Annotated in this window: 52 protein-coding genes and 2 tRNA genes (2 of these 54 running past the window's edge); 19 read left to right on the top strand and 35 right to left on the bottom strand. The window is 60.6% G+C overall.

Annotation, left to right across the window (positions count from 1 at the left end; translation table 11 throughout):
- From fabG to ACESMZ_RS10975, 5 genes are all read right to left on the bottom strand, one after another.
- Positions 1–313 carry the beginning of a 3-oxoacyl-ACP reductase FabG gene (gene fabG / locus ACESMZ_RS10995; RefSeq protein ID WP_372956365.1) on the bottom strand. It extends 431 nt beyond the left edge of the window, so 313 of the gene's 744 nt are visible here — the first part of the coding sequence; the start codon lies at positions 311–313; its stop codon lies off the left edge, out of view.
- Between the two features lie 62 nt (positions 314–375).
- Positions 376–1314: an ACP S-malonyltransferase gene (gene fabD / locus ACESMZ_RS10990; RefSeq protein ID WP_372956364.1), complete on the bottom strand. Its 939-nt coding sequence runs from the start codon at positions 1312–1314 to the stop codon at positions 376–378.
- A 122-nt stretch (positions 1315–1436) separates the two neighbouring features.
- The gene (gene plsX, locus ACESMZ_RS10985; RefSeq protein WP_372956363.1) at positions 1437–2438 is read right to left on the bottom strand and encodes a phosphate acyltransferase PlsX; all 1002 of its coding nucleotides are present in this window, start codon (positions 2436–2438) and stop codon (positions 1437–1439) included.
- A gap of 58 nt (positions 2439–2496) precedes the next feature.
- A complete protein-coding gene (gene rpmF, locus ACESMZ_RS10980) occupies positions 2497–2676 on the bottom strand; it encodes a 50S ribosomal protein L32 (RefSeq protein WP_372956362.1) in 180 nt (59 codons plus the stop codon).
- Between the two features lie 55 nt (positions 2677–2731).
- The gene (locus ACESMZ_RS10975) at positions 2732–3298 is read right to left on the bottom strand and encodes a YceD family protein (RefSeq protein ID WP_372956361.1); all 567 of its coding nucleotides are present in this window, start codon (positions 3296–3298) and stop codon (positions 2732–2734) included.
- Positions 3299–3537: 239 nt separating this feature from the next.
- On the opposite strand from ACESMZ_RS10975, the gene ACESMZ_RS10970 reads away from it, so the two are divergent.
- On the top strand, positions 3538–4092 hold the full coding sequence (locus tag ACESMZ_RS10970) for a Maf family protein (protein WP_372972601.1): 555 nt from the start codon (positions 3538–3540) through the stop codon (positions 4090–4092).
- Here ACESMZ_RS10970 and ACESMZ_RS10965 read toward each other — a convergent pair.
- The 3 genes from ACESMZ_RS10965 to rluC are packed head-to-tail and all read right to left on the bottom strand — an operon-like array spanning position 4077 to position 6810.
- Positions 4077–5105 carry a S49 family peptidase gene (locus ACESMZ_RS10965; protein WP_372956359.1) on the bottom strand — a complete coding sequence of 343 codons (1029 nt, stop codon included), beginning with the start codon at positions 5103–5105 and terminating at the stop codon, positions 4077–4079. The two genes, ACESMZ_RS10970 and ACESMZ_RS10965, sit on opposite strands and share 16 nt — an antisense overlap.
- A 39-nt stretch (positions 5106–5144) precedes the next feature.
- Positions 5145–5792 carry an HAD family hydrolase gene (locus ACESMZ_RS10960; RefSeq protein WP_372956358.1) on the bottom strand — a complete coding sequence of 216 codons (648 nt, stop codon included), beginning with the start codon at positions 5790–5792 and terminating at the stop codon, positions 5145–5147.
- Between the two features lie 22 nt (positions 5793–5814).
- On the bottom strand, positions 5815–6810 hold the full coding sequence (gene rluC / locus ACESMZ_RS10955; RefSeq protein ID WP_372956357.1) for a 23S rRNA pseudouridine(955/2504/2580) synthase RluC: 996 nt from the start codon (positions 6808–6810) through the stop codon (positions 5815–5817).
- Between the two features lie 728 nt (positions 6811–7538).
- Between rluC and rne the strand changes: the two genes are divergently transcribed.
- On the top strand, positions 7539–10916 hold the full coding sequence (rne, locus tag ACESMZ_RS10950; protein WP_372972600.1) for a ribonuclease E: 3378 nt from the start codon (positions 7539–7541) through the stop codon (positions 10914–10916).
- Between the two features lie 74 nt (positions 10917–10990).
- Positions 10991–11530 carry a YecA family protein gene (locus tag ACESMZ_RS10945; RefSeq protein ID WP_372956355.1) on the top strand — a complete coding sequence of 180 codons (540 nt, stop codon included), beginning with the start codon at positions 10991–10993 and terminating at the stop codon, positions 11528–11530.
- A gap of 24 nt (positions 11531–11554) precedes the next feature.
- Here the strand turns inward: ACESMZ_RS10945 and ACESMZ_RS10940 are convergent, their stop codons facing one another.
- Complete coding sequence (locus ACESMZ_RS10940) at positions 11555–12424, bottom strand: PHP domain-containing protein (protein ID WP_372956354.1); 870 nt, start codon at positions 12422–12424, stop codon at positions 11555–11557.
- Between the two features lie 83 nt (positions 12425–12507).
- Here ACESMZ_RS10940 and ACESMZ_RS10935 point away from each other — a divergent pair, with 83 nt between their 5' ends.
- The 3 genes from ACESMZ_RS10935 (at position 12508) to ACESMZ_RS10925 (ending at position 14225) form a co-directional block, all read left to right on the top strand.
- Positions 12508–12807 carry a YciI family protein gene (locus tag ACESMZ_RS10935; protein WP_372956353.1) on the top strand — a complete coding sequence of 100 codons (300 nt, stop codon included), beginning with the start codon at positions 12508–12510 and terminating at the stop codon, positions 12805–12807.
- Positions 12808–12990: 183 nt separating this feature from the next.
- On the top strand, positions 12991–13698 hold the full coding sequence (locus ACESMZ_RS10930) for a TIGR04211 family SH3 domain-containing protein (protein ID WP_372956352.1): 708 nt from the start codon (positions 12991–12993) through the stop codon (positions 13696–13698).
- Positions 13699–13922: 224 nt separating this feature from the next.
- On the top strand, positions 13923–14225 hold the full coding sequence (locus ACESMZ_RS10925; protein ID WP_372956351.1) for a PilZ domain-containing protein: 303 nt from the start codon (positions 13923–13925) through the stop codon (positions 14223–14225).
- A gap of 59 nt (positions 14226–14284) precedes the next feature.
- Here ACESMZ_RS10925 and rraA read toward each other — a convergent pair whose 3' ends face one another.
- Both rraA and ppsA read right to left on the bottom strand, forming a co-directional pair.
- A complete protein-coding gene (gene rraA / locus ACESMZ_RS10920; protein ID WP_372956350.1) occupies positions 14285–14761 on the bottom strand; it encodes a ribonuclease E activity regulator RraA in 477 nt (158 codons plus the stop codon).
- A gap of 38 nt (positions 14762–14799) precedes the next feature.
- Positions 14800–17172, bottom strand: a complete 2373-nt coding sequence (gene ppsA / locus ACESMZ_RS10915) for a phosphoenolpyruvate synthase (RefSeq protein WP_372956349.1) — start codon at positions 17170–17172, stop codon at positions 14800–14802.
- A gap of 191 nt (positions 17173–17363) precedes the next feature.
- Here ppsA and ACESMZ_RS10910 point away from each other — a divergent pair, with 191 nt between their 5' ends.
- Positions 17364–18179: a pyruvate, water dikinase regulatory protein gene (locus ACESMZ_RS10910; protein WP_372956348.1), complete on the top strand. Its 816-nt coding sequence runs from the start codon at positions 17364–17366 to the stop codon at positions 18177–18179.
- 125 nt (positions 18180–18304) lie between these two features.
- Here the strand turns inward: ACESMZ_RS10910 and ACESMZ_RS10905 are convergent, their stop codons facing one another.
- Positions 18305–21229, bottom strand: coding sequence for an insulinase family protein (locus tag ACESMZ_RS10905; RefSeq protein ID WP_372956347.1), 2925 nt, complete (start codon positions 21227–21229; stop codon positions 18305–18307).
- A gap of 260 nt (positions 21230–21489) precedes the next feature.
- Between ACESMZ_RS10905 and ACESMZ_RS10900 the strand changes: the two genes are divergently transcribed.
- The 3 genes from ACESMZ_RS10900 (at position 21490) to ACESMZ_RS10890 (ending at position 24065) form a co-directional block, all read left to right on the top strand.
- Positions 21490–21963 (top strand): hypothetical protein, encoded by a 474-nt coding sequence (locus tag ACESMZ_RS10900; protein WP_372956346.1) that lies wholly within the window; start codon positions 21490–21492, stop codon positions 21961–21963.
- 104 nt (positions 21964–22067) lie between these two features.
- Positions 22068–23081 carry a response regulator gene (locus ACESMZ_RS10895; RefSeq protein WP_372956345.1) on the top strand — a complete coding sequence of 338 codons (1014 nt, stop codon included), beginning with the start codon at positions 22068–22070 and terminating at the stop codon, positions 23079–23081.
- A gap of 135 nt (positions 23082–23216) precedes the next feature.
- Positions 23217–24065 carry a 6-pyruvoyl trahydropterin synthase family protein gene (locus ACESMZ_RS10890; RefSeq protein ID WP_372956344.1) on the top strand — a complete coding sequence of 283 codons (849 nt, stop codon included), beginning with the start codon at positions 23217–23219 and terminating at the stop codon, positions 24063–24065.
- Between the two features lie 600 nt (positions 24066–24665).
- Here ACESMZ_RS10890 and ACESMZ_RS10885 read toward each other — a convergent pair.
- The 3 genes from ACESMZ_RS10885 to gltX all read right to left on the bottom strand — a co-directional run bounded on the left by ACESMZ_RS10885 (position 24666) and on the right by gltX (position 26421).
- Positions 24666–24741, bottom strand: a tRNA-Glu gene (locus ACESMZ_RS10885).
- Positions 24742–24748: 7 nt separating this feature from the next.
- Positions 24749–24824, bottom strand: a tRNA-Ala gene (locus ACESMZ_RS10880).
- A gap of 112 nt (positions 24825–24936) precedes the next feature.
- Complete coding sequence (gene gltX / locus ACESMZ_RS10875) at positions 24937–26421, bottom strand: glutamate--tRNA ligase (protein ID WP_372972599.1); 1485 nt, start codon at positions 26419–26421, stop codon at positions 24937–24939.
- 178 nt (positions 26422–26599) lie between these two features.
- Here gltX and ACESMZ_RS10870 point away from each other — a divergent pair, with 178 nt between their 5' ends.
- On the top strand, positions 26600–27601 hold the full coding sequence (locus ACESMZ_RS10870) for a zinc ABC transporter substrate-binding protein (protein WP_372956342.1): 1002 nt from the start codon (positions 26600–26602) through the stop codon (positions 27599–27601).
- Here ACESMZ_RS10870 and ACESMZ_RS10865 read toward each other — a convergent pair.
- From ACESMZ_RS10865 to potA, 5 genes are all read right to left on the bottom strand, one after another.
- Positions 27572–28495, bottom strand: coding sequence for an AEC family transporter (locus tag ACESMZ_RS10865; RefSeq protein ID WP_372956341.1), 924 nt, complete (start codon positions 28493–28495; stop codon positions 27572–27574). The two genes, ACESMZ_RS10870 and ACESMZ_RS10865, sit on opposite strands and share 30 nt — an antisense overlap.
- Before the next feature lie 114 nt (positions 28496–28609).
- Complete coding sequence (locus ACESMZ_RS10860; RefSeq protein WP_372956340.1) at positions 28610–29656, bottom strand: extracellular solute-binding protein; 1047 nt, start codon at positions 29654–29656, stop codon at positions 28610–28612.
- Complete coding sequence (gene potC / locus ACESMZ_RS10855) at positions 29653–30423, bottom strand: spermidine/putrescine ABC transporter permease PotC (protein ID WP_372956339.1); 771 nt, start codon at positions 30421–30423, stop codon at positions 29653–29655. The genes ACESMZ_RS10860 and potC overlap by 4 nt, the downstream gene beginning before the upstream one ends.
- A complete protein-coding gene (potB, locus tag ACESMZ_RS10850) occupies positions 30420–31280 on the bottom strand; it encodes a spermidine/putrescine ABC transporter permease PotB (RefSeq protein WP_372956338.1) in 861 nt (286 codons plus the stop codon). The genes potC and potB overlap by 4 nt, the downstream gene beginning before the upstream one ends.
- Positions 31273–32394: a spermidine/putrescine ABC transporter ATP-binding protein PotA gene (gene potA / locus ACESMZ_RS10845; RefSeq protein WP_372956337.1), complete on the bottom strand. Its 1122-nt coding sequence runs from the start codon at positions 32392–32394 to the stop codon at positions 31273–31275. Before potA ends, potB begins: the two co-directional genes overlap by 8 nt.
- 160 nt (positions 32395–32554) lie before the next feature.
- Here potA and dusA point away from each other — a divergent pair, with 160 nt between their 5' ends.
- The 5 genes from dusA to ACESMZ_RS10820 all read left to right on the top strand — a co-directional run bounded on the left by dusA (position 32555) and on the right by ACESMZ_RS10820 (position 37185).
- The gene (gene dusA, locus ACESMZ_RS10840) at positions 32555–33574 is read left to right on the top strand and encodes a tRNA dihydrouridine(20/20a) synthase DusA (protein ID WP_372956336.1); all 1020 of its coding nucleotides are present in this window, start codon (positions 32555–32557) and stop codon (positions 33572–33574) included.
- A gap of 175 nt (positions 33575–33749) precedes the next feature.
- Entirely contained in the window at positions 33750–34715 is a 966-nt protein-coding gene (gene tal / locus ACESMZ_RS10835; protein WP_372956335.1) for a transaldolase, read from the top strand.
- Between the two features lie 20 nt (positions 34716–34735).
- Complete coding sequence (locus ACESMZ_RS10830; protein WP_372956334.1) at positions 34736–35194, top strand: TerB family tellurite resistance protein; 459 nt, start codon at positions 34736–34738, stop codon at positions 35192–35194.
- A 75-nt stretch (positions 35195–35269) separates the two neighbouring features.
- On the top strand, positions 35270–36397 hold the full coding sequence (locus ACESMZ_RS10825) for a 3-deoxy-7-phosphoheptulonate synthase (RefSeq protein WP_372956333.1): 1128 nt from the start codon (positions 35270–35272) through the stop codon (positions 36395–36397).
- The gene (locus ACESMZ_RS10820; RefSeq protein WP_372956332.1) at positions 36394–37185 is read left to right on the top strand and encodes a glycerophosphodiester phosphodiesterase; all 792 of its coding nucleotides are present in this window, start codon (positions 36394–36396) and stop codon (positions 37183–37185) included. Before ACESMZ_RS10825 ends, ACESMZ_RS10820 begins: the two co-directional genes overlap by 4 nt.
- A 46-nt stretch (positions 37186–37231) precedes the next feature.
- Here the strand turns inward: ACESMZ_RS10820 and sthA are convergent, their stop codons facing one another.
- The 10 genes from sthA to ACESMZ_RS10770 form a co-directional block, all read right to left on the bottom strand.
- Positions 37232–38626 (bottom strand): Si-specific NAD(P)(+) transhydrogenase, encoded by a 1395-nt coding sequence (gene sthA / locus ACESMZ_RS10815; protein ID WP_372956331.1) that lies wholly within the window; start codon positions 38624–38626, stop codon positions 37232–37234.
- Between the two features lie 99 nt (positions 38627–38725).
- Entirely contained in the window at positions 38726–38971 is a 246-nt protein-coding gene (gene nqrM, locus ACESMZ_RS10810; protein WP_372956330.1) for a (Na+)-NQR maturation NqrM, read from the bottom strand.
- A 12-nt stretch (positions 38972–38983) separates the two neighbouring features.
- Positions 38984–40021, bottom strand: a complete 1038-nt coding sequence (locus ACESMZ_RS10805) for an FAD:protein FMN transferase (protein ID WP_372956329.1) — start codon at positions 40019–40021, stop codon at positions 38984–38986.
- A 21-nt stretch (positions 40022–40042) separates the two neighbouring features.
- Complete coding sequence (nqrF, locus tag ACESMZ_RS10800; RefSeq protein ID WP_372956328.1) at positions 40043–41269, bottom strand: NADH:ubiquinone reductase (Na(+)-transporting) subunit F; 1227 nt, start codon at positions 41267–41269, stop codon at positions 40043–40045.
- Between the two features lie 37 nt (positions 41270–41306).
- Positions 41307–41915 carry an NADH:ubiquinone reductase (Na(+)-transporting) subunit E gene (gene nqrE, locus ACESMZ_RS10795; protein ID WP_372956327.1) on the bottom strand — a complete coding sequence of 203 codons (609 nt, stop codon included), beginning with the start codon at positions 41913–41915 and terminating at the stop codon, positions 41307–41309.
- Positions 41915–42580, bottom strand: coding sequence for an NADH:ubiquinone reductase (Na(+)-transporting) subunit D (locus tag ACESMZ_RS10790; protein ID WP_372956326.1), 666 nt, complete (start codon positions 42578–42580; stop codon positions 41915–41917). Before ACESMZ_RS10790 ends, nqrE begins: the two co-directional genes overlap by 1 nt.
- A 2-nt stretch (positions 42581–42582) precedes the next feature.
- Positions 42583–43386, bottom strand: a complete 804-nt coding sequence (locus tag ACESMZ_RS10785; protein WP_372956325.1) for a Na(+)-translocating NADH-quinone reductase subunit C — start codon at positions 43384–43386, stop codon at positions 42583–42585.
- The gene (locus ACESMZ_RS10780; protein WP_372956324.1) at positions 43379–44587 is read right to left on the bottom strand and encodes an NADH:ubiquinone reductase (Na(+)-transporting) subunit B; all 1209 of its coding nucleotides are present in this window, start codon (positions 44585–44587) and stop codon (positions 43379–43381) included. The genes ACESMZ_RS10785 and ACESMZ_RS10780 overlap by 8 nt, the downstream gene beginning before the upstream one ends.
- 3 nt (positions 44588–44590) lie before the next feature.
- Entirely contained in the window at positions 44591–45937 is a 1347-nt protein-coding gene (locus ACESMZ_RS10775) for a Na(+)-translocating NADH-quinone reductase subunit A (RefSeq protein ID WP_372956323.1), read from the bottom strand.
- Between the two features lie 367 nt (positions 45938–46304).
- Positions 46305–47801: a glyceraldehyde-3-phosphate dehydrogenase gene (locus ACESMZ_RS10770; RefSeq protein ID WP_372956322.1), complete on the bottom strand. Its 1497-nt coding sequence runs from the start codon at positions 47799–47801 to the stop codon at positions 46305–46307.
- Positions 47802–48095: 294 nt separating this feature from the next.
- Here ACESMZ_RS10770 and mfd point away from each other — a divergent pair, with 294 nt between their 5' ends.
- Together mfd and ACESMZ_RS10760 are read left to right on the top strand one after the other, a co-directional pair.
- A complete protein-coding gene (gene mfd, locus ACESMZ_RS10765; RefSeq protein WP_372956321.1) occupies positions 48096–51599 on the top strand; it encodes a transcription-repair coupling factor in 3504 nt (1167 codons plus the stop codon).
- Positions 51600–51682: 83 nt separating this feature from the next.
- Complete coding sequence (locus tag ACESMZ_RS10760) at positions 51683–52423, top strand: CsiV family protein (protein ID WP_372956320.1); 741 nt, start codon at positions 51683–51685, stop codon at positions 52421–52423.
- Between the two features lie 85 nt (positions 52424–52508).
- Here the strand turns inward: ACESMZ_RS10760 and ACESMZ_RS10755 are convergent, their stop codons facing one another.
- The 5 genes from ACESMZ_RS10755 to ACESMZ_RS10735 form a co-directional block, all read right to left on the bottom strand.
- Positions 52509–53300 carry an S-methyl-5'-thioinosine phosphorylase gene (locus tag ACESMZ_RS10755; RefSeq protein ID WP_372956319.1) on the bottom strand — a complete coding sequence of 264 codons (792 nt, stop codon included), beginning with the start codon at positions 53298–53300 and terminating at the stop codon, positions 52509–52511.
- Positions 53297–54547: a mechanosensitive ion channel family protein gene (locus ACESMZ_RS10750; protein WP_372956474.1), complete on the bottom strand. Its 1251-nt coding sequence runs from the start codon at positions 54545–54547 to the stop codon at positions 53297–53299. The genes ACESMZ_RS10755 and ACESMZ_RS10750 overlap by 4 nt, the downstream gene beginning before the upstream one ends.
- Positions 54548–54601: 54 nt before the next feature.
- Positions 54602–55129, bottom strand: coding sequence for a L,D-transpeptidase family protein (locus ACESMZ_RS10745; RefSeq protein WP_372956318.1), 528 nt, complete (start codon positions 55127–55129; stop codon positions 54602–54604).
- A 97-nt stretch (positions 55130–55226) separates the two neighbouring features.
- Complete coding sequence (locus tag ACESMZ_RS10740; protein ID WP_372956317.1) at positions 55227–55916, bottom strand: TetR/AcrR family transcriptional regulator; 690 nt, start codon at positions 55914–55916, stop codon at positions 55227–55229.
- Positions 55917–55972: 56 nt separating this feature from the next.
- A complete protein-coding gene (locus tag ACESMZ_RS10735) occupies positions 55973–57040 on the bottom strand; it encodes a hypothetical protein (protein ID WP_372956316.1) in 1068 nt (355 codons plus the stop codon).
- 210 nt (positions 57041–57250) lie between these two features.
- Here ACESMZ_RS10735 and ACESMZ_RS10730 point away from each other — a divergent pair, with 210 nt between their 5' ends.
- Positions 57251–57671, top strand: partial view of a riboflavin synthase subunit alpha gene (locus ACESMZ_RS10730; RefSeq protein WP_372956315.1) — the 5' portion only. Its footprint extends 194 nt past the window's final position; the window shows 421 of its 615 coding nt (coding positions 1–421); it begins with the start codon at positions 57251–57253; its stop codon lies beyond the right edge, outside the window.

Genomic DNA, 57671 nt, shown 5'->3' with positions numbered 1-57671 from the left:
CGTCTTCCTTCAGGCGTAGCAGCAGGTTGTCCCGGGTGATCCCTGCGTTGTTTACAAGAATCACCGGGGCGCCAACCTCATCGGCCATTTTCTTGAGCCCGGCCTCGACGCTGGCAGCATCGGCGACGTCCATCACCATACCGAAACCCGGGATACCGGCGTCCCGGAGACTCGCGGTAATGGTTTCCGCACCGCCTTCGGATGTGGCGGTACCGACCACCGTAGCGCCCTGTTTGCCCAGAGCTTCGGCAATGGCCTTGCCAATACCACGGGTAGCACCGGTGACCAGTGCGATCTTGCCATCAAGAGACATGGAATGCTCCCTTCCATCAATGTTGGATGACACCGGCCGGAACGACCGGTGTGTCTTCTGAATCAGTCTTTGCGGAATGCCTCCAGGGCACTGTCCAGACCTTCCGGGGACTCGAGGCTGAACACCTTGAGACTACGATCAATGCGCTTGGCCAGGCCGGCAAGCACCTTGCCGGCGCCGCACTCGGCCGCTACCGCCACATTCTCTTCAATCAGCAGGCGCATGGAGTCAGTCCAGCGTACCGGGGAGTACAGCTGCTGCACCAGGTTGGCCTTGAGCCGGTCCGCATCCTGGACCAGCTCTGCACTCACATTCTGTACCACCGGCGTAAGGGCGTTACCGAAACTCACGTCGTTCAGGGCCTTTGTCAGCTCTTCCGCCGCGCCCTTCATCAGCGCACAGTGGGACGGCACACTCACCGGCAACGGCATGGCCTTGCGGGCGCCCTTGTCACTGCAGACCGCAATGGCCCGTTCAACCGCAGCCCGGTTGCCGGCTATAACCACCTGACCTGGGGCATTGAAGTTGACCGCCGATACAACATCACCCTCAGCGGCTTCTTCACAGGCGGCGATGACCTGGTCATCGTCCAGGCCGAGAATGGCCGCCATACTGCCCTCACCGGAGGGTACTGCCGTCTGCATAAGCTCACCACGAAGGCGCACCAGACGGATGGCGTCGGCAAAATCAAGGCTTTCCGCCGCCACCAGGGCACTGTACTCACCCAGGCTGTGGCCAGCGAGATAATCAGGCTCGGGGCCGCCGGCAATAAACCACTGGCGCCACAGTGCAATGCTCGCGGTGAGCAAGGCCGGCTGGGTGACCATGGTCTGGTTAAGCTCTTCTGCGGGGCCATTCTGACAAAGCTCCCACAGGTCATACCCCAGCACATTGGAGGCTTCTGTAAAGGTCTGCTCGACCACCGGCCAGGCTTCAGCAGCGACCTTGAGCATACCCACTGACTGAGACCCTTGTCCCGGAAAGATAAAAGCTGTTTTCATGACAAAAATTTTACCGTGGTTGGTGGTTCAGTAAGATTAGCCAATAGTACAAGCAATCGGCAGCAAGGACCATGAAGGCCCCGTGACGAACGTCGCCTTGCAGGGAGCCAATGACCACCCTGTTACAGCACCAGGTCGTCCAGCCGCTCGTTGATGCGCCGCGGCACTTCCAGCTGCACCTCCCGCACAGCCTGGCGGATAGCGGCTTTCATGGCGACCTCGTTGGCGTTGCCATGACTCTTGATAACCACACCCTGCAAACCGAGAAGACTGGCACCATTGTGCCGGGTGGGGTCCATATCCCGTAGCAGGCGACCAATAATCGGCTTGGCGAGAAACCCCACCAGCCGGCTGTAGAGGCTGCGGGTGAAGGCCTGCTCCAGCAACTCGATGAGCAGGCCGGCCACCCCTTCGCCGGTCTTCAGGGCGACGTTGCCGACAAAGCCGTCACAAACCACCACATCGGCCACGTCACGGAAAAGGTCACTACCTTCAACATAGCCGATATAGTTCAGGGTCTCGCACTGCGCCAGCATATGGGACGCCAGCCGCACCTGTTCATTGCCCTTGATCTCCTCTTCCCCGACATTCAGCAGCGCCACCCGGGGTTCGGGAATGCCACTGACAGCAGAGGCCATGAGCGATCCCATCAGGGCAAACTGATAGAGGTTCTCCGCTGACGCATCCACGTTGGCGCCGAGGTCGAGCACATGGCACTGACCCCGTAGCGAGGGAATCAGCTTGGTGATGGCCGGACGTTCGATGCCGGGATACATTTTCAGGAAAAGGCGCCCGAACGCCATCAGGGCACCGGTGTTTCCGGCACTGACACAGCCCTGGGCATCACCATCACGGACCAGGCGCAGGGCAACCGCCATGGACGCGTTCTGCTTGTGGCGCAGGGCGTGAGAGGGACGCTCGTTCATTCGCACCACATCCGCTGCCGGCTCTACCCGGATACGGGGGTGCCCTGAATGCAACAAGGCCTTGAGCTGCGCCTGGTTTCCCACCAGAATCAGCGTCAAGGCCTCGTTTTCGGCGACCGCCTCAAGGGCAGCCGCCACGGCAACTTCCGGGCCACGATCGCCGCTCATGGCATCGATCGCAAGGGTTACGGAAGTCACCTGACTCTCTCACCTGTGCATGAGCCGGAATGCCGGTCAGGGCGCCCCGACATCATACTCACTCGTCGCGGGCTTCGATGACCTGCTTACCGCGATAGAAGCCGTCCGGAGAGACGTGGTGACGGCGATGAATTTCGCCGGTAGTCGGATCGGTCGACAGGGTCGGTTTGCTCAGGGCGTCGTGAGAACGACGCATGCCGCGCTTGGAGCGGGTTTTACGATTTTGCTGGACAGCCATGACTGTACTCCTGACCTTTTAACTGTGTGTGCCCTCGGGCACGTGAAAATAACGGCTAGTGCCTGGTTTTCTTCAACCCCTCAAGCACCTTGAACGGGTTCTCACGCTGTTCGCCGGCGTCGGAGTCAGGCTTGTCACCTGCACCAGCCTCTCCGGTACCGGGCTCCAGTGCCTCCAGTTCGGAGGTTGCCGGGCAGTCCTCACGCTCATGGAGCGGATAGGCCGGCAAGGCCAGCAACAGCTCGTCTTCCACCAGAGTCCAGAGGTCCGCGGAATCTTCCCCGGTTATAAAAGGCTCCAGCTCCGACGGCAGCTGCCTGGCGCGATCATCGGTGGAAACCAGCCCCAGCTCGAAGGACGAGGTCAGGGCTACGCCCATTTCGCCCAGACAGCGCTGGCACTCAAGTTCCACATCCGCTTCCAGCTCGCCCCGGACAATGCGGCGGCGCTGGCTGTCAGCACTGAACACCAGGTGCACCCGGCAAACACCGCCCTCGGGAATAGCCAATACCGCAGACCGGAAACGGGTCAGCTTCGCCAGGGGAATGGTTCCCGTCAGCTCGGCTCCGGTTTCCGCCATGCGGTGTGGATCAACAGACCTGGGCAATTCGGCGTTTGACATAGGCGCGCAATTTTAGGGACGCAACCGCGCCCTGTCAAAGACTTCCTTGCATTGCCGGGCCTGCAACGGCCCTGGATCACGGAAACTGCGCATACACGAGCCCATGCAACCCCTGCCTCACAGACCTCTGGACCCTCCCCCGGCAACCCGATAAGGTTCAGGGCCTGACCACGAGGAGCCCGTTTATGGAATCAAACCCACCCCTGGTACTGGCCTCTTCTTCGCCCTGACGGCGCGCCCTGCTCGAGCGCCTTGGCATGCCCTTCGAAACCGCCTCGCCGGAGATCGATGAGTCACCATTGCCCGGCGAGACCGCCCCGGCGCTGGTGGAACGCCTCGCCAGAACCAAGGCCACGGCCCTCGCTAGCCGCTTTCCGGCACACCTGATTATCGGCTCGGACCAGGTGGCCACACTGGAGGACGGCACTATACTGGGCAAGCCTGGCACCCATGAGAACGCCTGCCGCCAACTGGCCCGCTGCAGCGGCAGGACCGTCACCTTTCATACCGGCCTGGCCCTGCATGATTCCCGCACGGGGCGCACCATCAGCGCCTGCGAACCCTATATTGTGCATTTCCGGTCACTGACCGGGGAGGACATTGACCAGTACCTGCGGGCTGAACAGCCTTACCAGTGCGCGGGCAGCTTCCGGATGGAAGGCCTGGGCATTGTTCTGTTCGACCGGCTTGAGGGGCGGGACCCCAACACCCTGATCGGCCTGCCGCTGATGAAACTGACCGACATGCTCAGGGTGTCGGGGGTCGATGTGCTCAGGCATCAGCGCAGGTCGTAGCGGGATTCGACCATTTCTGTGCGCAGGGCACCGACGATCGAAACACCCAGAGCGTCGGTGAACTGGCGAAACGGTGACGGCTGGGGCGTGTAGTCCACAATGTCCTCTGCGCCCACCAGCTCCCGCGCCACCCAGGAGGTGCTCCCGAGTCCGTCGACCAGGCCCAGCTCGAGGGCCTGCTCACCAGTCCACACCAGGCCACTGAACAGGCGTTCATCATCCGCCAGGCGGTCGCCCCGCCCCTTGCGGACATATTCAATGAACTGGTCATGGGTATTTTCCAGGACACTTTCCCAGAACGCCACTTCCTGCGGCTCTTCCGGGGAAAACGGATCAAGGAACGCCTTGTTTTCGCCGGCGGTATAAAGGCGTCGCTCCACGCCGGCCTTGTCCATCAGTCCGGTAAAGCCAAAACCACCGGATACTACCCCGATGGAGCCCACAAGGCTGGCCCGGTTCGCGTAGATCTCGTCCGCGGCAGCGGCGATGTAATAGGCACCCGAGGCGCCGATGTCACTTATGACGGCATAGACTTTCTTGCCAGGGTGCTGCTCCCGCAGCCGTACAATTTCATCGTAGACATAACCCGCCTGGACCGGACTGCCGCCCGGGCTGTTGATCCTCAGTACCACTGCCCGGGCATTTTCCGCCTCGAACGCGCGGCGCAGGGCGCCCACCAGGTTATCCGCACTGGCGTGGGTGTCAGAGGCAATGGCACCATTCACTTCCACCACGGCCGTATGCGCCGTAGCCCGGTCCCCGTCCAGCCCGCCGGTAAGCGGCACGCGAAACAGGAACAGCAGCGCAATAAGATAGGCGAACGTCAGCAACTTGAAAAAGATGCCCCACCGCCGGCTTCGACGCTGCTCTGCCGTAAGCGCGCCCACCAGCTTTTCCAGCACACGGGAATCTGTGACTGCAGACCCGGCAGCCTGTTCCGGCCGGGCGGTTTCACGCTCCGGCGCAGATTTCGCAGGGTCGTTCCAGTCTCCGGACGAATTCCACTCTGACATGCACTACCTCTCTGATTGATTTGGTCACCGGCCCGGTGATCACAGGCCCAGCGCCTGCCTGAGCTCCCGGACACTACTGGTCACGCAGACGGGATCGTACTTGCCGAGCTCATCCCGCTTATGGACGCCCCATTCCACGCCGATCGCCGGCATGTTGATACGTCGTGCCATGTCCAGATCATACCGGGTGTCACCGATCATGACTGCGTCAGAAGGCTCAGCTTCGAAATGCTCCAGAATTTCCATCAGCATGCGCGGATCGGGCTTGGAGCGGGTTTCGTCGGCACAACGGGTGACATCGAAATGGGGACCGAGGCCACTGGACACCAGGGCAGGATCGAGTCCACGGCGGCTCTTGCCGGTGGCCACCGCCACCAGACGACTGTCCAGCTTCAGGTCCGCCACCACGTCCGCCATGCCATCAAATACATTCTGGGGCATGGTCTTTCTGGCAAAGAAGTAACGTGCATAGCCTTCACGGATGGCCTGCATTTCCTCCCGGGATATGCCGGGATACAGCGCCTCCAGAGCCTCTACCATACCCAGGCCGATAATATCCCGGTAAGCCTCCCGCTCCCGCGCAGGAAAGCCCAGCTCGACAGCTGCCTGGTGCAGGCTGCCGGCAATATGCTCCACCGAGTCCACCAGCGTGCCGTCCCAGTCGAATATCACCACCTTGTACGTCATAGCTACTGCTCTCCTGACTGCATTAGCGGGCCAGCTGTGCCAGTACCCGACTGAAGGCCTCGTCATAGGGGGCCTCGAGGCGAAGCCACTCATCACCACCGGGCAGGCGAAATTCCAGCACCCGGGCATGCAACATCAGCCTGCTCCCCCCCACACTGCGGAATGCCCTCTGACCCGCCGCATCCATATACTTGTCATCACCGGCTATGGGATGACCGGTACAGGCGCAATGAACCCGGATCTGGTGCGTGCGCCCGGTCACCGGCGACGCCTCCACCAGACTGTAACCCTGCCAGCTATCCAGCACCCGATAACGGGTCAGGGACGACTTGCCATGGGAATCCACCTTCACCCGGCGTTCGCCATTGGGCATGTCATAGCGCAACAGGGGCTCTTTTACCTCTGTGACCGAGGCAGGCCAATGACCACTGACCAGGGCATGGTAATGTTTACGAACCTGGCGCTGGCGCAGCTCATCCTGCAGGAAACGCAGCGCTGAACGCTTGCGGGCGATCATCACCAGTCCGGAGGTGTCCCGGTCGAGGCGGTGAACCAGCTCCAGGAATCGGGCGTCGGGGCGGGCCGCCCGCAACACCTCGATCAGGCCGAAGCTGAGACCGCTGCCACCATGAACCGCAATGCCCGAGGGCTTGTTGACCACCAGCAGGTCGTCGTTCTCGAAGATAACCGCATTTTCCATCACCGCCTGCACCCGGTCACCGGGTACGGCACTGACCGGCTTCTCCGGACGCACCACGGGGGGGATACGCACCTCATCTCCGGCCTCCAGCCGGGTATCCGGACGCACCCTGCCCTTGTTTACCCGTACCTCACCCTTGCGGACAATGCGATAGATCTTGCCCCTGGGGACACCCCGCAGGCGTGCCATAAGAAAGTTATCCAGTCGCTGCCCGGCCATATCCGGATCCACGGTTATCCACTGCACACCTGCGGAGACGCCGGAGGACCCCGGGTGCTTCCGGGCAACCGTGGACTGACTACGCTTTGGTGACGCCATAGAGGGGGCTGGTTCCTGAAGGATGCGGGATTGATGGTACGAGGCTTTACTGTTATATTCCGGCATGCTTTTCCGTTTGTCTACGGCCCGGCCAACACGCCGACCGCCGAAGCGGTTGAAGTATACAGAGACTGACCGGGAGTTTGAATGCCCGATGCCCTGACAACCGGGCATTCCCACGGGCAACCAACGCGGCAGAAGCAGACAGAGAAATCCGGGTGCCGCCCGACGGCCATAGCCGCCAGGCAGATCAGCACCCGCAACCCGATCGACCCAGACTATCAGCCGGTCGGGCATCCTGGTAATACCAGGCCCGGAGCGCGCGCCGGAACACGGCATGCCACCTGCTCCAGTACCAGAACCCGGGTACCGGGAGTTTTACAGGTTCAGACCGGGCACATGACAGTAACCGCGCAGGAAACCCTGCGGGGAACGCGAAGATTTTTACCACCACGCAGGGCCGGGCCGTCAGCTGACCAATACGACGTGAGACCCAGGCACCCGTGTGAACCGAAAGATACGTAGCATGCGTCCACAGAGACTGACTCCATACCGCCCTTCCCTGTCCAAGAACAGGACGAGCGTATGCAGTGGCCTGAAAGGACCGGGACACAGGCCGGCCTTCAGGGCCTGATCCTCCGGTACCGGGCTTGCCCGGCAACCGGCAGCTGCGCTTCGTGATACCCCGCGGTTTCCTGTCTAACTAATTGACAGGAATCGTCTTTTCCATGAAAAGAATGCTCATTAATGCAACTCATCCTGAAGAGTTGCGCGTCGCGCTGGTTGATGGCCAGCGTCTGTTTGACCTCGACATCGAATCCTCCACCCGGGAACAGAAAAAAGCCAACATCTACAAGGGCCGAATCACCCGGGTCGAACCCAGTCTTGAAGCCGCCTTCGTGGACTTTGGTGCCGAGCGCCATGGCTTCCTGCCACTGAAAGAGATCTCCAAGGACTACTTCCGCAAGCCCCCGGGGCAGATCGAAGGCAAGATCAACATCAAGGAAGTGGTCTCCGAAGGCCAGGAAGTCATTATCCAGGTCGACAAGGAAGAACGCGGCAACAAGGGCGCCGCCCTGACCACCTTCATATCCCTTGCCGGCCGCTACCTGGTGCTGATGCCCAACAACCCCCGGGCAGGCGGCATCTCCCGCCGCATCGAGGGAGACGAGCGGGCCCAGCTCAAGGAAGCACTGAACGAGGTGGACGTACCCAAATCCATGGGCATCATCGTCCGCACGGCGGGCATTGGCCGCACCGCCGAAGAGCTGCAGTGGGACCTCAACTACCTGGTAGCCACCTGGGAGGCCATCACCGGCGCCGCCAAGGACCACAAGGCGCCACGCCTGCTGCACCAGGAAAGCAACGTGATTATCCGCGCGGTACGGGATTACCTGCGCCAGGATATTGGCGAAGTTCTGATCGACTCGGCAGAGGTCTACGAGAACGTACTCGGCTTCGTACGCCAGGTCATGCCCACCTTTGAAAACAAGATCAAGCTTTACGAAGACGAAATTCCGCTGTTCAGTCGCTACCAGATCGAAGCCCAGATCGAGACCGCATTCCAGAGGGAAGTGAAGCTGCCCTCCGGTGGCTCCATTGTGATCGACCCGACGGAAGCACTGGTCTCTATCGACATTAACTCCTCCCGGGCCACCAAGGGCCAGGATATTGAGGAAACCGCCCTTCAGACCAATCTGGAAGCGGCGGACGAAATCGCCCGCCAGCTCCGCCTGCGTGACATGGGTGGCCTGATCGTTATCGATTTCATTGACATGACGCCCGCCCGCAACCAGCGGGAAGTAGAGCAGCGTATGCGCCAGGCCCTGGAGCTGGACCGGGCCCGGGTGCAGGTGGGCAAGATCTCCCGCTTTGGCCTGCTGGAAATGTCACGTCAGCGTCTGCGCCCCTCCCTGGGCGAAACCCGTAGTGAGGTCTGCCCCCGCTGCAGCGGTCAGGGCACCATTCGCGGCATCGAGTCACTGGCGCTGAGTATCATGCGCCTTATTTTCGAGGAAGCGTCCAAGGACAAGACCGGTGAAGTGCGTGCCGTGGTGCCGGTTTCCGTCGCCACCTTCCTGCTGAACGAGAAGCGCAAGCAACTGGCGGATATCGAGGCCCGGCAGCAGGTAGAAATCCTGGTGGTGCCAGCGGCCCACATGGAAACACCCCACTTCGAGATCCTGCGAGTACGCGATGACGAGGCTGGCGAGAAGGTCACCAGCTACAGAATGGCTGAAGAGTACGCCGCCCAGGAAGAGGAACACGCCGAAGTGCACGTAACCCGCGAGGCACCGCCCCGGGAAGAGGCCGCGGTCAAGTCCATTCGCCCGGCAGCCCCTGCACCGACACCGGCGGCGCCCGTCGCCAGCCCCGGGAGCGAGGAAGTTGCCGAGGAAGGCATGTTCCGCAAGCTTTCTCGCAAACTCGCGAGCTTTTTCGGCGGCGATGCCGCTGAGGAGACCTCAGGTCGCGGCGGCCAGCAAGGCAGCAGCACCCAGGGCTCTGGCGGCAATCGCAGCCAGCAGGGCCGCCAGGACCGCCGCAAGACCCGTGTAGCCCGAGACGATCGCAGTGGCGCGGACAATCGTCAGGGCAGTGACCGCCGTGATTCCTCCGGCCAGAACCGGGACGACGACAGCCGTAGCGGTCGCAGTCGCAATAACCGCAGCAACCGGGGCGGACGCAACCGTCGCTCCGGCGACAGCCGCCCGACTCAACAGGATAGCCAGTCCCGGTCCGATAACCGCGACAATGCGCAGAAAGACAGCGGCAAGCCGGATAACCGCCGCAGTGGTCAGGGCCAGAAAGGCAGCAAAGGCAAGGACGACGACAAGGGCGGCAAGCCCCAGGAGCGCCAGGGCCAGGCTGACACCAGGGGTAACGAAAAGCCGGCGGATAAACCGGCTGGCAAGCCCCAGGACAAGGATCAGGAGAAAGCCCAGGACAGCAAGCCCTCCAGGCCCAAACGCGCCCGTCGCAATCGCAACCGGGACGGCTCACCCGCAGATAGTCCGGAGAGCACTCCGGCGACCCGCAAGGCGGATCGCATGGAGAAGCACCAGGGGGAGCTCGCCGACCGGGAAACCGGCCAGGGCACGAAGGTCGCCAGCGCGGCAACCACTTCCGGGCAGCAGACCAAACCTGGACAAAAACCTGAAAGCGCTGCAGAGTCCGCCGCTGCTCCAGTGACGGCGCCCGAAGCAAGCGCACCGGCGGAGAAAACCACAGCACCGACGGACGCTGACCAAGCTGTTTCTGGCGAAACGCCTGCCGCCGATGACACCGCAACCAGGGCCAGCGATGACCAGGCGGAAAAGCCTTCCGGCAGGGGCCGCAGCCGCAAGCCCCGTAGCAGTAGCAGGGACGACACGGGCAAGGTAGACGGCACAGCCGGTGGGTCCACCGAAGGGAAGGCTGATGCTGATGCCGGTGCCGATTCCGATACCCGGAAGCCGGCCCCCACCCCGAAGCCGGAGTCTGCTACCAGCTCACAGTCCGCTGCCAGCAGCACGGACACAGAGACGAGCGCGCCGGCGAAAGTAGCGACGGACAGGTCTGTAGCCGACAGCTCTACAGCGCCCACCGGCGATGAGCCCGCCCCCGGAAAGAACGGTGAGTCCGCAAAGGCAGAAGCCGGGGAACAGAAGGCTGAAGCGCCCGCTTCCGGTGCGGAAAAAACCGCTGGCGAGACTGCCGGGGCCGCCGATTCAGGCTCGAAAGCCGCCACAGAGTCGACCGAAACCGGCAAGCCCACGGCGCCGGAAATCAGCGAGGCAACTACCCGGGGCGACTCAACACAGACGGCTGACAAGACCGGGAACACCACCAGGGAGCCTGCCGGCGACGACCACGAAGACAAGGTCGAAGCACCGGCCTCCACGGGCGACAAGGTCGCCGCCAGCGAGCCTGAAAAGGCTGCCGGTGACGCTGCAGACGAGGCAGAACCGGAGGTACCGGTAACCCCGGGCCGTGCCTATAATGATCCGAGGGAAGTGCGCAAACGCCGGCGGGCCGCAGAAGCGGCACGAAAAGCGAAGGCCGAGGCCGGTGACAGCACCGCGTCAGCAAAGGACAGTGACGGAACCGGCAGTTCCAGCCAGTAAGCGTTGAAAGATTCACGGGTACACAACAGTGTACCCGTGATACCCCACCATGGCTTCGCGCCAGGAGCAGTTGAATGCTGAACAACGATGAAATAGAAGTACTGGAAGACATCCTCTTCGCAGAACCCTGGGGAGAAGAGTCGCTGGACTTCTTCGGGCTGCATGGCGTGGTTTGCGCCAGTGTGGTGGGCCCCAGGTCACTGGATGCCACCGATATGTTCCGCCTTGCTACCGGACAGGACTCAGTGGCAGCAGATGACGTACCGGATGAATTTGCCCGCCTCACCCGCCAGCTGGCCCAGGGTCTGGCCCATTCGCTGGATATGGGTCAGGCCCTTGAGCTACCGGAACCGGAAGATGGTGATCCCATGAACGCACTGGAAAACTGGTGTGCCGGGTTCGTGGACAGCTTCCTGGAATATGAGGACGAATGGCTGCAGGATGACGAAGCAGGTACCGCAGAGCTACTGGTACCCATGCTGACCCTTTCCGGTCTGTTCGACGATGAGGATTTCCGTAAGGCCAGGGAAGACGAGAAGGTTGCCCAGGAAATGGCCGAGGCACTTCCCGACGCCCTCACCGACCTGTACCTCCACTTTCACGCACCCGACTGATGCCCGTTTGCCGGGCCCGGGGCCTCACACCGGCGAGCGAAAGCGCTCCCAGACAGGTGTAAGGCCCTCTGGCAGGGGCGGAATCCGGCCAAGCTCACACCAACTGGCGCCGGGAAAGTGGAAGTCACTGCCACGGGATGCCAGCAGCGAATGCCGACGACATAGCTCGGCAAGAAACCCCAGGTCACCACTGGACTGTCCTGAAGTGACCACCTCTATCCCCTCGCCACCTGCTGCCATAAAGTCATCCACCAGTGCCCTCAAACGGGTGGCCGTCAGCTTGTACTTGCGGGGATGGGCCAGTACGGCAATGCCGCTGGCGCCGGTAATCCACTGTACCACTTCTTCCAGCTCCGGCCAGAAAGCCTTCACATCTCCTGGCTTGCCGCTGCCAAGATACCTGCGGAACGCCTGGGCCTGGTCCTTTACCAGACCGGCCTCCACCAGCGCTCTCGCAAAATGGGGACGCCCGGGTACGTCCCCGCCGGCCAGAGCGGTCGCCTGATCCAGGATAGTGCGCTCACAACCGGCCACGTGTCTTACCAGCTTGTCGGCTATAGCCGCTGCCCGTTTCCAGCGGTTCGATTGCTGGATGGCTACGTGGTCGGCAAAACCGGCATCGTCCTCGACCATGTCCAGTCCCACAACATGAATCGTGTGTTTGCGCCAGACACAGGACAGTTCAATGCCGTTGATCAGGGTAAGGTTATGCTGATCCGCCGCGTTACGGGCCGCACCGGTGCCATCCAGCGTGTCATGGTCAGTCAGGGCAAGGTGCGTCACCCCCTGCTCGGCCGCCCGGGCGACCAGGTCAGATGGACTGAGCGCACCATCAGATGCGGTGCTGTGGCAATGGAGATCAATGCATTGGCGGTTAGCCTGCGGTATAGTCACAAATTATCCTGAGCGGGTTCAAAGCGTTGGCCGCCAGTCTAACACGTTCCCGTGCGCCCGATAGTCAAGAGGACAGTAACCCTATGTACTACGCCATCATGAGCGAGGATGTCGACCACAGCCTGCCGCTGCGCGCGAAAGCACGCCCGGCACACCTGGCACGCCTGGAAGCCCTGCGGGACCAGGGCCGCCTGCTTGTGGCGGGCCCGCACCCGGCACTGGACACCCCGGAACCCGGAGAAGCCGGCTTCACCGGAAGCCTGGTCGTTGCCGAGTTTGATTCTCTCGACGACGCCCGCAACTGGGCCGATACCGACCCCTACGTTGAGGCCGGTGTGTACCGCAAGGTCACGGTCAAGCCTTTCAAGGCCGTCCTGCCCTGACCGGGAACCAGGTCGCGTCCCTGACTCCATGAGCGTTTTGTAATAGCCAGTGACTTGAACCAATCAAGCGATGTGACAAAATTGCCGGCTAACCGACCGTTGGTAGCAAATCAGGTCCCCATGATCACCCACCGGCCGCTTCAAAACTGACCCGGTCTTTCAACTGCCAGGATTAACGCTGTGATGGCTCGAGCTGTAACCTCTCCCCGTCTGTTCACCGGTTTTCGCCTGCTGGTGCTGCCTCTGCTGGCAATGCTGTTGGTGAGTGGTCTGGCCCATGCCAGAACCGTCTATATTGATGACACGCTCTACGCGCCGGTTCGCAGCGGACAGGGTACACAATTCCGCATCCTCCATAACGGACTCCGCAGCGGTACGGCGGTTACCCTGCTGGAGCAGTCCGAGGAATCCGGCTACAGCAAGATACGAACCAGCCAGGGAGTGGAAGGCTGGGTACCAACCCGCTACCTGACCAACCAGCCCATCGCCCGGGACCGGCTTGATGCCGCCAACCGTGAGCTGGAGCAGGCCCGTAGTGAACTGCAGGAACTCCAGGACCGCATGGGCGAGGTATCCGGTGAACGGGATCAGTTATCCTCCCGTGAACAGGAACTCGAGAATCGCGTAGAGGAGCTCAGCGCTGAACTGGAGGACATTCGCTCCGTCTCATCCAATGCGCTCAACCTCGATCGGCGCAACCGGGAACTGCAGGAAAGCAACCAGAAGCTGAAAAACGAAGTGGAAGTACTTACTGCTGAAGTGGAGCGCCTGGAAGCCCGCAAGGAGTCCGATTTCATGTTACTGGGCGCCGGCCTGCTGATTCTGGGCATGTTTATCGCCGTTGTACTGCCCTGGCTGAAACCCAGCAAGAAGAACGACACCTGGGCCTGATACCTCTCAGGCCATTTATGCCTTCCCCTGATTCGGTCGTGTTATGTACAGCCTGTTAACGCACCAGATCTGGGGATCTGTTCACTCTCCTGATACTAAATCTATGGTTCCATACGGCGGTTATGACGTCAGGTTCTTTGACCAATGGACGCATAGCCACTAAAAGGATTTATAGAGGGCTGATCAATCCACAGCCTTCCTGACCAGAGAGGGAAGAGTTAGTCATGTCGATGACCATGAGGGATTACTCGGAGAAGCGCGATTTCCACCGGATGCAGGTAAACTCTGAAATCCAGATTACCGACGGTGAAGGTCGATCATTCACAGGAATTTGCCGCGACCTCAGCGGCACAGGCATGCAGTTGCAGGTCGCTGACTTCATTCCTGAGGGAGCCATGCTGCACACCCTGTTGCCGGCCACCAGTGACCAGTTCCCGCCGTTTGAGACCGAAGTGAAGGTAATACGGACGGAGCCGAGCGGCGACGTGTTCCTGCTGGGTGTCGCGATCGAGAAGGTCAGGCACTGAGCAAAAAGCCCCGACGGAATAACCCGCCAGGGCTTTTTCAGACCAGCAAGCAGCCGGTATCAGCCAAGCTTTGTCTCTGACACAACGATGCCGTTGTTGTCAGCGTAGACGTACTGACCGGGCCGGAAAGTGACACCACCAAACGTGACCGGTACGTTCAGGTCTCCAATACCCTTCTTTTCGGTCTTGCGGGGATGGGTTCCCAGGGCCTGGACGCCCAGTTCGGTCTTGCCGATGACGTCCACATCACGGATACAGCCGTAGATAATCAGCCCCGCCCAGCCATTGGCCGCAGCCTTCTCTGCCAGCATATCCCCCAGCAGGGCCGCCCGCTTCGAACCACCGCCGTCGACGACCATGACGCAGCCGTTACCCGGCCGGGCCACCTGCTCCTTGACGATGGAGTTGTCCTCGAAGCATTTCACAGTAACCACTTCACCGCCAAAGGCGTCGACGCCGCCAAAGTTACGGAAGCCAGGCTCCACCACCTGGACTTCAGGATGATCATCACAAATATCGGGAGTTACGATGTCCACGTTGTCGGTCTCCTTATCCACAGCCTCTGAGGCCGGTATCAGTCAATGGATTCGTCAGCCAGGAAGAACCAGGTGTCCAGCACCGAGTCCGGGTTCAGGGATACGGTGTCGATACCTTCATCCATCAGCCACTTGGCCAGGTCCGGATGGTCCGACGGCCCCTGCCCGCAGATACCAATGTATTTGTCGGCACGCTTGCAGGCCTGGATAGCGTTGGACAGCAAAGCCTTGACTGCGTCGTTCCGCTCGTCAAACAGGTGGGCAATGATGCCGGAATCCCGGTCCAGGCCCAGGGTCAGCTGGGTCAGATCGTTGGAGCCGATGGAGAAGCCATCAAAGTGTTCCAGGAACTGGTCCGCCAGCAGCGCATTGGCGGGCAACTCGCACATCATGATCAGGCGGAGGTCATTGTCACCCCGCTTGAGGCCATTCTCCGCCAGCAGATCCACCACCTGGCTGGCTTCGCCCACGGTACGGACGAAGGGCACCATGATTTCCACGTTGGTAAAGCCCATCTCGTCACGGACCTTCTTCAGGGCACGGCATTCGAGCTCGAAGCAGTCCCGGAAGGTATCGGAGATATAGCGGGACGCGCCCCGGAAGCCAAGCATGGGGTTTTCTTCGTCCGGCTCGTACAGAGTGCCGCCGATAAGGTTGGCGTACTCGTTGGACTTGAAGTCCGACAAGCGCACGATCACCTTCTTGGGGTGGAAGGCTGCGGCCAGGGTCGAAATACCCTCAACCAGCTTGTCCACGTAGAAATCCACCGGAGAGGCGTAGCCGGAGAAGCGCTTCTCCACGGTCTGACGGATATCCCGGGGCAGGCTGTCATAGTTCAGCAGCGCCTTGGGGTGAACGCCGATCATCCGGTTGATGATGAACTCCAGTCGCGCAAGCCCCACGCCCTCGTTGGGCAGGGCCTGGAAGTCGAAGGCCCGGTCCGGGTTGCCCACGTTCATCATGATCTTGAAGGGGATGGCCGGCATGGACTCCACGGTGTTCTCCCGCAACTCGAAGTCCAGGCTGCCCTCATAGATCAGGCCGGTATCCCCCTCGGCACAGGACACGGTAACTTCCTGGCCGTCCTTGAGGACTTCGGTGGCGTCGCCACAGCCTACGACAGCAGGAATACCCAGCTCACGGGCGATAATCGCGGCGTGGCAGGTACGTCCGCCACGGTCGGTCACGATCGCTGCCGCCCGCTTCATCACCGGCTCCCAGTCAGGATCGGTCATGTCGGTAACCAGCACGTCGCCGGGCTGGACCTTGTCCATATCCTTGATGCTGTCCACCACCCGCACGGCGCCGCTACCAATCTTGTGTCCGATACTGCGACCCTCGACAATCACCTTGCCCTGCTCTTTCAGCAGGTATCGCTCCATCACATTGGCGGCAGCGCGACTCTTGACGGTTTCCGGGCGGGCCTGAACAATGTAGATGCGACCGTCGTCGCCGTCTTTCGCCCATTCGATGTCCATGGGGCGGTCGTAGTGTTTCTCGATGATCATGGCCTGCTTGGCCAGTTCGGTCACCTCTGCGTCGCTGATACAGAAGCGGTTACGATCGTCCTGCTCCACCTTTACGGTATCCACGAAGTGGTCGGAATCCTTGTCCGCGGAATAGACCATCTTGATGGCCTTGCTGCCCAGGTTACGGCGCAGTACCGCAGGACGGCCGTCCTCCAGGGTCGGCTTGTGTACGTAGAACTCGTCAGGGTTTACCGCCCCCTGGACCACGGTTTCACCCAGGCCGTAGGAAGCAGTCACAAATACCACATCGCGGAATCCGGACTCGGTGTCCAGGGTAAACATCACCCCGCTGGCCGCAGTCTCACTGCGAACCATCTTCTGGATACCCGCAGACAGTGCCACCAGCTTGTGGTCAAAGCCATGGTGAACCCGGTAGGAAATAGCACGGTCGTTGAACAGAGAGGCAAAGACTTCCTTGACGGATTTTTTTACCTGCTCGAAGCCAACCACATTGAGGAAGGTTTCCTGCTGACCGGCAAAGGACGCGTCGGGAAGGTCTTCTGCGGTGGCTGAGGAACGCACTGCGACCGCCAGGTTACGGTTGCCGTCCTGGAGCTTGATAAACGACTGCTCCAGATGTTTTTCCAGGTCGGCGGGGAAGGGCTGCTCCAGTACCCACTGACGGATATCCGCACCAACCCGGGCAAGCTCGTTTACGTCATTGATATCAAGGGCATCCAGCGCTTCGTCAATGCGGTCCCGCAGCCCGTCCTTGGCCAGGAATTCCCGGTAAGCATGGGCCGTGGTCGCAAAACCACCTGGTACGGACACGCCGGCATTGGCCAGATTGCTGATCATTTCGCCGAGAGAGGCGTTCTTTCCCCCCACCCGCTCAACATCTGACATGCCCAGGTTCTCAAACCAGATAATGTAATCTTCCAAAGCGCGTCTCCCTTGGTTCAGTCGAGCAAACTGCAAAGAATAGAGGAGCACTCACCCCCTGTAAATCATGCGCTCCATCTGCAGACAGGGCTGCACGACAGGGCCCGGGGGATGATAAGGTTGCTCCCGACTATCGAATTTGGCGTGTATCATACTGTAACCTGTGAAGATTACCTAGGGAACCTCTGCTCATGAAACGCACAGTCTTCTTCATCTCCGACGGCACCGGCCTTACGGCGGAGGCGCTCGGCAACAGCCTGCTGGCCCAGTTCGAGAAAATCGAGTTCGAACGGGTCACGGTTCCCTACGTGGATGACCAGGAGCGGGCTGAAGCCCTGGTGGACCGGATCAACACGGCCGCACAGGAAGACGGCCTCCGGCCGCTGGTGTTCGACACCATTGTGAAAAAGGATATCCGGGCGATCATCAGCGAAGCCGATGGCTTCATGGTGGATATCTTCGGCACCTTCCTGGATCCGCTGGAACAGGAGCTGCAGGCATCATCGTCCTACACCGTGGGCAAGTCCCACTCCATCAACAACGAGGGCACCTACGAGAAGCGGATCCACGCCGTGAACTTCGCCCTGGACAACGACGATGGCGCCCGGACCCGCCATTACGATGAGGCGGACCTGATCCTGGTGGGAGCTTCCCGGTCCGGCAAGACGCCCACCTGTCTGTACCTGGCGTTGCAGTACGGGGTGAAGGCGGCCAACTACCCCATTACCGAGGATGACCTGGATGACCAGCAACTGCCAGAAGTCCTCCGGCCACACCGGGAAAAGATCTTCGGCCTGACCATTGACCCCGAGCGCCTGGCGGTGATTCGCAACGAGCGCCGCCCCAACTCCCGTTACTCATCCATCAAGCAATGCATGCACGAGGTCGAGGAGATTGAAACCATGTACCGGCGTGAGCGGATTCCGTTCATGAACACCACGGCCTACTCGGTGGAGGAGATTTCCACCCGTATCATGGTTTCCACCGGCCTCAAGCGGCTTCGCTGACAGATCCGGGACTCGACAACCTGCCGTTCCGGCAAACAAGCCGCTCCAACCAGAAAAGGGCAGCGCGATTCATCACGCTGCCCTTCCCTTTCCGGTTAGCACCCATCGCAGGGCGCGCCTCCTGGCTACAGCTCCCGGATCTCCAGTCCCAGCTCGCTAACCGTTTCGCGGTTGTCATGACTGGTAATAACCGCCGTACTGGCCTTCTCAGGCCGCAACCAGTCCCGGGCCACTCGCTGAAGATCTTCCACGGTTACCGCCAGCACCCGCTCACGGAACCGGGCCTGCTGCTCCGGCGTACGCCCGAACAGCCGGCTGTGGAACGCGTGACGTGCTTCCCCGGCCGGTGACCGGGGCTTGTCCAGCTGGCCAATCACCCCTAGTACAGACTCTTCCAGCGCCTGCGGATCGTGGGCTTCGTCCTGCAGCCACTGGAGGGAACTGTCGAAATCACCCAGGGTCTCCACCAGGCGTGGGTCCCGGTAGGAGAAGAAACGGAAGGTGCCATTGACGTTGTCCTGGCCGGCACCGCCACCGTAGGCGCCACCCTTCTCCCGGATGGCCCGGTGCAGGTAGCCGTTGCGCAGGAACCCACCGAGCACGGTCAGTGCCGCCGCATCCGGATGGTCCGGCGCAACGGTCGGATAGGAGCGGGCACAGAAGTTGACCTGGGTAGATGTGAGCCAGGCCTCCCGGGTGTCGTAGCTGACCGGCTCCATCTGCCACTGCTCTCCATTGACCTCCGGAGCCTCGGGCCAGAGCCCGGCGACGCCCTCCGCCATGGCGTCCAGGTGTTCGCTTTCAGCCACCAGCAGGAACCGGCGCTGTTGCTTGCGGAACCTCTGGTGCAGGCCAGCCAGGTCGTTACAGAGCTTATCCAGGGCCGCGCTCTCGTCCAGGGTGTCATCCAGTGCCTTGGTGCCCTTGATACCTGCCAGGCCAGCCAGGCGGAACGACAGCCATGCCCCCGGGCTGTGCCCCTGGGAAGCCGCGCCCATGGCCAGGCCATGCCCGCTGCCGGTGACCGCCTGTTCCCGGCGGGCCCGGATCTGGGCGACCAGCTCCCGGATGCGGCCTTTCTCATCGAAACGGGCGTGGTCGTACACATCCCGCAGCAATTCGGAGAGGGCCTTGCGATTACGCGCCAGGGCCTTGCCGCTGAGAATCATATAGCCGTTCAGGCTCTGCACATCATCCACCCTGCCCCGGGCGGATATACTGGCACCGATGCCACCACTACAGGCGGAAATCCGGTCCTGCATCTGAAGATAATCCAGGTCACCACAGCCCACTTCCGTAAGAATGGTGGTGTAAAGGGGTAGCAGAAGTAGTTCTTCCCGGGACAGGGCCGGCAACTGGAAGATGGCCTGTTCGTACACCAGCCCATTGGTCCCCTGGGCGTAAAGGGCCGCGGGGAAGGCCTCCATGGTGTGCCCTTCAGGCACATGGATTTTCAGGGGCACATCGGAAAGATCCACCTTCGGCAAAATGGAGTCATCGTCCTTCTGCAACTGCCGGGCTTCCAAAGCCTGGGCCCGGGTCACGATTTGCTGCTTCTCCTCGTCAGACAGCCGTGCCTTGCGGGCTTCCAGCGCCTGGCGCACCGCTTCCTGGCGACGGCTTTCCAGCTGGTCGTCCGGGCGCAGGGTCAGGGTTACCCTGTGGGGGTTTTCAATCAGCAAGCGCCGGATCAGTCCGGGTACATAGTCGGGATCGCTGATTCGCTCCCGCATGGTTTCCAGCACCGGCTCAAGATCCAGTAACTCCACCGGGTCACCGCCGTGCACCATGGGGGAAATTGCCGTCATGATCAGCTGCAGGCCGTAGGGAAAGCTGTCGCCGGCAATTTCCCTCTGGTGCAGTTCCAGCTGATGGAGTATGGCCTCCAGCCGCTCCCGGGGCACACCCTCCGTGGCTACTTTCTGCAGCACACCCTCGACCAGGGCCTCCAGGTCTTCCCGACGCTCCGGTTCAGAGCCCTCCACACCACAGACAAAGGTCATTTCGCGGTTGGAATCCTCCAGCCCGCACATGGGCGACGGTGCTGCGGCAATGTCCGTGGTTTCCAGTGCGTGCATCAACGGTGAGGCGCTGTTGTCCAGCAGCACGCTTGCCACCAGCTGGGCCTCCAGGTTCTGCTGCAGGTCAAAACTGTGACCCAGCAGCCAGCCCATAACCATGTGGGTCTTGCGCTCCATCGGCTCTCCGGCGCTGACGGCATAGCCCTGCTCTACCCTCAATGGCGAGAACAGTCGCTTCTCATCCCGAACCGGCAGATCCACCTCGAGGGCATCGAATCGTGACAGGGCCAGCTCCTCGAACCGCTCATGGTGTTCCCGGGCCGGGATATCGCCGTAAGTGCAGAAAATCGCGTTGCTGGGATGGTAGTGATGACGATAGAACGCCACCAGGTCGTCATAGCTCAGGTCCACAATATGGTCCGGCTCACCACCACTGTTGTAATGGTAGGTGGTGGTGGGAAACAGGTGGCTGGACAGGTTCTGCCACAACTGGGACGTTGGTGCGCTCATGGCACCCTTCATTTCGTTATAGACCACGCCCCGGTATACCAGGGGAGTGGTGGGGTCGTCCGGGGTCTCGAATTCCAGCCGGTGACCTTCCTGGGCAAAATCCAGCGGGTCCAGTTTGGAAAAGAACACCGAGTCCAGGTACACCGACAGCAGGTTGTCAAAATCCTTGCGGTTTTTGCTGGCAAACGGGTAGGCGGTCCAGTCACTGCTGGTGAAGGCATTCATGAAGGTATTGAGCGACCGCCGGATCATCATGAAGAACGGATCCCGCACCGGATATCGCTCACTGCCGCACAGCGCCGTGTGCTCCAGGATATGGGCAACACCGGTGGAGTCCATGGGAAAGGTGCGCAGGGCCACGAAAAATACGTTCTCGTCATTGTCGGCCGCCATGTGCAGGTGCCGCGCACCGGTCTTGCGGTGTACGTACTCCTCCATGGTCAGGTTCAGGGCAGCAACGGGATGGCTGCGAACATGCTCGAACGCCGGGTGTACACTGGACTCATTGGTTACGGTCATGCACTCGTCCTGTCTGGCAAAATAGTGTTAAGTAGCTTATCACGGTATCCTCGACACACCGGCGGAGGTCCCCGGGAGGATTACCGCCAGTTGTGACCGGGAACGAATTTCCCCGATAATAATTCCCCTATGATGGCGACGAGGCAGGGGTTTTGAAACCCCGCCCCCGGAACGAATATCGCAAAAGCGCCGGATTCACGCGCTGCCACCCATTGCGATACCCCAACCGGACAAGCCAGGTATCGAGGTAAGCCATGATCATGACCGACACGACCACCGAGCCCGGCCGCTACCCCGCCAGCCCACGAGTGCCAGACGCCAGCGCCTATCATAATGAACGGCGACGCTACCTGGCCCGGGCGCGCCGCAACCCGGGCCTGCGTCAGCGCTATCTGCGAAACCTCACCGGTTACCTGTTGTTACGGGGTGCCTGGTCCTTCGGTTTCTTCCCCGTCATTCTGGCCTTCTGGGTGCCGCTGGTTATGGCCGAGTTCAACCCGGTGGTCATGGTTCAGTCCCTGCTGCCCCACCTGGAGGCCTTTGTATCGTCCAACCCCGAGCTGCAGGCCCGGGCGATGAGTACGTTGCTGGCAGGCTGGGTCTCCATCGGGCTGTTCTTCTTTCTGTTTGATGTTGTCATCAACCCTTTCCGCTCACCCTTCCAGAAAGAGGCCGACATTCACATGCGGGCCTGGTCCCAGAGTCAGGGACTGGTACCACCAGACGAAGTGTGAACGGGGTTTGAGTCGGCAACAATAACCACGCCTGTATGTAAACTTTTGTATCCATGCCGGGTTACACTTTCTTCAGGAGCCTGCAAACTGGGGAGAGTATCCGGATGGACATCAAAAACGCCTTGCTGGTGGATGATTCGAAAGTTGCCCGCTTTACCCTCAGCAAGCTGCTCAGGGGCAGCAATATGGAGGTCAGCACCGCCGGCTCCGCCGAAGAGGCACTTGACCTGCTGAGCAACAGCGATCGCCCGGACGTGATCTTTATCGACCACCTCATGCCCGGAATGAACGGCGTCGAGGCGGCCCGCGCCATTCGCAACAACCCTGTGACAGCCCACATCCCCATCGTGATGTGCACCTCCGGGAAATCCGCTGAGTTCGAGGAAACCGCCCATGCTGTGGGCGTCGACGTCATCCTGCCCAAGCCCCCGGCAAGGGACGGAGTCACCCGGGTACTGGAAAAACTCCGCGCCATGCCGGAGGTCGAACCCGTGACCGTCAGCGAAGAAAGCCGGGTTCCCCCGGCAAACGACCCGGATATTCCCCTGCTGACCGAAGACCAGGTCGCCATGGCCGCCCGGGCAGAGGTCAAATCCCAGATCAGCGAGCAGCTCCACGAACGCCTGACCCACCTTTTTGATGAACAGGCGGGCTACCTGCGCCAGGGCATGGACGAGCACAACAGCCTTAACACCACCCTGATCAACGAGAAGCTGGCTGCGCTGGAAGCTATCCTGGACGTTCATCAGAAGGCCGTAGCCAGGACGGTGACCCGGGAGGTGAACGAATTGCTTAAAAAGCTGCTCAGCCAGCACCAGCGAGACACGGTACAGGCCATGGAAAAACAGGCGACAGACAGAAACACCTTCCTGCTGGAGGAACTGGACCGCCAGCGGGACCAGGACCAGGAGTTCTGGAAGTCACTGCAGGCCGATACGCTGCATCAGGCCACGGAAGCTGCCCGCCAGCAGGCAGAACAGGTGGCCAGGCACCTGGATGAACTGGCAGCCAACCGACGCCGCAAGTCCAGCCGTAACGCCTATATCGGTGTCCTGGTGGCCAGCCTGGGCATTGTCGGTGTCAGCCTGGCCTGGATGAACGACCTGCTGCCCTTCTGACCGCATCTTCACGACCGGGGCTTCGGGTTTTGCTACCCTCCGAAGCACCGGCCAGACTCACCCACCGGCGGCGAACTTTGATAGAATGCGACCTGTTCTCAACCCACGATCGCAGCGTTCCTGCCGGATGTTTCCATGAATCACCTGTTTATCGACAACCTCACTGTCATCGACTTTGCCTATCTTGACCACCAACGTGGCCTGGTTGGGGAGAGCTGGATTGCCGACATCGTGTTGGGCGGCGAACTGGATGAACAGGGCATGGTGTTCGACTTCGGCAATGTGAAACGCACGATCAAGCGGGTCATTGACGAGCGGGTCGACCACCGGCTGGTGGTACCGGGAGGGGCAAGGTGCCTCGCACGAGGCGACAGCCCCGGGCATCTCACCTGGACCCTGGCAGACGGCAGCCAGATCCGCCACGAGGGGCCGGAACAGTCCGTCGTATTCCTGGACCACCCGGAGGTGGTGCCTTCCGCGGTCGCGCGTCTGCTGGAGAATGAGCTAAAGGCAGTGCTGCCGGCCAACGTAACGGCTGTGGAGGTCTCCCTGCGGGAGGAGCTGATTGAGGGTGCCTATTATCATTACGTGCACGGCCTGAAAAAGCACCTGGGCAACTGCCAGCGCATTGCCCACGGCCACCGTTCACCGATCCGCATTGATATCAACGGACGGCGGGACACAGAGCTGGAGAAGCATTGGGCGCGGCAATGGCAGGATATCTACATCGCTACCCGCGAGGATCTTAGCCAGAGCTGGACGGATACTGGTGGCACTGAGTATGTGAGCTTCCATTATGACGCCGAGCAGGGGGAGTTCCGGCTGACCTTGCCCCGCCAGCGGGTGTGGTTCCTGGAAACCGATACGACCGTTGAGTTGATTGCGGCTTACCTGGCTGACCAGATCAAGGCTTCACACCCCGGCGATGAGGTTCGTGTTCGGGCTTTTGAGGGGGTTGGTAAGGGCGCGATTGCTGTTCGCTAAGCTGGTGGTAGACGATCTTCCTGATTTGAATTAGTAGCCTGCTAGATTCGGGTGGTGGAGCTGAGGCGGGAAGACTTTTCTGGACACGCCCCGCAAGTACGTCCATGTAGGGCTCCGTCGCGCCATCCCTGGCGCTCCAGGGTCCTGAAAAGTCTTCCCACCCCAGCTCCCGGAATCCTTTTCGATACCTCTACAATAAAACGACCCAGTCACTTCTAGGGCTCTGCCTACTGGCAACGTGCGTAAGGCATGGACTGTTTAAACACAGTTCCAGAGGCAACGCTGCGCCCCGCCTTTATCATGAAGTTCAGTCGCTACCAAATAATGCCGGAGGTATCAGAGCAGCTCAAAGGGAGCGGGGTTGGGGACATCTTTCAGGACCCTGGAGCGCCAGGGATGGCGCGACGGAGCCCTCCAGGGATGGATTCACGGGGCGTGTCCTGAAAGATGTCACCGACCCCGGTCCCCGGCACCAGGCCAACCATTCCAACCGCAAAGTTGGAAAACCAAGCAAACCGAGCCCCAAAAAACAGACACAAAAAAACCGCCGGAAGGCGGTTTTTTGCTGATAACCCGGTGGACTAAACCGTGTTACCAAATTGGCGTCCCCTAGGGGGTTCGAACCCCTGTTGCCGCCGTGAAAGGGCGGAGTCCTAGGCCACTAGACGAAGGGGACTAGAAATTGGTGGAGCCAAGCGGGATCGAACCGCTGACCTCAACACTGCCAGTGTTGCGCTCTCCCAGCTGAGCTATGGCCCCTCAACGGCTGCGTATATTAAGGATCCACCCGGGGGGCGTCAACACTTAAAACGCATTTTTTTCAGTTTTCTGGACATCCCTGTCCAGACCGTTCAAAACACCACCAGATCGCTTATTCTGCGATCAACGTGGCGTACTCCTTCTCCACCCGCTTGGTTTCCTTCTTGGAAAAACCGCCCAGCACATTCAGCGCATGGCGCAAACGGGCGCGGGTCATGTCCGGACCCAGCAGGGCCATGGAGTCCATGACCGACCAGGAATTGGGTGTACCGGCAATCGCCACAAAGATGGCGAACATGAAGTCGCCCATCTTCAGATCCATGGCCTTGGCCAGGCCCTTGATGTCCGCGAAGATATTCTCCTTGCTCCAGTGACGCTGGGCTTCCAGCTTCCACAGGGCAAACTGCAGCACCCGCTTCACCTGGCCTTCGTCCAGTTTATTGTGGGCAAAGTCCTCGGCGGTCACCTCCAGCATGCCGGAGAACATGAAGGACGCCATCGGCGCCACGTCCGAGAACACCTCTGCCCTGCCCTTCACATGAGGCACCAGGGCCCGCAGGGCATCTTCGTTGAACCACCACTGGCTCAGGCGCTCCACGAACTGGTCGTCGGAGACATCTTCCCGCAGCCACAGGCCGTTCAGCCAGCGCAACTTCTCTACATCAAACACCGGACCACCGAGGGACACCCGGTTGATATCAAAGTGCTCGATCATCTCGTCCAGGGTGAACTTTTCCCGCTCGTCCGGCATGGACCAACCCATGCGTCCCAGGTAGTTGGTCACCGCCTCCGGCAAGAAACCCATGCGCTCGTAGAAATTGATGGACGTGGGGTTCTTGCGCTTGGACAGTTTGCTCTTGTCGGGGTTACGCAGCAGCGGCAGATGACACAGCACCGGCATGTCCCAGCCGAAGTACTGATACAGCAGCTTGTGCTTGGGTGCCGAGTTGATCCACTCCTCACCCCGCAGCACATGGGTGATCCCCATCAGATGGTCATCCACAACGTTGGCAAGGTGGTAGGTGGGCATGCCGTCAGACTTGAGCAGGATCTGGCAATCCACCTGGGACCAGTCAATCTCGATCACCCCACGCAACATGTCGTCAATCTTGCAGACGCCCTCATCCGGGACCTTCATACGAATGACATAAGGCTCACCCGCGTCCAGGCGACTCTGAACTTCGTCTTCCGGCAGTTCCAGGTCACCCTTGATACCCGGGTTCTCGCCTCGGGCCTTGCGCTCCTCGCGGATGGCGTCCAGCTCCTCCGGCGTGCGGAAGCAGTAAAAGGCGTGACCTTTCTCCACCAACTCCATAGCGTACTGGCGATAAGAGTCCTTGCGCTCGGACTGGCGATAGGGGCCATGGGGGCCACCTACATCGGGACCTTCGTCCCATTCCAGGCCAAGCCAGCGCAGTGCCCGGAGAATGTCCTGCTCCGACTCGGCGGTGCTGCGGGCCTGGTCGGTGTCCTCTATGCGGAGGATAAACTGACCACCGTGCTGGCGCGCAAAACAGAGGTTGAACAGGGCGACAAACGCGGTGCCCACATGGGGGTCACCGGTGGGCGACGGAGCAATTCGGGTACGTACAGTCATCAAAGGATCCAGCCTGACGCAGTGAATGGATGAAAGGTCGCCATTATACCGAGCCTCGCCGGAAATCCCATGAATGCAGGGCGGTGTTATACCCTCAGCCGCGACAGGCACTTCCCACGCGGCCATAAATGTAATATTATAACATTCTCTTTCAGGCGATTATGGCAAGCGCATCCTCATGAATCAGATCTCCCGTGTTCTCCCGGTACTCAGCCTTACCACTGCCCTGCTCCTCGGGGCAGCTACCAGTCATGCCTCCGACGAAAAGCCCAAAATAGTGACATCCCTGACTCCGATCGAGCTCCTGGCAAAGGCTGTGGCAGGGGATCAGGTGACCGTGACCACGCTTGTGCCTGCTGGTGCCAGCCCTCATACCTATCAGCTGCGCCCTTCCGAGCGTCGGCAGCTGGCCGCCGCTGACCAGATTTTCTGGGTGGGGCCAGGCATGGAAAGCTTCCTCGAACGATTGCTGACGGGGCCGGATTTCCGTGACCGCAGCGTGACCCTGATGCCCGGGGCCGACACCGAGTCCCACCGCGCTGAAGCCTCCCACGGGCATGACAGTCACGACGGGCATGACAGTCACGACGGGGACGACAGCCACCATGAGTCCGTCAGTGCCGACACCCATGATCACGGCCACGACCACGGTGATGGTGAAGACCCTCACATCTGGCTGGATCCGGCCCTGGCGCTGGCCATGGCGGAGAAAATTGCCCATAGCATTGAAGGCCTTGACGGCGTCGACGCCAGCCGAATCGATGAGAACCTGGCGGACTTCGAAGCAGCCCTGAAGGAACGTGAGGCCGCTATCCGTCAGCAACTTCAGCCGGCGAAGGATCTGGACCTGTTTACCTATCACGACGCCTTCCGCCGCTTTGCCGAGCACTACGGTCTGGCCATCGCCGGTGTGCTTACCCTCAGCCCCGAACGCACTCCGGGTGCACGGCACCTGGCAGAGGTACAGCAACGGTTGCAGCGGGCGGACCAGCCCTGCCTGTTGACGGAGCCACAATTCAACGAGCAGTGGTGGGAATCCCTGATGACAGATGTGGATATCCCCATCAGCACCTGGGACCCCCTGGCCGGTGGCATCGAATCATCGCCAACGGGTTACCTGGAGTTTCAGCAGAGCCTTGCCGATGCGGTACTACGCTGCCTGCCAGAGAGCGCCCAGTAACAGCGGCAGGGTCACCATACCCAGCAGCGTCTGACCGCTGATAATGGCAGCCATCAGGGGGGCATCACCCCCCAGCTGCCGGGCGAGGATGTATGAGGAGGTCGCGGTAGGCAGCGCCGCCAGCAGGATAGCCACCTGCACCAGGGTGCCACTCATCCCCAGTACCATGGCCAGGCCCAGGGTGAGCACCGGAAAGATCACCAGCTTGGCGAAGGATGACACCAGGAAAGGTGCCGAGGCATTGCGCAGGGCTTTCAGTTGCAAGCCGGCGCCCACGCACATCAGCCCCATGGGCAGTGCCAGGTCACTCAGCGGGGCCAGAATACCGGCCACCACCGGGTGAAAGCCGATACGGAAGAAACTCCAGATCACACCGATCACCGACCCTATGATCAAGGGGTTGGTGGCGATGGCCCTGATCACCGGTGCCAGGCGCAATTTACCCTGCCGACAGGTCACCGAGAACATCAGGATGCACAGCAGGTTCAGCAGGGGCACCTTCACCGCCACAGCGACGGCAATCAGCGATATCCCCTCATCTCCCAACAGCATACCGGCGGCCGCAAGGCCCACATAGGAGTTGAAGCGAATGCCGCCCTGGAACACGGAAGAATAGACCGGCCCGGGCCAGCGCCAGACCAGCTGGATCAGCACGAGTACCAGTGTCATGGCCACCAGCATGGCCACGATCAGCAGCAGGATGTCCCCGTAAGCGGACGCAGGAAGGCGCGCCTGTCCCAGCTTGTAGATCAGCATGGCCGGAAACAGGGCGTAATAGGTGAAACGCTCGGCCTGGATCCAGAACCCCTCGCCGGGAAATTGCCAGCGCCGGAACAGATGCCCGATGACGATCAGCATGAATACCGGTATCAGAGCCTGAACCACGACTGACATAGCTTTCCCTCAAGGCTGAAAAGCTGAGGATACTACCATTACCGCGCCCGGGGGTCTGCCCGGGACAGCGGCCGGGGCTGGCCCTGCGCCCCGCCCCGACGGCTTTTCCGAGCCTTAACGGCCGGTTTTCAGCTGTTCCCAGTACCGGTTGTAGACCTGCATGGCCTCGTCGCCCACATCTTCCTGGAACTCGGCGTTTTCCATATCCTCCTCCGTAGGATAGCTGGCGCGATTGCTGGCCACCTCGTCGGGCAGCAGGTCGCGGGCTGCCAGGTTGGGGGTGGCGTAGCCAATATCCTCGCTGATCAGCGCGGCAATCTCCGGCTGCAGCACGAAGCTGATAAACTTGTGGGCGGCTTCAGGGTTGGCCGCGTTTCTGGGGATCACAAAGCTGTCGAGCCACACAATGACCCCTTCCTCCGGGTAGATATACTCCAGTGAGGACATGTCCTCCTTGCCCATCACCGCCTCGCCGTTCCAGATCATGCCGATGTCGGTCTCTCCCTCCAGGTACGGCATGCGGGGAGCGTCGGAATTGAAAGTGCGTACCGACGGCATCAGTTCGCTGAGCTTTTCGTAAGCGGCTTCGATTTCATCCGGGTTGGTGCTGTTGCCGGAGTATCCCAGCACCCGCAGGCCGATGTGGAACACTTCCCGCATGTCATTGGTCAGCATCACCTGGCCTTCGTACTGCTCGTCCCACAGGTCGGCCCACCCGGCAACCTCGTTCTGGTCAACCGCGTCGCTGTCGATGGCCAGGCCGGTGGTGCCCCACAGGTAGGGAACTGAATAGGCGTTGCCCTCATCGAAGCTCTGGTCCACCAGCTCCGGATCCAGGTTGTCAAAGCCTTCGATCTGGCTGTGGTCGATCTCCATCAGCAGATCTTCCTTGCGCATCTTGTTCACATAGTAGGTGGACGGCACCGCAAGGTCGTATTGGCTGCTGTCGTCCAGCAGCTTGAGACGGGCGTACATGGCTTCGTTACTGTCGTAGGTGGTGTAAACCACCTCGATTCCGGTCTCTTCCTCGAACCGGTCCAGCACTTCCTGGGGCATATACTCCGACCAGTTGTACAGGTTGAGTACTTGTGCCTCTTCTTCCTGACCGCTACAGCCCGCCAGGGTGACCGCTGCCAGACCGGCAATGGCAAGTTTCTTCATCGTTTACTCCTCATCAGAATCCATTGGGACAACACAAGCATCACCAGTGAAAACACCAGCAACAGGGTGCCCAGTGCATTCACCTCGGGTTTCAGGCCGACACGCACCATAGAGTAGATGCGTAACGGCAGAATTTCATAACCGGGACCACTGACAAAGGTGCTCACCACGACGTCGTCCAGGCTCAGAGTGAACCCCAGCAGCCAGCCTGCCAGCAACGCCGGCATGATCACCGGCAGCAGTACGGTGCGGGTCATGGTGAAATCGGACGCACCCAGATCCCGGGCGGCCTCCGGCAGACTTTCATCAAAGCCGCTCAGACGGGCCATAACAGTGATCACCACGAACGGCAGACAGAAGGTCACGTGGGCCAGCAACAGGGAGAAATAGCCCAGCTGCATGCCAACCAACAGAAACAGGGAGAGTAGCGAGATGGCCAGCACAATCTCCGGCGACATCATGACCACGAACAGCATGCCCCTGAGGGCCTTCTTGCCCCGGAACCGGTAGCGGTGCAAAGCCAGGGCCGTCAGTGCGCCGATGAGTGTGGAGAGCGTGGCAGCTGAGACGGCCAGCCACAGGGAGTTCCACAACGCCTGCATCATGGCGTCGTTACTGAACAGGGCCTCGTACCAGCGCCAGGTGAATCCACCCCAGCGGTAACCGGTGCGACCGTCATTAAAGGAAAAGACCACCAGCACGGTGATGGGGATGTACAGCGCCAGGTACACCAGCGCCAGGTAGGCCCGTGGCAGCCAGCGGCTCATGTCTCACCGCCCTCACCCAGCCGTCGCTGGCTGAGGCGGTGGGTAAACAACAGCAGGGCCATGGCCAGGGTCAGCATGATGGCGGCGGCGGCACCAAGCGGCCAGTTGCGGGCATCCAGGAACTGGTTCTTGATGACATTACCCACCAGCAGGTTGCGGGAACCGCCCAGAATGTCCGGTACGAAAAACAGGCCCATGGCCGGCAGCAATACCAGCATGACCCCGGCCAGGACACCCGGCAGGGTCAGCGGCACCACCACGTGGATAAAGGTCCGGAAACGTCCGGCCCCCAGATCGTGGGAGGCCATCAGTAGTTCCTCGCGCAGGTCGTCAAATACCGAGTACAGGGGCAGGATCATGAAGGGCAGAAGCAGATAGACCAACCCGACAATGACCGCCCCTTCGGTGTACAACATACGCAACGGCTCATCGATCAGGCCCAGTGACATCAACCCGTTATTGATCAGGCCATTGGTGGCCATCAGCAGTTTCAGGGCGTAGGTGCGAACCAGGGAGTTGGTCCAGAAGGGAACAATCAGCAGAAAAATCAGCAATAGCTGACGCTCCCTCGCCACCCGGGACAGCGCCCAGGCGAAGGGGTAACCGATCAGCAGGCACACCAGGGTGGTCACCGAGGCCATGTACAGGGAGTGCAGGAACACCTCCAGGTACAGTGGGTCCAGCAGACTACGGTAGTTCTCCAGGGTGACCGGCAATGACAGGAAGGTGCCCGGATCCCTGGTCAGGAAACTGGCCGCGATCACCAGCAGGTTGGGTGCCAGCACCAGCCCAAGCAGCCAGGTCCATACCAGTATCAGTACACCGGTCCGGAAGGGTTGCCGCAACCCCCTAAGCATCCGCTGCCTGACCCTCGGGGGTAGTGGTGGCTTCCAGGGGCAGGAGCCACTCCCAGCCTTCTACCCAGCTGACCCGAACCGGCTCGCCCAGGCGATAATCGAAGGCGGGGTCGTCCTCATCGAAAAACTCGCTGGCCAGCACCTCTGTGCCATCGTCCAGGTGAATCACTGAATCCAGGGTACTGCCTTTGTAGTTTCGCTCGACTACCTTGCCGGCAAACCCGTGGTCAGCGTCAGGCTCCAGCACCCGGATATCCTCCGGGCGCAACAGTACATGGACCAACTGGCCCTCCGCGACCGGGAAGAATGGCCGTCGCATGCTCCGCCGGTAACCGGAGACATTCACAGTGATGCGCTGGTCGCCTACCTGTTCCAGAACACCTGGAAAGAGGTTGGTCTCACCCACAAAGCGGGCGGTAAACAGGTTGGCGGGTCGCTCGTAGATCTCACGGGGTGTGCCCGTCTGCTGCACCTTGCCCGCCTGCAGCACCACCACCCGGTCCGACATGGACAGGGCTTCTTCCTGGTCGTGGGTAACAAATACAAAGGTGATACCCAGCTCCCGCTGCAGACGCTTTAGCTCGATCTGCATGGTGCGTCGAAGCTTGTAGTCCAGGGCGGACAGGGGCTCGTCCAGCAGCAACAGCTTCGGGCGCTTCACCACCGCACGGGCAATGGCCACCCGCTGTTGCTGGCCGCCGGAAAGCTGATGGGGCTTGCGCCGGGCAAAGTCATCCAGCTGCACCATGGCAAGGGCTTCGTCTACCCGTTGCCGAACCTCGTTCCCTGGGCGCTTTTCCATCTTCAGGCCATAGGCGACGTTGTCAAACACCGTCATATGGGGAAATAGCGCATAGTGCTGGAACACCGTATTCAGTGGCCGCTGCTCCGGCGGCAGTGCGCTGATATCCGCGCCATTCAGTTCGATAGTGCCGCTGTCCGGCATCTCGAATCCCGCCAGCAACCTCAACAAGGTGGTCTTGCCACACCCGGAAGGGCCCAGCAGCGTAATGAACTCGCCGTCCGCGATGTCCAGGTCGAGGGAATCCAGCACTGTTTTGCCGGAGAAGTGTTTACCCAGATTGCGGAGTGAAAGCAGCGTCTTCTGTGTCATCAACGGCGCCCCTGAAATGAGCCGGCTATTTTTTCAGAAAATGCCCCCGTGGGCAAAGGCCATACCAGGGTTTTCGCGGCTTTCTGCTACATCGCCGGCGGCCCTTTCAGGTACAATGCCGACCAGATTCATTGCTGTGCCAGGCCACCGATACATGTCTATGCCCGAAACATCCCCCCGTCAGCCCGCTCCGCTGTCCCGTCGCTTCTGTGTGGCACCGATGATGGACTGGACCACCCGCCATTATCGCTACCTGGCCCGCATACTCAGCCGGCGGGCACTGCTCTATACCGAGATGGTCACCACCGGCGCGCTGATACACGGCGATACTGCCCGTTTTCTGCAGCATGATCCCGCGGAGTATCCCCTGGCCCTGCAGCTGGGAGGCAGCAACGCGGATGAACTGGCGCGGTGTGCCGCTCTGGCAGAGGAATATGGTTTCAGCGAGGTGAACCTGAACGTGGGCTGCCCCAGCGACCGGGTACAGAACAACATGATCGGCGCCTGCCTGATGGGCCACCCCGACAAAGTCGCTGAAGGCGTGCGGGGGATGATCGCCGCGACCTCCCTGCCGGTCACGGTGAAGCACCGGATCGGCATCAATGGCCGGGAGTCCTGGGAGGACCTCTGTCACTTTATTGAAACCGTGGCAGCAGCGGGTTGCCGGACCTTTATCGTTCATGCCCGCATTGCCGTGCTGGAGGGCCTGAGCCCCAAGGAAAACCGGGATATCCCGCCGCTCAAGTACCCCTGGGTGTATGACCTCAAGGCCCGCTATCCGGAGCTGGAAATCATCATCAATGGCGGTATCAGGACCTTCGAAGAATGTCACCAGCACCTTGCACACACTGACGGGGTCATGCTGGGCCGGGAGGCCTACCACAACCCCTGGCTGCTAGCCGGCGTTGACCCGCAGCTGTTCGGCGAAGCCTCGCCGGTGGCCAGCCGTCATGAAGCCCTGGAGGCGATGCTGCCGTTCATCAAGGAGGAACTGGAGCGCGGCGTCTATCTGACGCACATCACCCGTCACATCATGGGCCTGTTCCACGGCCAGCCCGGCGGCCGTCAGTTCCGCCGCCACATCAGTGAGAACGCCCATCGTCCCGGCAGTGGTATCGAGGTGGTACTGGATGCGCTGGCGAAGGTTCGGGAGCCCCTCCCCCAACCGGACCCTGCATAACCCTGTCTGCATGACCCACCGGTAAGCCCTTGCTGTCTTGTTCCCGTCCCGCCAGCCGGTTATCGTAACGGTATAATTGACAGCCTTCAGGCAAGCAGGCCGCCTGAAGGCCTCTCACGCTCTGCGGCAACCGGAAGCATGCCTGACGACAACAGGGACACGAGGAACATTACCCATGACCAGCAAGCTTGAACAACTCAAAGCCATGACAACCGTGGTGGCCGACACCGGCGACCTGGAAGCCATCGCCCAGTGGCGGCCGCAGGACGCCACCACCAACCCGTCTCTGCTGCTCAAGGCCGCCGGTTCAGACGCCTACCGACCGATGCTGGATGAGGCGATCGCCTTCGCGTCCCGCCAGGGCGGTTCCGACCAGGAGCAGCTGGGCTGGGCGACCGATACCCTGGCGGTTCTGGCGGGCAAACAGATTCTGGACCTGATTCCCGGTGTGGTGTCCACCGAAGTGGACGCCCGCCTGTCTTTCGACACCCCCGCCACCATTGATAAGGCCCGGCGGCTAATTGGGCTGTACGACAGTCAGGGCGTAGACACCAGTCGGGTGCTGATCAAGATTGCATCCACCTGGGAGGGTATCCGCGCGGCGGAACAGCTGGAAAAAGAAGGCATCCACTGCAACCTGACCCTGCTGTTTTCCTTTATCCAGGCGGCGGCCTGTGCCGATGCCGGAGCCTATCTGATCTCGCCGTTCGTGGGGCGCATCCTCGACTGGCACCTGGCTCACAGTGACCGGGACGCCTTCGCCCCGGAAGAGGATCCGGGCGTGCTGTCTGTCAGTCGCATCTACAATTACTACAAGGCCAATGGCTACGACACGGTGGTCATGGGCGCCAGCTTCCGCAACACCGGTGAAATTGAGCAGCTGGCCGGGTGCGACCGGCTGACCATCAGCCCTGCCCTGCTGCAGGCGCTCAAGGAGGATACCGGGGACCTGCCCCGCCGGTTGTCTCCGGACCATGCTCACAGCGCTGACCGGCCGTTGTCCATCGGCGAGCGGCTGTTCCGCTGGGAATCCAATGAAGATGCCATGGCCACCGAAAAGCTCGCCGAAGGCATCCGTCGTTTTGCCGCCGACCAGGTGGAGCTGGAACAGAGAGTCAGCCAGCTTGCCCGGGCGGCCTGACAGAGGAGGGCCGCAGGCCGATGATCCACCAACTGCGTCAACTGCTGTTCCCGGAAGCCGGTGGCAAGGGCGCATCCGCCAACCCCGATGACCATCAACTGGCGGTGGCGGCCACGGCACTGATGGTCCAGCTGGCCCGCGTCGACAATCACGAGGACCAGCGGGAGCTGGAGACCATCGTTGACTGTGCGGTCAAGGTTCACCAGGTAACACCGGAGGAAGCCCGGGATATCCTCGACGACGCCCTCAACCACGCAGATGACTCCACCTCTCTTTATGAGTTTACCGGCCAGCTCAACGACCAGCTGAGCCAGGACGCCAAGGAACGGGTTCTCGAGAGTATCTGGCGAGTGGCGCTGGCCGACGGCCGTATCGACAAGTACGAAGAACACCTGATTCGCCGCATGGCGGAACTGCTGCATCTCAATCACCGGGAATACATGCAGGCCCGTCACCGGGCCAGCGACGAGCCGGCCTGACCGGACGCCACGTTCGTGCAATCCCGGGCAACGCTTGCGGTGTCCGGGTTTTACCTTTTTGCCAGGAGAACCACCATGCTCGCCATACTCCATCCGGACACGCCGCTGGACAGCGACAGCTATCGCCAGACCATGAGCTTTCTGGAGCAACTGCCCGGTGTGACGGTCAAGGTCCATGAAGTGAAAGGGGCCAACCAGCGCCTTACCGAACTCTATCTGCTTGGCGATACCAAAAGCCTGGACAAGGACGAGATCGAGGCCCTGCCAGCGGTAGAGAGGGTTATCCGCATTTCCGACGACTACCGGATTCTGGGACGACACCGTGATGACCAACGCCAGTCCGGATTTACCTACAATGGTGTGGAATTCAGCCAGGAAAACCTGAACGTGTTTGCCGGCCTCTGCGCGGTGGATACCCCTGAACACGTGGAAATCATGATGCGGGCCCTGAGCGAGCAGGGACAGCACTGTACCCGCATGGGCGCGTACAAGCCCCGTACCAATCCCTACTCGTTCCAGGGCCATGGCAAGAGTTGCCTGCCCTGGGTGTTCGAGACTGCCGGCAAGCATGACATCCGGGTGGTGGCCATGGAAATCACCCATGAGAGCCATATCGAGGAAATCGACACGTGCCTGGAAAAACTGGGGCGCCCCACCGGGGTCATGCTGCAGGTGGGCACCCGCAATACCCAGAATTTTGAGCTGCTCAAGGCCATCGGCCGCCAGAAGACCTACCCGGTCCTGTTAAAGCGCGGATTCGGCATCACGCTCAATGAGTCCCTGAACGCGGCGGAATACCTGGCCAGCGAAGGTAACGCCAACGTGGTGTTTTGCCTGCGGGGCATGAAAACCGATGCCGGCCTGCCCCATCGCAACATGGTGGACTTTGCCCATGTGCCCACAGTGAAGCGCCTGACCCGCATGCCGGTATGCATCGACCCGTCCCACTCAGTGGGCAGCCGTGACAAAGCACCCGACGGCATCCCGGATGTCATGCATGCCACCGCCCAGGGCGTGGTTGCAGGTGCCAACATGGTTCTGGTGGACTTCCACCCCCGCCCGGAGAAAGCCCTGGTGGACGGGCCCCAGGCCCTGCTGATGGATGAGCTTCCCGCCTACCTTGAAGATGTCAACCAGTGCCACCAACTCTGGAAAAAACGCCAGCAGCTGTACCGCAACACAGGAGATAGCAAGGCAACATGATCGTCTATGGTCATCGCGGTGCCCGGGGCGAGGCTCCGGAGAACACACTGGCCGGATTCACCACCGCCTATCGCCACGGAATCCGGCACTTCGAACTGGATGTTCAGCTCTCATCCGACGGAGTACCTGTGGTCATTCACGACCTGACCCTGGACCGCACCACCGGTAAACCCGGCAAGGTCGCCAACCACACTTCGGCAGAACTCGCCGGGCTGGACGCACGCCAGAACGCCGCGCCCTGGCCGGACCCTGTGGGCATTCCGACCCTGGAGCAGGTACTGAACGCCTGCCCTGAAGTGGCCCATTACCAGCTAGAAGTAAAGCCGGACGGACGCCAGCGGCTGAATATTCTTTGTAACCGCCTTACAGAACTGATTCAGCGTCGCCAGCTGTTCGAGACCGTGGCGGTGACCTCCTCGGATGGCTGGTTCCTGCAGGAAATCAAACGCCGGAATCGCCGTATACACACCGGCTACGTTGCCGGCCGACGCTTTCCGAGACCCGTCATAACGGCCCGGCGACTGAAGTGCAGCTACCTGATTCCGAGCTGGCGCATCTGTTCCGCCGAGATGGTACAACAGGCCCACCGGCAGGACATGCAGGTGTCGGTTTGGACCGTCAACCGCATCCACGACATGCTGACAATGGAAGACTATGGGGTGGACAGCATCATTACTGATTTCCCTACCAGCACACGGATCTATTTCGATAACCGGGCAGTAAGGTTACCGCGACCGGCTGATATGGCTGAAGAGGGGCAGCAAGGCCAGGGGGCAACTACGGCCTGATCCGGCAGGACCGTACAAGGCCCACGCCGGATCAGGTCTGGCCGGATTATTCGAAAATCCGGTTCAGGCCGTTGAGGGCAGCTACCCGGTAGGCTTCCGCCATGGTGGGGTAGTTGAAGGTGGTGTTGATGAAGTAGTTCAGGGAGTTGGCCTCCCCTTCCTGGTTCATGATGGCCTGACCGATGTGAACGATCTCGGCAGCCTGGTCACCAAAGCAGTGGATACCGAGGATTTCCCGGGTTTCCCGGTGGAACAGAATTTTCAGCATGCCCACCTTCTCGCCGGTAATCTGTGCCCGGGCGAGGTCCTTGAAGAACGCCTGCCCCACATCATAGGGCACTTTCTTCTCGGTCAGCTCCCGTTCGGTGGGCCCCACTGAGCTGATCTCCGGAATCGTATAGATGCCTGTAGGCACATCGGACACGAACCGAAAGTATTCATCCTGTACCACATCCGAAGACGCAGACCGGCCCTGGTCGTAGGCGGCGCTGGCGAGGCTGGGCCAGCCAATGACGTCGCCGGCGGCGTAGATATTGGGAACCTCAGTGCGGTAATGCTCATCCACCTGCAGCTGGCCCCGGCTGTTTGGCTCCAGCTCCAGGTTTTCCAGTCCCAGATTATCAGTATTTCCGGCCCGGCCGTTGCACCAAAGGAAGGCATCTGCGCGGATCTTCTTGCCGGATTTCAGCGACAGCACCACTCCATGATCGTCACCGTCCACCGACTCGTACTCTTCATTATGACGAACCAGCACCCCATTGTTGCGCAGATGGTAACTGAGGGCGTCGGAAATCTCATCGTCCAGGAAAGACAGCAAGCGGTTACCCGGGTTGATCAGGTCCACCTTTACCCCGAGTCCGGCGAAAATCGAGGCGTACTCGGAGCCGATCACGCCAGCACCATAGATGATCAGGGTGCGGGGAGTGTGGGACAGGTTGAGAATCGTGTCGCTGTTATAGATACGGCGGTGGCGGAAATTCACATCAGGCGGCATATAGGGCCGCGAGCCTGTCGCAATAATCGCCTGCTTGAAGTTGAGCACTTCGGCGGACTTGGCCCCGCGAACCTCCAGCCGGTTCCTGTCGAGGAAGAATGCCCGTCCATTGATCAGGTCTACCCGATTACGGGAATAGAACTGCGTGCGGAGCTTGACCTGCTTGTCGATTACTTTCTGGGCATTCTGCAAAACCCGGGGAAACGAAAACCACCGTGGCTCGCCGATATCCCGGAACATCTGGTTGGTATTGAAGGTAATGATCTGCTTGACGGAGTGCCTGAGGGCCTTGGACGGAATCGTGCCCCAGTGGGTGCAGTTGCCTCCCACTGTGGGCTTGTCTTCAATGATTGCAACGCGCTTGCCATGTTTGGTGGCATTCATGGCCGCGCCTTCTCCGGCGGGGCCCGCGCCAATCACCACGACGTCATAATGATGTTCTGCCATCAGGACGGTCACTCCTTATCGCGTGGTTGTTGGAAAAAGGCAGCACTCCGGCAGCCTGGCTGCCGGGAGCGGAAATCCTTTTGTTATCGTAACTGCGCCTCAGGAAGCGCTGCGCTTGCCTGAATCCGTTGCGTCGTAGGCCAGGCTGTTGATGGCCGGGCCTTCATCTTCGCTGTTCTCGCACTTGCTGGTATCACCACCGCAGATCTCGCAGGGGCCGGTTATGCCAGCCGCGCCGAGACCACCGCAGGTGCCGGTAATGGGCTTGCGGCCAAAGATGACCCCGACCGACATGGCCGCCACCAGCAGGCCTACAATCAGCAGCGCCAGTAAAAAGGTACCCATGACTACCTCCAGTTATTCAATCAACCAGGTGGCGAAGGCGGGCGTATGACGGGTTTCAAACCCATCGCCTTCACGCACAATAAAATAGACCGCCAGGTTTTCCTGCAACGCCAGCTTGTAGCCTTCCTCAAAACCCAGCACGGTAAACGCCGTCGCCCAGGCATCAGCGAGCATGGATGACTCGTCGATAACCGTTACCGAAGCCAGGCGGTGATCTACCGGACGCCCGGATAACGGGTCTATGGTATGGGAATATCGCTGACCATTCGATTCGTAATAGTTACGATAGTCCCCCGAGGTTGCCATGGCATTCCGGTCCATGGCGACCACCCGGTTTACCTGACGGCCCTCGGCATCCGGCTGCTCAACCGCCAGTCGCCAGGCAGAACCATCCGGCTTGCGGCCATTGACTCTCACCTCGCCGCCGATCTCCACCAGATACCGGTCAACGCCCTGGCTTTCAAGATAGCGGGCAACCGCGTCGACCCCATAGCCCTTGGCGATACCGGACAGATCCAGGTATTGCGGCTTCTCAGCCCGGATAGCCTGTTGTTCGGCATCCAGCTCCAGGAACCGGAAACCGGTATTTGCCAGCCTGCCCGCCAGAACCTGGTCGTCCGGCACCTTTTCAGGACGCCCCTGGGGACCAAACCCCCACAGATTGACGACCGGACCAATAGTGATATCGAAGGCGCCACCGGAGCGCTCTGAAACCTGCTGCGCCGCCGCCAGCACCTCGAACAGTGCACCGGAAACCGGCGTCCACTGCGACTGGTCCGACTTCTGGTTGAAACGACTGAGTTCGGAATCCTCCCGCCAGGTGGACATACTGGCGTCCACCGACTCAAGGGTTTCAGCGATACCCTGCGACAGATCTTCAAGGGTTTCCCTGTCTTCGGTCAATACGACATTGATATGGTACCGGGTCCCGAAAATTCCCCCGGAGATTTCCCAGACTTTTTCGTCTGGCTCAAACGAACAACCCGCCAGGGCCGCCAGCACCAGCATCACGAGGATACTGGTGCTGACTACCCTGACGGGTCGGGACATGCCGGATGTCATCTGAGTGTCTTAGCCCCCGAAGTCGTCCAGCATGATGTTCTCATCCTCCACACCAAGATCTTTCAGCATCTTGATAACGGAAGCGTTCATGATGGGGGGGCCACACATGTAGTACTCACAGTCTTCCGGAGCCGGGTGGTCCTTCAGATAGTTTTCATACAGTACGTTGTGGATAAACCCGGTGGGGCCGTCCCAGTTGTCTTCCGGCAACGCGTCGGACAGGGCCACATGCCATTCGAAGTTCTCGTTTTCCTCCGCCAGCATGTCGAAGTCTTCAACGTAGAACATCTCGCGAACACTCCGGGCCCCATACCAGAAGCTGATCTTGCGCTTGGAGTTCAGGCGCTTGAGCTGGTCAAAGATATGGGAGCGCATGGGCGCCATACCGGCACCACCACCGATAAACACCATTTCCGCATCGGTCTTCTTGGCAAAGAACTCCCCGAACGGCCCCATGACCGTGACCTTGTCACCCGGCTTCAGGTTGAATACATAGGACGACATGATGCCCGGCGGATGATCAGTGCCTGGAGGCGGGGTGGCGATACGGATGTTGAACTTGAGAACACCCTTCTCTTCCGGGTAGTTGGCCATGGAGTAGGCGCGGATGGTCTCTTCCTTGTTGATGGCCTTGTAGCGCCAGATATCATGCTTGTCCCAGTCTTCGTGGAACTCTTCCTCGATATCGAAGTCCTTGAAGTCGATCTCGTAGGGCGGGCACTCCAGCTGCACGTAACCACCGGCGCGGAAGTCCACTTCCTCGCCTTCCGGCAGTTTCAGCACCAGCTCCTTGATGAAGGTGGCCACGTTGTGATTGGAGACAACCTCACATTCCCACTTCTTCACGCCGAAGAACTCTTCGGGTACCTCGATCTTCATGTCCTGCTTTACAGGAACCTGGCAGGACAGGCGCCAGCCTTCCTTTTCTTCCCGCGGGGTGAAGTGGGTCTTCTCGGTGGGAAGCATAGCGCCACCACCGTCAAATACCTTGCACTTGCACTGGGCGCAGGTACCACCGCCACCACAGGCAGACGACAGGAAAATGCCGTTGTTGGCCAGGGTACCCAGCAGCTTGCCGCCGGCACTGGTCTTTACCGTGTGCTCGGGGTCATCATTGATTTCGATGGTCACATCACCGGTGCTTACCAGCCTGGAGCGGGCTGCGAGGATAATCGCCACCAGCGCCAGTACGATAACGGTGAACATGACCACGCCGAGAATAATTTCAGTATTCATGGTCTCGCCTTTTCGTTAAACCGAATCACCGGGTTGGTTACAGGGAAATACCGGAGAAGGACATGAAGCCCAGTGACATCAGACCAACGGTAATGAAGGTGATGCCAAGGCCACGGAGGCCTTCAGGGACGTCGCTGTACTTCAGCTTCTCACGGATACCCGCCAGTGCAACGATGGCCAGGGCCCAGCCCACGCCGGCGCCAAAGCCGTATACCAGGCTTTCGCCAAAGGTGTAGTCACGCTCCACCATGAACAGCGACGCACCCAGGATGGCGCAGTTCACGGTAATCAGCGGGAGGAACACACCCAGTGCCGCGTACAGGGCCGGAATATACTTGTCCAGCACCATCTCCATAATCTGTACGATGGCGGCAATAACACCGATGTAGGTCAGCAGGCCAAGGAAGCTCAGGTCCACGTTCGCCAGACCCGCCCACTCCAGGGCACCTTCCCGCAGGATGGTGTTATACAGCAGGTTGTTCACAGGCACCGTGACGGTCAGAACCACCACTACGGCGATGCCGAGACCGACAGCGGCCTCGATCTTCTTGGAGATGGCCAGGAAGGTACACATCCCCAGGAAGAAGGCCAGCGCCATGTTCTCGACGAAAATGGCCTTGAGGATCAGACTGATATAGTGCTCCATCAGAAGGCCTCCTTGGCTTTGTGGCGGGACATCTTGAAGTCAGGCTCTTCCACCTGTTCCGGCTTCCAGGCACGCAGGCCCCAGATCGCCAGACCGATGATGAAAAATGCGCTCGGCGGCAGCAGCAGCAGACCGTTGGGCACGTACCAGCCACCCTCGTTCACGGTGGGCAGCAGGGTGAAACCGAACAGTGAGCCGGCGCCGATCAGTTCGCGGAAAAATGCCACGAACAGCAGCATTACCGAATAGCCGAGGCCATTACCGATACCGTCGAGGAAGCTCAGCAGCGGCGGGTTGTTCATCGCAAAACCTTCCGCGCGACCCATTACGATACAGTTGGTAATAATCAACCCAACAAATACCGACAGCTGCTTGGAGATCTCATAGGCATAGGCCTTCAGGATCTGGTCTACCACGATAACCAGCGACGCAATGATCGTCATCTGCACGATGATCCGGATGCTACCAGGAATCTGGGTGCGCACCAGGGACACCGCCAGGTTGGAGAAGCCTGTTACCGCGATAACCGCCATACACATGACGATGGTCACGGACAGGCTGGTGGTTACCGCCAGCGCCGAACAGATCCCGAGGATCTGCAGGGCGATCGGGTTGTTACTGAAAATCGGTTCGAAGAGAACCTGTTTGGCTGAAGCGCCTGCCATGATCAGACCTCCCCTTCACGAAGTTTTTGCAGGAATGGCGCAAAACCGCGATCGCCCATCCAGTAATTTACCAGCTGCTCGACGCCACGACTGGTCAGGGTTGCCCCGGACAGTGCGTCGACCTTGTGTTCCCGGTCACGGGCGTCGGAACTGACACCGCCCTTGACCAGCTGGATCTGCGGCTCTGATGCGTCCTCACCGTACAGCTCCTTGCCTACCCACTGCTGTTTCCAGCGTGGATTGTCCACTTCACCACCCAGGCCGGGGGTTTCCGCGTGGGCGTAGAAACCAAGGCCCTCGATGGTATTCAGGTCTCCCTCGAGAGACACGAAGCCATAGAGCGTGGACCACAGGCCGTAGCCGTGAATCGGCAGCACGACGCGGACCATCTCGTCATCTTCCTGCAGCACATAGATCTTGGCCACATCCGGACGGCGCTTGATACCGGCCTTGTCTTCACTTGACGGGATGTTGGTGGACATGCCCGGGTCTGAAGCCGCCTTGTACATATCGTACTTCATGGGGTCTTCCACGCCTACGGCGGAAGGCTCCACAAACTCACCGGTCTCAAGGTCCACCAGGCGCACGTCGAAACGGGCAAAGCTTTCCTCGATGTCCTCGACAGTCATGCCGGGCTCGAGCATACCGGCGGCCGACAGGATGTTGGTCTTGATATCCAGGTTCTGGTTCTGGATCTGCGCCGGGCGGAGCATGACGGCTGCGGTGGACACCACCACCGAGAACACAATGCTCAGCACCAGCGCCACCATCAGGGTTCTGGAGACAGTATCTTTAGCTTTAGCCACGGGCAAGCCTCCGTTTGATGTTGGCCTGAACCACGTAGTGATCCATCAGCGGTGCGAACAGGTTGGCGAACAGGATCGCCAGCATGATGCCTTCCGGGAATGCCGGGTTGACCACACGGATCAGTACCGTCATGACACCCACCAGGATGCCGAAGCACCAGCGGCCGGTGTTGGTCATGGCCGCGGAAACCGGGTCTGTAGCCATGAACATCATACCGAAGGCAAAGCCACCCATTACCAGATGCCAGTGGGGACCAACAGCGAAGAACGGATTGGTTTCGGAGCCAATGACATTGAACAGCAGGGAGGTGGCAATCATGCCGACCATGACACCGCCGACAATCCGCCAGGAGGCGATCTTCATGATCAGCAGCGCAATACCGCCGATCAGTACCGCCAGGGTGGAGGTCTCACCCATGGAACCCTGGATGGTACCCATGAAGGCGCTCATCCAGCCGATGTTCTGCTCCAGCGCTTCCAGGCCACCGGACGCTGCCCAGCTCAGGGCAGTCGCGCCGGAGAACCCGTCCACTGCGGTCCACACGGTGTCACCGGAGATCTGTGCCGGGTAGGCAAAGTACAGGAACGCGCGGCCGGTCAGTGCCGGGTTCAGGAAGTTCTTGCCGGTTCCGCCGAACACTTCCTTGCCGATAACGACACCGAAGGTGATACCCAGCGCCACCTGCCACAGGGGAATGGTGGGCGGACAGATCAGGGCGAACAGGATGGAGGTCACGAAGAAGCCTTCGTTCACCTCGTGGCGACGTACCGTGGCAAACAGCACTTCCCAGAAACCACCCACAACGAAGGTGACGAAGTAGATGGGAATGAAATAGGCCATGCCGTACACAAAGTTGTCCCACACCCCGGCGCCGGCGCCGGTAGCGGCAAGCGCCTGGATAAAGGCGGTACGGAGACCACCATCGCCAACCAGGGCATCCGGATTGTCGGCCAGGAAGCTGTTGGCCTGGAAACCGATATTCCACATTCCGAAGAACATGGCGGGGAAGGTACACAGCCACACGGTGATCATGATGCGCTTGAGATCAACGCCGTCACGTACGTGGGATGTGGTGGAGGTTACGCTGTTGGGCGTATAGAAGATGGTGTCAACCGCTTCGTACAGGGCGTACCAGCGCTCGTACTTGCCACCTTTTTCAAAATGATGCTCGATGCCATCGAGAAACTGTCGGATTGCCATCGGTTAGCCCTCGATCTCGATTCGGGTCAGGTTCTCACGGAGAATCGGACCGTATTCGTATTTACCCGGACACACAAAGGTACACAGGGCCAGGTCTTCTTCATCCAGTTCCAGCGCACCCAGTTTCTGTGCCATTTCGGTATCCCCCACAATCAGCGTACGCAGCAGCTGTGTCGGCAGGATATCCAGTGGCATCACCTGCTCATAGGCACCCACAGGCACCATGGCCCGCTCACTGCCATTGGTGGTAGTGGTGAAGTCGAACTTCTTCCTGCCCGTCAGCTTTGACAGGTAGATGTTCAATACCGAGAACTTGTTGGCACCAGGCGACAACCAGCCCATGAAATCACGCTTGTAGCCTTCCTCGAGCACCGAAACCTGGTTATCAAAACGCCCCAGGTAGGCGCAGGGGCCAACGCCACGACGGCCACCGAACACAGAACCGGAGACCGGACGGATGTCGCAGTCAGTAGCGGTTTCATCCTTCAGCAGCTCATCCAGGCTGGCGCCCATGCGGGTACGCACCAGGCGGGGATTGGTTGCCTTTGGTCCGCCGATAGCCACGACCCGGTCCACCGGCAGTTCACCGGTTTCAAACAGCCTGGCAATCGCAATGACGTCCTGGTAACCGATGGTCCAGACCGTCTTGCCCAGGGATACCGGGTCCAGGTAGTGGATATGGGTGCCCACGTTACCCGCCGGATGCACCCCATCGAACTGCTCCACCTGAACCGCATCGGATTTTGGCACTGGCACGTCGGAACCCGGCTTGCCGGTGACAAAAACCTTGCCCTCGGTAAGCCTGGTGAGGATCTGCAACCCCTTCTCGAAGGCGGCCGCCTGTTCCCTGATGATAACAACCGGATCCGCTGCCAGCGGGTTGGTGTCCATCACGGAGACAAAAATGGAATGGGGCGTGCTGTCGATAGCGGGAACCTTGCTGAAAGGCCGGGTGCGGAATGCTGTCCACAGGCCGGACTCCAGCAGGTTGTCCACCACCTGCTGGCGCTCCAGGGAAGCCAGGTCACCTTCGCCGTAGCGGGCAAAGGTTTCTGCCTCGTCACCGTCGATCTCGATGACAATGGACTGGAACACCCGCCGCTCACCGCGGTTGATTTCCTTTACAACACCGGCTGCCGGTGAGGTATAGCGAACGCCTTCGGTCTTCTTGTCCGTAAACAGCAGCGACCCGCGCTTGACGCGGTCTCCCTCTTTGACTTCCATCGTCGGCTTCATGCCGTTGTAATCAAAACCGATCAGCGCGACGTGGCGTACCGGCTTTCCTTCTGAGATGGTCTGGTCAGGAGCGCCGCTGATGGGAAGATCCAGGCCTTTTTTGATGTTGATCATTAGCCTCGTCCAATCATCAGGAACTGGTTAAAAGGAATTGTCACGCCTGACCCTGCGGCCCTGTTCCCCGACGTTTCAAGCGGTGCTTGTACAGCCCGAATGATGGCTGACCGTGCCCGGCATTGCACACGGTGTACGGTCAGTGTTCAGGAAAGCGATGAGAAGCGGGTGCCAGACGTACCCAAAATCGCGCCAATTATAGAGATTAAGACAACCTATTTCTACCGGTAACCTGAACAGGTTATGGGATCTGCCCCCTATCATCGGAGGTACCACCTCGGCAGGCCGCCCAGTGGACGCCCGGCCACGGGGCAAGAAAAAACCCCGGGAGCCGTCAGGCCGCCGGGGTTTTCGTTTTCCAGGAGAATCAGTCAGCCAGGGCCTGGGCCCACTCCCGGGAACGCTTCGGGAAGATCGGGTAGGTGATACCGGCCATCTGATTAACGCAACGGATCACCTGGGCACTGTAGCCGAACTCGTTGTCGTACCACACGTAGAGGATCAGTCGCTTGCCGTTGGCGATGGTAGCCTGGGCATCCACCACGCCGGCGTGGCGGGAACCCACGAAGTCGGTGGAAACCACTTCCGGCGAGTTGACGAAGTCGATCTGCTTCTGCAGCTCTGAGTGCAGGGCCATTTCCCGCAGGTACTCGTTGGCGCTCTCAACGGTTACATCCTTGTCGAGATTCAGGTTGAGAATGGCCATGGACACGTTGGGGGTCGGCACCCGGATAGCATTGCCGCTGAGTTTGCCTTTCAGTTGCGGCAGAGCCTTGGCTACCGCCTTGGCGGCACCCGTCTCCGTGATAACCATATTCAGCGGGGCACTGCGACCACGACGGCTACCCTTGTGGTAGTTGTCGATCAGGTTCTGGTCGTTGGTGTAGGAGTGCACGGTTTCCACGTGGCCATCGACGATGGTGAATTCGTCGTGAATGGCCTTGAGTACCGGCGTGATGGCATTGGTGGTACAGGAAGCTGCGGACAGGATCCGGTCGTCATCGGTAATGGTATCGTTGTTGATGCCATAAACGATGTTCTTGATATCGCCCTTACCCGGAGCCGTCAGGATTACCCGGCTGGCGCCTTTCGACTTCAGGTGCAGGCCCAGACCCTCTTCGTCCCGCCACTTGCCGGTGTTATCGATAATGATGGCGTTGTTGATGCCGTATTCGGTGTAGTCCACCTTGTCCGGGCCATCGGAGTAGATCACCTTGATAAAGTTACCATTGGCAACCAGCGCAGAGTTCTCTTCGTCCACGGTGATGGTGCCATTAAACGGCCCGTGCACGGAATCGCGACGCAGGAGGCTGGCGCGCTTCTCGAGGTCGTTGTCGGCACCACCCTGGCGGACCACGATCGCCCGCAGGCGCAGGTTGTTACCGCCACCGGCCTTTTCGATCAGGATACGGGCCAGCAGGCGACCGATACGACCAAAACCGTAGAGCACGACGTCTTTGGTTTCCTCGACGGCGTTTTTCTCGGATTCGGCACGGTACTGACCGACAACCGGGCCGATCTCCTCCCGCAGGAAGTCTTCCAGGGAGCGGCCATTGCCTTCAGACTTGTACTTGACCGCCAGCTTGCCGATATCCACGTGAGCCTGGCCCAGCTCCAGCTTGTCCATGGCCTCCAGCATCGGCAGGGTGTCGTGCACAGACAGCTCGCTGTCTTCCACCTGCCGCACAAAGCGATGGGCACGAATGATGCCGATCACTGACTGGTTAATGATGGCACGGCCATAGACCGACGTAACCACGTTGTTCTTGCGGTACAGACGGCCGATAAGGGGGATCATCGCTTCTGCGGTGGACTCCCGCTCGGTCCAGTTGGACAGGTGCTGGTTGATCTGTTCGTGACTCACGCTTGAACCTCTGCAAGTTGGCACTCGAAAAAATGGGTGCGTATTATCCAATTTAAATTCCGTGATCGCAAACCACGACCGCCCTTCCCTGCCGCTGTCTCGCTCCCTGACCATAACGGCAGGATCTTTAATGACAGGCTATCCGCGCCGGGCTGTCATGACAGTTCAGGCTGTCACCGCTAGAATACCCCCCTTTCCGGAACGGTCGCCAGCCGAAACCCGGGCTGAGGGCTTACCGTCCGTTCATGATCCGACCATCAACCACCAGGCCAACGCCAGGAGCTGATCACCCTGATGAAACCGGGCACTCCCCATACCCCCATTGCCGACTTTGTTCCCGCCGCCCCCACCCGGGCTGCGGACCACCGGATCTGGGACCGCCTGCACGGCAGCGCTGACGCCCTCGCCATCAGTGAAACGGCCCGCGCCACCGGCGGCCTGACCCTGGTGATCACCCGCAGTACCGACGAAGCCATCCGGCTGGAGCAGGCAGTGCGCTTTTACCTGGACCTGCCTCCGGATGAAGAGGTCACGTCCGTTACCGATGACGGCCTGGAACTGTTGTCACTACCCGACTGGGAGACCCTCCCCTACGACCTGTTCTCTCCCCACCAGGACATCGTATCGAGGCGCATCCGTACGCTGCACCGCCTGCCGCAAACCCGGCACGCCATATTGATCGTACCGGCACGCACCCTGATGCACCGGCTGCCGCCCGTCTCATACCTGCAGGGGAACACCCTGCTGCTGGAGGAGAGCCAGAAGCTGGATCCGGCCCAGTGGCGACTTCAGCTTGAGGCGGCCGGCTATCGTCATACGGAAAACGTCTACGAACACGGGGAATACGCCGTGCGCGGGGCCATCGTCGACATTTTTCCCATGGGGGCGACCCAGCCCTATCGCATCGACCTGTTCGACGACGAAATCGAGACCCTGCGCACCTTCGATCCGGAAACCCAGCGCTCGATGGAGCGTATTGACCGGGTGGAGCTGCTGCCGGCCTTCGAGTTTCCCTGGAGCAAGGACGCCCGCTCGGGCTTCCGCAACCGCTGGTTCGAATACTTCCCCAACGCCGATCGCAATGCGCCGGTTTACCAGGACGTCACCCAGGGCATCACACCGGCCGGTATCGAGTACTACCTGCCTCTTTTCTATGATGAAACCGCAACCCTGTTCGACTACCTGCCCGGCGAAACCCTGGTGTTCACCGCAGACGGACTGGACGAAGCCGTGGACCTGTTCCAGCAGGACACCGCCAACCGCTACGAGGAACGGCGCCACGATCGCATGCGCCCCATCGTGCCGCCGGCCGAACTGTTCCTGAAAACCGATGAGCTCTTCGGCCTGTTGCGCCAGCGCCCCCGGGTCACCCTGGTACACGGCGAAACCACGCGCTCCGGCCAGGGCATCACCTCGCTGCACTCCGAGCCGCTGCCGGACGTTGCCATGGACGGCCGTGCCAGCGACCCCGCCGCTCGTCTGCGTCAGTTCATCGGCGAGTTCGATGGGCGGGTGCTGATCTGTGCCGAGTCCTCCGGGCGTCGCGAGGCCCTGCGGGAAAACCTGGCCGAGAACCGCCTCAAGGTTGAGAGCGTGGACGACTGGCAGGGGTTTCTGACGTCCGACGTAACCCTGGGCATAACCGTCGCACCCCTGGAGCCGGGCCTGTTGCTGCCCCGGGAAGGCCTGGCTCTGATCACCGAAACCCTGCTGTTTGGCGAGCGGGTACTGCAGCGCCGTCGCCGGGAGAAACCCACGGAAGTGGACGACGCCGGCTACCGCGACCTGTCGGAACTGCGGGTCGGGGCTCCTGTGGTACACATTGACCATGGCGTAGGCCGTTATCAGGGACTGGAAACCATCACCGTGGATGGCGATGCCACGGAATTCCTGACCCTGGAATACGCCGGCGGCTCCAAACTCTATGTACCGGTTTCCAGTCTGCACCTGATCTCCCGCTATTCCGGCTCGGATACCGAGCACGCGCCCCTGCACAAGCTGGGCACGGACCGCTGGAGCAATGCCAAGCAGAAGGCCATGGAGAAGATCCGCGATACCGCCGCGGAACTACTGGACGTGTATGCCCGCCGGGAAGCTCGCCAGGGCTTCCAGTTCAGTGACCCGGAGGACGCCTACCGGCACTTTGCCGCCGGTTTCCCGTTCGAGGAAACCCCGGACCAGCAGGCAGCGATTGAGCGGGTGATCGAGGACATGACCGGTGAGCGTCCCATGGACCGGCTGGTGTGTGGCGACGTGGGCTTCGGCAAGACCGAGGTCGCCATGCGCGCCGCTTTTATTGCCACCTGGTCCGGCAAACAGGTGGCGGTGCTGGTGCCTACCACCCTGCTGGCCCAGCAGCACTATGAATCCTTCCGGGACCGTTTCTCTGATACCCCGGTCACCGTGGAACTGCTGTCCCGCTTCCGCAGTACGGGCGAGACCCGCAAGGCCATCGAGCGCATCGAAGAGGGCAAGGCGGATATCGTCATCGGCACCCACAAGTTGCTGCAGGGCGATATCCGCTTCAGCAACCTCGGCCTGGTGATCATCGACGAGGAGCACCGTTTCGGTGTTGGCCAGAAGGAAAAGTTCAAGGCCCTGCGGGCCGAAGTGGACATGCTCACACTGACCGCCACCCCCATACCGCGTACCCTGAACATGGCCATGGGCCACCTGCGGGACCTGTCCATCATCGCCACCCCTCCGGCCCGCCGACTGTCGGTAAAAACCTTCGTGCGGCAGAAAGACAGCGCCATGGTCAAGGAGGCCATCCTGCGGGAAATCCTGCGGGGCGGTCAGGTGTATTTCCTGCATAATGATGTGGCCACCATCCAGAAAGCCGCTGAAGATCTACGCACCCTTATTCCCGAGGCCCGGGTCGGCGTGGCCCACGGACAGATGCGGGAGCGGGAGCTGGAACAGATCATGTCGGACTTCTACCACAAGCGCTTCAATGTGCTGGTGTGTACCACCATCATCGAGACCGGCATCGACATTCCCAGCGCCAATACCATCATTATCGAGCGGGCGGACAAGTTCGGCCTGGCCCAGCTTCACCAGTTGCGGGGCCGTGTCGGCCGCTCCCACCACCAGGCCTACGCCTACCTGCTGACTCCGCCCCCCAAGGCCATGACCGCGGATGCCCGTAAACGGCTGGATGCCATTTCCGAGGCCCAGGACCTGGGCGCCGGCTTTATGCTCGCCACCCACGACCTGGAAATCCGCGGCGCCGGCGAACTGCTGGGGGACGAACAGAGCGGTCAGATTGAAAGCATCGGCTTCACGCTCTACATGCAGTTGCTGGATGAGGCCGTGCAGGCGATCCGCGAAGGCCGCACCCCCAATGCCGACCTGCCCCTGAGCCACGGCACGGAAATGAACCTGCGCATTCCTGCGCTGATTCCGGATGACTACCTGCCGGATGTGCACAACCGCCTCATGCTTTACAAGCGCATCGCCAGCGTGAAAACCGAGGACGAGCTCAAGGAGCTGCAGGTGGAAATGATCGACCGGTTCGGCCTGTTGCCCCAGCCCGCGAAAAACCTCATTCGCCAGAGCAGCCTGCGCATCCGCGCAGAGGCCCTCGGCGTGGTCAAGGTGGACGCTGGCCGGGAATGGCTGAAGCTGGAGTTCGGCAACGCCACCACCGTTGACCCCCTCAGGCTGGTACAGAAGGTGCAGCAGGCTCCGGACCAGTACCGACTGGAGGGGGCGAATACCTTCAGTGTTCGGCTGAAAGACGACACAACCGATGGTAAACTCGACGCCATCTCGGCGGCATTGGCGGAACTGGTGTAGTGCATCGCCCCGGGAGGATAAGGAGATGGCCGGCCACCACGTACCTGGCCATCAATTCCGACGATTGGATCAGGAGACACCCCTTGTACAAACCGGCCCTTACGTTCGCCAGCCGAGTGCTTGCCACCCTGGCCCTGCTGACGGTTCTGTCTGCCGCTGCCCAGGCCCAGGACCGTTACCGCGCCGAAATCGTCGTGCTGGAAAGACTGGCCGACCCGCTTATTCAGGAGAATATGGCCGGAAAGATGCCGGGACGGGCAGAAAGCAGCAAACGCCTCTGGGTGGTCGACAGTGCCGGTAACCGCGCCTCAGACCTGGATACCACATCCAACCTGACGCTCAACAACGCCGCCGCCAGACTCGAGAGCAGTGGCAAATACCGGGTGCTGATGAAGACTGGCTGGATCGAGAGCTTCCCCAACAATTATAACGGCGAGCCGCTGACCATTGAGCTTGGTGATTTCCTGGAGGCGGCCGGGCACCGGTCCATTGAAGGTACCATCGAGATCAACCGTCGCCGCTACCTGCTGGTCACTGTGGCACTGAACCACTGGCGCGAGGCCACCGGGGACAACAGGGTGGAGACGATCGAAGACAGCGGTGACGGGGATACCCGCAACGGTGGGGACCAGGACCCGGGCAGCGCGCCAGTAACAGCCGACGAGAACGACACGGCAGCGATCAGCCCTTCCGTGCAGTCCGCGGCTGCGGACAAGGAACTGGTGACATGGATCCGTGAAACCCGGCGCATGCGCAGCAAGGAAATCCATTTCGTGGACTCCCCCACCATTGGTGTGCTGATCTACTTCCGTCCGGTTGACTGACCCCGGGATACAAAGCCGACGCCCGATCCATGTCCGGGCCCGGCTCCCTTAACCCTTCAGGACGGGCCCGGTTGCAACGGACCGGCTATGGCGTTTTCAGGACCGGAATGACCTCTTCAAGGATGGCCTTCACGCTGCTCATGCCCTCGGCGAGGGCCTGGGCGATTTCGTCCATGGTAATGATGTGATCCGACTTGCCTGCCGCCCAGTTCACCGACAGGGCCAGGCAGGCATAGGGTAGCCCCAGCTCAGCCGCCAGCGCCGCTTCCGGCATACCGGTCATGCCCACCAGGTCGCAGCCATCCCGTTCCAGCCGGGTGACTTCTGCAGCGCTCTCCAGCCGAGGTCCCTGGGTTGCGCCATAAACCCCATGGTCCACCGCCACGACCTGGCGCCGTGACGCCGCCGCCAGCAATGCCTGGCGTAGGGTTTCGTCGTAGGGAAAGGTAAAGTCGATATGGGTAACGCCCTCCAGCATGGCGCCTCCCACCTGCTCAAAATACGTATGACCCCGCCCCCAGGTGTAATCAATAATCTGGTGGGGGATGGCAATCCGCGCCGGTCCCATGGCCGGGGTAATACCGCCCACGGCGTTCACCCCGATAACCCGCGCCGCTCCCGCCTCACGCAGGGCCCAGAGGTTCGCCCGGTAATTCACCTGATGGGGAGGAATACGATGGGGGTGACCATGGCGGGCCAGGAACAGCACCGGGTGTCCACGGAAATCTCCCCGCACTACCGGACCTGACGGAGCTCCCCAGGGCGTATCAATAACCTGCTCATCAACGACAGTCAGGCCTTCGAGCTCAGTCAGGCCGGTACCGCCGATAATGGCCGTCTCGCCCGCCGCGCGTGTCGTTTCAGCGGTTATGGTCATGATTCGCCCTCATCACCATGGGTGGTCTCCTGGCCCGGACCAGAGGGCTCCCGCACGGGTCCCCGGTCAGCTGCCCTGCCTTTGTTGTCACGCTGCCGGCGCCCTTGATGGCGATCGTCATCGCGCCCGCCGTCGTCAGCTGCCGCTTCAGGGTCATCGCCTCCCCGGCGCTCCTCCCGGTCAATGCGGACGGTCTCCGCCACATGCAGTGTGCGCGTGGGGAAGGCCACCTCGGCACCATAGGACTCGATAATGTCACTGATTTTCAGCAATACGTCCTGCTTGACCTCATGATACTTCACCCACTGGGTCGTCCGGGTAAAGGTGTAAATCATGATATCCAGCGACGAACTGTTAAAGCTGAGGAAGTTGACGATCAGCGTCTGGTTGGTGTCGATTTCCTCGTGATTCTCCAGCATCTGCCGGATGTCCGCGACAATATCGGACATTTCCTTCACGTCGGCATAGCGGATGCCAATCGTTTCGTAGATACGGCGATTCTGCATCCGCGAAGGATTCTCCACCGCAATCTGGGTAAACACCGCATTGGGAACGTACAGGGGACGCTTGTCGAAGGTACGGATAGTGGTCAGACGCCAGCCGATGACCTCCACCGTACCCTCAATTTCCCGGTCCGGCGAGCGGATCCAGTCACCCACCTTGAACGGCCGGTCCAGGTGGATGATAAAACCGCCGAAAAAGTTGGCCAGCAGATCCTTGGCGGCGAAGCCCACCGCAATACCACCCACGCCACCAAAGGCCAGCACACCGGAAATACTGTAGCCCAGTGACTGCATGACCGTGAGCAGCGCCGTGATCGCCACCACGGCCCGCAACAGCTTGCTGATGGCATTGACCGTGGTGTAATCCATCGGCCGCTTCATCTTGACGGGAGAAGCCAGGATCTCTTCCGCCTGCTTGATCACCCCGAACAGGGTCCATACGATGATAAAAACGAAGCCCAGCTCGAGCAGCTTGTCGTTGGCGGAAAAAATCTCGGCTTCGGAGAACTTGTGGGCCACCTCGGCCGCCCAATAGACACCCTGCAGCCAGACAAAGCCGATCATGGGCCTTCGCAGGGCGTGCAGGACGGCATCGTCCCAGAGGTTACTGGAACGCTCGAATCGTCGCTCCAGCATCAGAATGATACGGCTGATCAGAAACGCCAGGGTTGCCGTGGCAAACACCAGGCCGAATACCACAATAGCGACTCGCCAGCTCTGGGACAGCAGGTTCCAGCTGTCCATCCAGCTGGTCAGCAGCTCCGGGGTTTCCTCCACAGAGATCTCCTCTTACGATTCTTAATACAAAGCGGTGGCATCAGGCTCGATAGTCACCGGTGTACCTGCCGACAGCCGGTCGAACAAGTCGATCACATCCCGGTTTCGCATGCGGATGCAGCCATGGGATCGGGGCTCCCCCATGGGCTCGCTGTCCGGGGTGCCGTGAATGTATATGAAACGGCGGAAGCTATCGACACCGGGGCCACGGTTAATTCCCTTTTCAAGGCCACACAGCCAGATGATGCGGGTGAGGATCCAGTCCCGTTGCGGCTGCTCCCGGGACATGGCGGGGGTCCATAGCTCACCGGTGGGGCGACGGGCAACAAATACAGTACCCTGGGGCGCTCCCCTGCCAACCAGGGCGCGGACATAGTGACGGCCCCGTGGTGTGCAACCGGAGTCCTGGGCTTCACCGGGACCATTGCTCGCCGTGGAGACCGGCCAGCTCAGATGCTCACCTTGCGGACCGAACCAGTCCAGCCTCTGGTCACTGAGACTGATGATCACCTGCGGCTCCCCGAAGCGGGAAGAACGTTGAAAGGTCAAGCCGGTGCTCCTGCCAGAAAGAAATCGAGGAGCAAAGGCTAGCGAACCCGGCGAAGGGAGGCAACTGCAAAGTCCCGCCGGGCGGTGGAGCGGGGCGTCAGCCTGCGGTGCGTTTCCCGGCTACGGCGGCCTCGGACCTTGGCACCATCATCAGGTCCGGCGCCTGCATCCCCGCTGCCAGGAAGGGGATCAGGCGGGCAGCAATCTCCTGGATCGGCGTTTCCACCCCGGTCTTGGTCTGGAGGATATCCCGGAGGGCATCACTGGAAGACATGGTAAAGGCGGTAGCCCCCAGCATGAACTGGATGCGCCAGTACCGGTCCACAGAGGTGAGCTGCGGAGTGGCCTGCTTCAGCAGTGACATGAAACGGCTGAAAATGGCCCGGTATTCCTCTTCCAGGTATTCCCGCAGATGTCCCTGGGACTGAGTATAGGCCAGGCCCAGCAGGCGCATGAAGATGGAAATGCCGCGTTCGTTGCGCTGGGGCATCCGCACGGCGCTTCCGGTGAGGGCGCCGAGGATTTCCTCCACGGTCAGGTCCCGTTCGCCGGGACGGGCTTCGAGCTCATCGAACTCGGCGTCGAGGGTGGCCGAATAAGGGGTCAGGAAGCGAGCGAAGACAGACTGAATCAACGCGTTCTTGGAACCGAAATGATAGTTCACCGCCGCCAGGTTGACACCGGCCTTGCTGGTTATCATTCTGAGGGAGGTTTCTGCGAAACCGCGGTCAGCGAAGAGCTCCTCCGCAGCATCGAGGATCCGGTCAACTGTATCTGACTGCGCCACGAGATATTCCTTCAAGAAAACGAGTGTTTAAAACATACGTTTCAAACGAAACACTGTCAAGCTCGCCTGCGCTCCTGCCCGGCCTGCCCTGATGCCTCCGGAGCCGCCTGGTCCGACGCCGTGTTCTCCCCCTGCCCTTGGTGCTCTACCACCTGGTCGGCTTCCGGGTTTCTCTCCGGCCCGGGTTCGGTCATGGTTTGCGCCACAGACTGCCAGCCCCGGTCGATAGCTTTCTGGTGTCCTTCAAAATAGGCGTTCTGCATGCGTTCGTAGGCTTTTTCCGCCTCCAGCATGAAGATCAGGTACAAGCGGAAATGTTCCCGACGGGTCAGCGACGCTGCCAGCCGTCGCTGCTCCGACAGGTGGCGAAGGGTACTGAACCGGGGCGCCGCCAGGGTCGGGTTGAACTCGGACAGCTCATTGCATTGCCAGATCAGCCCCAGTTCGCCCTCCAGATGGGCCACATGGCGCCGGGCATCCCGCAGCAACTGCTGGCGCTGGAAAATCAGGTCAAGATAGGAGGGACTGGAGGTATACAACCGCCGAACAAATGGCACTCCCAGCAGCAGGATAACCACGAAGGCCCCAAAGCCACCCCCGGCAATCCAGGCCGGCACCATGCCGGTCAGGCCGCTGAGAAAGACCAGGGCTGCCACCGTGGCTGACAACAACCAGCTGTCGCGGCGCCGGCGGGCCGCACTGAGTGTATAGCTGTCCGGCCAGCCGGACAGGGAGAGGATGTTGAAATCCAGCAGGTTGACCCGCTCACACTGGCGCAGCAACCGGCGCAACCGGCGCTGGTAGGACTCGGCATAGCGGCGCTCCATCTCTTCCGATTCCGACTCTTCCGATTCCGACGCGGGATCGGCAGCGTCCACGCCCGCCTGAGCCCTGCCACCTCCGTCCGGTCGACCTGGCCCGGTCTCATCCGACCCAGTCTGTGATTGCGCGGGCCGACCTTCTGGCGGTACTTCCACTGGCGGATTCTCCGGTTCCCTCTCCGGGCCGGTATGGGCCGTCGCCAACTGACCGGTGGCTTCAGGGTCCGCGGGCCGGCCCGGGCGAAGCACTGGTGCCTGCCCCGGGTTGCCGGTATCGCGGGTTTTCAGGTTGGAATCTGCCATTACTGTCAGCCGGTTTTTTACGGGGTGCCCTGCATACCACGTCGCGGGCAGGTGTCCGGACGCGCTGTCAGCCGCAGGAAGACAGGGGCCCTGAAAGGTTATCGCCCCCCGGACGGGATTCTTTAACCGCCGGGAAGCGTCGAAAGCGTTTTGATAGCTTACCCCCGGGGCGATACACTTGCCCGTTCCGAAATGTAACGAGGTGCAACCATGTTTACCGGTATCGTGCAGGGTATTGCCACGGTGGAATCGCTGGACAGCCGGCCCGGGCTGACCACCTTTGTGATTGGTTTTCCCGAGGGTAGCCTTGAAGGCGTGTCCATCGGCGCGTCAGTCGCTATCAACGGTACCTGTCTGACGGTCACAGCGCAGGAGGGCAACAGGCTCTGGTTTGACGCCATGCAGGAAACCCTGCGACTGACCACGCTGGGCCGGCTTGCCGGCGGCAGCCAGGTCAACTTTGAACGGGCCGCCCGCATTGGCGACGAGATCGGCGGTCACCTGTTGTCCGGCCATATTCACTGCACGGCCCGGGTGGTGACCCGGGAACAGCCGGAAAACAACTGCACCCTCACCTTTGAAGTGCCCGAAGCCTGGCAGAAGTACCTGTTTCCGAAAGGTTACATCGCCG

It is taken from the genome of Marinobacter sp., assembly GCF_041690615.1.
GTDB lineage: Bacteria > Pseudomonadota > Gammaproteobacteria > Pseudomonadales > Oleiphilaceae > Marinobacter.
The sequence above is the reverse complement of the archived record's forward strand: the minus strand, read 5'-3'. Positions and strand labels throughout refer to the sequence as shown.

Excerpts from the sequence above, each read along its gene's own strand:
- ACESMZ_RS10890 (WP_372956344.1), top strand. The coding sequence starts at position 23,217 with ATGAATCACCTGTTTATCGACAACCTCACTGTCATCGACTTTGCCTAT.
- ACESMZ_RS10895 (WP_372956345.1), top strand. The coding sequence starts at position 22,068 with ATGGACATCAAAAACGCCTTGCTGGTGGATGATTCGAAAGTTGCCCGC.
- ACESMZ_RS10825 (WP_372956333.1), top strand. The coding sequence starts at position 35,270 with ATGCTCGCCATACTCCATCCGGACACGCCGCTGGACAGCGACAGCTAT.
- nqrF (WP_372956328.1), bottom strand. The coding sequence starts at position 41,269 with ATGAATACTGAAATTATTCTCGGCGTGGTCATGTTCACCGTTATCGTA.
- ACESMZ_RS10820 (WP_372956332.1), top strand. The coding sequence starts at position 36,394 with ATGATCGTCTATGGTCATCGCGGTGCCCGGGGCGAGGCTCCGGAGAAC.
- rne (WP_372972600.1), top strand. The coding sequence starts at position 7,539 with ATGAAAAGAATGCTCATTAATGCAACTCATCCTGAAGAGTTGCGCGTC.
- rpmF (WP_372956362.1), bottom strand. The coding sequence starts at position 2,676 with ATGGCTGTCCAGCAAAATCGTAAAACCCGCTCCAAGCGCGGCATGCGT.
- ACESMZ_RS10775 (WP_372956323.1), bottom strand. The coding sequence starts at position 45,937 with ATGATCAACATCAAAAAAGGCCTGGATCTTCCCATCAGCGGCGCTCCT.
- ACESMZ_RS10830 (WP_372956334.1), top strand. The coding sequence starts at position 34,736 with ATGATCCACCAACTGCGTCAACTGCTGTTCCCGGAAGCCGGTGGCAAG.
- ACESMZ_RS10860 (WP_372956340.1), bottom strand. The coding sequence starts at position 29,656 with ATGAAGAAACTTGCCATTGCCGGTCTGGCAGCGGTCACCCTGGCGGGC.
- rluC (WP_372956357.1), bottom strand. The coding sequence starts at position 6,810 with ATGGCGTCACCAAAGCGTAGTCAGTCCACGGTTGCCCGGAAGCACCCG.
- ACESMZ_RS10790 (WP_372956326.1), bottom strand. The coding sequence starts at position 42,580 with ATGGCAGGCGCTTCAGCCAAACAGGTTCTCTTCGAACCGATTTTCAGT.
- ACESMZ_RS10735 (WP_372956316.1), bottom strand. The coding sequence starts at position 57,040 with ATGGCAGATTCCAACCTGAAAACCCGCGATACCGGCAACCCGGGGCAG.
- ACESMZ_RS10900 (WP_372956346.1), top strand. The coding sequence starts at position 21,490 with ATGACCGACACGACCACCGAGCCCGGCCGCTACCCCGCCAGCCCACGA.
- ACESMZ_RS10905 (WP_372956347.1), bottom strand. The coding sequence starts at position 21,229 with ATGACCGTAACCAATGAGTCCAGTGTACACCCGGCGTTCGAGCATGTT.
- ACESMZ_RS10870 (WP_372956342.1), top strand. The coding sequence starts at position 26,600 with ATGAATCAGATCTCCCGTGTTCTCCCGGTACTCAGCCTTACCACTGCC.
- ACESMZ_RS10805 (WP_372956329.1), bottom strand. The coding sequence starts at position 40,021 with ATGTCCCGACCCGTCAGGGTAGTCAGCACCAGTATCCTCGTGATGCTG.
- potA (WP_372956337.1), bottom strand. The coding sequence starts at position 32,394 with ATGACACAGAAGACGCTGCTTTCACTCCGCAATCTGGGTAAACACTTC.
- ACESMZ_RS10865 (WP_372956341.1), bottom strand. The coding sequence starts at position 28,495 with ATGTCAGTCGTGGTTCAGGCTCTGATACCGGTATTCATGCTGATCGTC.
- gltX (WP_372972599.1), bottom strand. The coding sequence starts at position 26,421 with ATGACTGTACGTACCCGAATTGCTCCGTCGCCCACCGGTGACCCCCAT.
- ACESMZ_RS10910 (WP_372956348.1), top strand. The coding sequence starts at position 17,364 with ATGAAACGCACAGTCTTCTTCATCTCCGACGGCACCGGCCTTACGGCG.
- nqrE (WP_372956327.1), bottom strand. The coding sequence starts at position 41,915 with ATGGAGCACTATATCAGTCTGATCCTCAAGGCCATTTTCGTCGAGAAC.
- potB (WP_372956338.1), bottom strand. The coding sequence starts at position 31,280 with ATGCTTAGGGGGTTGCGGCAACCCTTCCGGACCGGTGTACTGATACTG.
- sthA (WP_372956331.1), bottom strand. The coding sequence starts at position 38,626 with ATGGCAGAACATCATTATGACGTCGTGGTGATTGGCGCGGGCCCCGCC.
- potC (WP_372956339.1), bottom strand. The coding sequence starts at position 30,423 with ATGAGCCGCTGGCTGCCACGGGCCTACCTGGCGCTGGTGTACCTGGCG.
- tal (WP_372956335.1), top strand. The coding sequence starts at position 33,750 with ATGACCAGCAAGCTTGAACAACTCAAAGCCATGACAACCGTGGTGGCC.
- ACESMZ_RS10780 (WP_372956324.1), bottom strand. The coding sequence starts at position 44,587 with ATGGCAATCCGACAGTTTCTCGATGGCATCGAGCATCATTTTGAAAAA.
- ACESMZ_RS10975 (WP_372956361.1), bottom strand. The coding sequence starts at position 3,298 with ATGTCAAACGCCGAATTGCCCAGGTCTGTTGATCCACACCGCATGGCG.
- fabD (WP_372956364.1), bottom strand. The coding sequence starts at position 1,314 with ATGAAAACAGCTTTTATCTTTCCGGGACAAGGGTCTCAGTCAGTGGGT.
- ACESMZ_RS10925 (WP_372956351.1), top strand. The coding sequence starts at position 13,923 with ATGTCGATGACCATGAGGGATTACTCGGAGAAGCGCGATTTCCACCGG.
- ACESMZ_RS10945 (WP_372956355.1), top strand. The coding sequence starts at position 10,991 with ATGCTGAACAACGATGAAATAGAAGTACTGGAAGACATCCTCTTCGCA.
- ACESMZ_RS10750 (WP_372956474.1), bottom strand. The coding sequence starts at position 54,547 with ATGGACAGCTGGAACCTGCTGTCCCAGAGCTGGCGAGTCGCTATTGTG.
- ACESMZ_RS10935 (WP_372956353.1), top strand. The coding sequence starts at position 12,508 with ATGTACTACGCCATCATGAGCGAGGATGTCGACCACAGCCTGCCGCTG.
- ACESMZ_RS10960 (WP_372956358.1), bottom strand. The coding sequence starts at position 5,792 with ATGACGTACAAGGTGGTGATATTCGACTGGGACGGCACGCTGGTGGAC.
- ACESMZ_RS10755 (WP_372956319.1), bottom strand. The coding sequence starts at position 53,300 with ATGACCATAACCGCTGAAACGACACGCGCGGCGGGCGAGACGGCCATT.
- ACESMZ_RS10965 (WP_372956359.1), bottom strand. The coding sequence starts at position 5,105 with ATGTCAGAGTGGAATTCGTCCGGAGACTGGAACGACCCTGCGAAATCT.
- dusA (WP_372956336.1), top strand. The coding sequence starts at position 32,555 with ATGCCCGAAACATCCCCCCGTCAGCCCGCTCCGCTGTCCCGTCGCTTC.
- nqrM (WP_372956330.1), bottom strand. The coding sequence starts at position 38,971 with ATGGGTACCTTTTTACTGGCGCTGCTGATTGTAGGCCTGCTGGTGGCG.
- mfd (WP_372956321.1), top strand. The coding sequence starts at position 48,096 with ATGAAACCGGGCACTCCCCATACCCCCATTGCCGACTTTGTTCCCGCC.
- ACESMZ_RS10930 (WP_372956352.1), top strand. The coding sequence starts at position 12,991 with ATGGCTCGAGCTGTAACCTCTCCCCGTCTGTTCACCGGTTTTCGCCTG.